The following is a 40,732-nucleotide window of genomic DNA, read 5'->3' on the forward strand; positions in this document are numbered from 1 at the left end:
AGGGTTTTCTCCAGGACTTCCTGCGGGCTGCCTACCGTCAGCGGCGTCTGGGCCGTGAAGTCTTCCATCGACGGTCCGTGGCCGTAGACCGGGGCGTTGTCGAAGTAGGGCCGGAATTCGTTGACGGCGTCCTGGGAGTTTTTCCGCATGAAGAACTGTCCGCCCAGGCCAACGATCGCCTGGTCCGCGGAGCCGTGGCCGTAGTGCTCGTAGCGTTCCCGGTACAGCCCGATCAGCTGCATGTAGTGCTCCTTGGGCCAGAAGATGTTGTTGGCAAAGAAACCGTCACCGAAGTAGGCGGCAATTTCCGCCACCTGGGGAGTGCGGATCGAGCCGTGCCACACAAACGGGGCAACGCCGTCGAGCGGGCGTGGGGTGGCGGTGAAATTGTTCAGCGGAGTACGGAACTTGCCCTGCCAGTTCACGGTCTCGTTGTCCCAGAGCTGGCGAAGCAGGTTGTAGTTCTCCACGGTGAGGTCCACTGAGTCCTGGGCATTCTTCCCGAACCACGGGTACACCGGTGCTGTGTTGCCGCGGCCCAGCACCAGGTCGGTGCGCCCGTCGGAGAGATGCTGGAGCATGGCGAAGTCCTCCGCGATCTTCACCGGGTCATTGGTGGTGATCAGCGTGGTTGCCGTGGAAAGAATAATGCGTTCGGTCTGGGCCGCAATGTAGCCCAGCAGGGTAGTGGGGGAGGATGCATAGAACGGCGGGTTGTGGTGCTCACCCGTGGCATAGACATCCATTCCGATCTCTTCGACCTTGCGTGCGATTGCCACCGCGGCCTTGATGCGTTCGCCTTCGGTGGGCATCCGCCCGGTCACCGGGTCCCGGGTGATGTCGCTGACGCTGAATACGCCGATCTGCATGGTGGCCTCCTGTTGTCCTGCACTCTTGGGAAGCGGTCTCGACGCTTCGAAAGATATATGCATTTGCATCTAATGGAAGTCTACAACAGGGTCCGCGGGAAATTCATTCCCTGTGCTTAACGCCGCAGTGCCGGGTCAGTTGCGGGACCCGGCACTGCTGTTGGAGTGCAGGAGATCAGCCGGCTGCTTCTGCCCGCAGCCGGGCTGCTTCCTCCTTGGCGGCCTGTTCCTTTGCGAGGGCGCGGCGTTCCCGCGGTCCTTCGACGAGCTGGTACAGCACCGGCACCAGGACCAGGGTCAGGAGCGTAGAGGAGATCAGGCCTCCGATGACCACAATCGCCAGCGGCCGGGAAATGAATCCGCCTTCCCCGGTCACGCCCAGAGCCATGGGGGTCAGGGCCAGAATCGTGGCCATGGCCGTCATAAGGATTGGCCGCAGCCGCTGCCGGGCACCGCGGAGGATTGCTTCCCGGACGTTCATTCCGGGTTCTCCGCCCCGTGGCCTGCGGTACTGGTTAATGAGGTCCATCAGCACGATCGCGTTCGTCACCACAATGCCCACCAGCATGAGCAGGCCCACCAGCGACGGCAGCCCCAGGGGAACATTCGCGACAAGCAGCAGGATGACGGCACCGGTCGCCGCGAAGGGCACGGAGACCAGCAGGATCAGCGGCTGCACCAGGGACTTGAAGGTGGCAACCATGATGACGTAAACGATCGCGATTGCCGCCAGCAGGGCCAGGCCAAGCTGCGTGAAGGACTCGTTTTGCTGGGTTGCAGCGCCACTGAGCGTGGCGGTTACCGAGGCAGGCAGGTCCACGTTCTCCAGCTCCGCCTGGACTGCGGCAATAGGACCGCCCAGGTCTTCCCCGGACGGGGTTACGGAGACGACGGCGGTACGTTCCCCGCCGGAGGAGGAGACCGTGGTGGGGACCTCGACTTCCTCAACCACCGCGAGGTCACTGAGGGGGACCGGTCCTGCGGCGGTGGGAATCACGATGCCGGCAAGCTGCTCGGTAGTGGTTACCTCCGTGCCCTCCCCGATGAGTACGGGCAGATCGTCAGTGCCCAGCCGTACCGTACCGGCGGGGAGGGGGCTCAGGGTCGATGCCAGGATCCCGGCCACCTGCTGCTCGTCCAGCCCCGCCGCCACTGCCTTGGCGCGGTCGATGCTGACCTGCACAACCGGCTCGGAGCTTGCCAGGTTGGAAGTCGCTTCGGCTACGCCGGGCAGGTCCGACATCGCTTCAACCAGGGCCTCTGAGGCCGGCTGAAGGTCGGCCGGATCTCCGGCGGAGATCTCGATGTCCACGGTGTTTGAGGTGCCGAAGCCGCCACCCTGGGTCCCGAGTGAGACAGTCCCGGCCTCTTCACCCAGGTCTTCGAGTTCGCGGCGGACGGTGTCGCGCAGGGCTACCTGGTCCACACCCTCATCCGTAATGACCGTGAAATTCGCAACGGAAGCACCTCCGGCGGTAAAGGCGGCGATCCCGGAGGTGGATGTTCCCATCGTGACCTGTACGTCCTTGATGCCCTCTGTTCCGGAGAGCACGTCCTCCACGCTTTCGGCGGCGGCGGAGGTGGTCTCCAGCGAGCTGCCCGCCGGCAGCTCCTGGCGGACGCTGAAGGTGTTCTGTCCGGTGTCACCCAGCAGGTTGGTCTGCAGCAGAGGCGTCAGGGCAGCCGTACCGCCCAGGATCAGTACCCCGGCCAGCAGCGTGTATACCGGATGACGCTGTGTGCCGCGCAGGATCGGAAGGTAGCCGCGCTGGAGGAAGGTTTTCTGTTCGCGTTCCTCTGCCTCGGCGCGGTACGCCTCCGGATCAGCAACGGGCTTGGACGACTTGAGGAACCAGTAGGCGAGCACCGGGACGATGGTCAGTGACACCAGCAGCGAAGCCAGCAGGGCCAGCGACGTAGTCACGGCGAACGGACGGAACAGCTCACCGGCCAGTCCGCCTACCAGGGCGATTGGCGCGAATACCGCAACAGTGGTGAGGGTGGAAGCCGTGACGGCGCCGGCCACTTCGCGGATGGCCGTGAGGATCGCGGTACGTTTTTCCTCGCCATAACCCAAATGCCGCTTGATGTTCTCGATCACCACAATCGAGTCATCCACCACCCGGCCAATCGCGATGGTCAGGGCGCCGAGCGTGAGGATATTCAGTGAGTAGCCAAACGCGAGCAGGCCAATGAAGGTGACCAGCAGGGAGAGCGGGATGGAGACTGCCGTGACCAGGGTGGACCGGACCGAGAGCAGGAACACCAGGATCACCAGGACGGCGAAGCCCAGGCCCAGCAGTCCCTCCGTGGTGAGGTCCGAGATGGACTTTTCGATGAACGGAGCCTGATCGAAGATCACGGTGAACTTGGCGCCGTTGCCCAGCTCGTCCTGGAGCGACGGAATGAGGTCCAGGACCTCGTGGGAGATGCCCACAGTGTCTCCGGCAGGCGTTTTCGTAATCGAAATGGCCAGCGTGGCTTCGCCGTTGGTCCGGGTAATCGAGGTCTGTTCGTCGTCCGTGATCTCCACCGTGGCGACGTCGCCGATGGTCGGAGGCGCTTCTCCCGGCGTCGTTCCTTCCGCCTCAATCGGCAGGGCGGAAACCTTCTCCAGGGAATCAAGCGGGCTGCCAACCTGGATGGAGAGCGAGCGGCTTTCCTCCTGCACCGTTCCAGCCGGAATAAGCGCACCGCTGTTCTCCAGCGCATCGGCAATGGCCGACGGCGATGCACCCAGGGCTGCCAGTGCGGCCTGGTCCGGTGAGATGGCGATGTGCCGCTGGGAGCCGCCGGTTACTTCAGCGGTGCGGACTCCTTCGATCTTCTGCAGCCGCGGAACCGTGAGCCGCTGCAGCTCCGAGTTCAGTTCGCTCAGGGACTGGTCGCTGGACACCGCAAGGTAAACGATGGGGAAGTCGCTGATGCTGCCGGCCAGCGACTGCGGGTTCGCATCTTCGGGCAGGGCCTGGCGGGCGTTTGAAATGGCGCGGTCCACCTGGCCGCGGGCACGGTCCAGGTCAGTGCCGTAGGCAAAGGTCAGGGTGATGGCGGAGATGGAGGACCGTGACGTCGCCGAGGATGATTCGAGGCCTTCGACGGCGGTAAGGGCAGCTTCCAGGGGTTCGCTGATCTGTGCGTCCACCACCTCCGGCGAAGCCCCGGGAAGGGCCGTAATGACGCTGATCTGCGGGAATTCAAGTGCCGGGATGAGTTCCTGCTTGAGGGAGTTCAGCGAGATCACGCCGAACACCGCTACAAAGACGGTGATAAGGGCGATGAGTGCCCGGTTGGAGAGGGAGAGCTTGGCCAGACGATCCATGAACCTGCCTTTATTCGTAGACTGATTCATCATACGTGCGCGCAGTACTCTCCCTGACGGTGTGCGGTGCCCCGGCCGGCCGATGGCAGGGTGCCTGCTTTGGCTCTAACTTTGGCTTTAACGCAGGAGTGCCCCGGTCCGCTTATGCGGTCCGGGGCACTCCTGCATGCGCGGGCGGTTTAGCCCAGTTTCAGTACGCGGTTCGTCTCGGCCAGGATCTCATCGGCCAGGGACTCGTTTTCGTTAAGCTTGACGCCGTAGCCCGGGATCATTTCCTTGATCTTGGCTTCCCAGGCCGGGAACTCGGCCGGGAAGCAGCGCTTCATCAGGTTGATCATGATGGGAGGAGCGGTTGAAGCTCCGGGGGAAGCGCCCAGCAGGGCTCCCACGGTGCCGTCGGCAGAAGTGATCAGCTCGGTGCCGAACTGCAGCACGCCGCCGCTCTTCGGGTCCTTCTTGATGACCTGGACGCGCTGGCCCGCAGTGATCAGGTCCCAGCCCTCAGTGATGGCTTCGGGGTAGAACTCGCGCAGGGCCTTGGTCTTGCCCTCGCGGGACTTCAGGACCTCGGTGACCAGGTACTTCACCAGGGACATGTTGTCCTTGGCCACGGCCAGCATGGGAAGGAGGTTGTGCGGGCGCACCGAGAACGGGAGGTCCGTGAAGGAACCGTTCTTGAGGAACTTGGGAGAGAAACCGCCGTACGGTCCGAACAGCAGGGACTTCTTGCCGTCCACAAAACGGGTGTCCAGGTGGGGAACGGACATGGGCGGTGCGCCGACCGAAGCCTGCCCGTAGACCTTCGCATTGTGGGCGGAAATGATCGACTCGTCGGTGGAGCGCAGGAACTGCCCGGAGACCGGGAAGCCGCCGAAGCCCTTGCCCTCGGGGATGCCGGAGCGCTGCAGCAGGTGCAGTGCGCCGCCGCCGCCGCCGATGAAGACGAAGCGGGCCGAGACGGTGCGCGTGGTCTTGGTGGCACGGTTGCGGACGGTGACGTCCCATCCACCGTTTGAATTCCGGGTGAGGTTGGTGACTTCGTGGCCGAAGTTGAGGTCCGCGCCGTTGGCCCCAAGGTAGTTGACCAGTTCCCGGGTGAGGGCACCGAAGTCGACGTCCGTGCCGCCGGCAACACGGGATGCAGCCACACGCTGGCCTGAGTCGCGGCCCTGCATCAGCAGCGGGGCCCACTCTGCGATCTTGCTGTGGTCCTCGGAGAACTCCATGGACTTGAACAGCGGCTGGGCGCTCAGTGACTCCCAGCGCTTGCGCAGGTACTCCGAATGCGCGTCGCCCCAGACGAAGCTCATGTGGGGGAGGGGGTTGATGAAGTTTCCGGAGATATCGCCCTGACCCACCATGTGGGCCCAGAACTGCCGGGAAACCTGGAACTGCTCGTTGATGCCAATGGCCTTGGCGGGATCAACGGTTCCGTCAGGTCCTGCCGGGCTGTAGTTCAGTTCGCACAGGGCGGCGTGGCCGGTGCCCGCGTTGTTCCACGGATCGGAACTTTCGGTTCCTGCCCGGTCCATCCGCTCGAAAAGGGAAATGTCCCAGTCCGGAGCCAGCTGCTTCAGGAACGCACCAAGGGTTGCGCTCATGATGCCGCCGCCGATCAGCAGTACATCAGTTCTGTTTGCGGACTTCTCCGCCGGGCTATCAGCAGTCAACTTCATATCTCCAGTCGCGTGGACGCTAGCCTTAGAAGCCTATCTCTCACAGTGGTGCTTACTAAAATTCCCGGGTCCGTTTTGCGGGACCGGCGAGGCAGACAACTACACGCTAGTCCGCAAGACGGATGTTGTTGAAGACCTCGTTCAAGAGAGGCGAGGTGGGGTACTGCGCTACGCGGGGCGAGACAGTCAGGGTTGAGATGGGGAACGCCAGGGGGACGGCCGGAACGCGGGTGGAGATCCGGTCCGATATCGAACGGTATGCCTCCGCCCTTTCCTCGGAGTCGGCCAGGGTCCTGGCGCGGTCGACCTTCGTGAAGAGCTGCGCGTCGTCGTACCCGAATTCCTCGATATAGGACCCGAACAGGCTGCCCACAAAGTTGTCCGCGTCCATATAGCTTCCGGACAGCCCGGAAAGGTGCAGTGCACGGTCCCCGTTCTTGGAAACCGCTTCAATGTAGCCCTCGGACCACTCCATGGGTACGGGACGGATGTTGAACCCGGCGGCGGTGAGCTGCCTGCTCAGCTCGGCATATACCTTTTCCGGATTCGGCAGGTAGGCACGGGTAACCCGGCGGGGATAGTAGAACGGCAGTTCTTCCCCGGCGTAGCCTGCTTCCTTGAGCAGTTCCTGCGCACGCTCAGGATTGTGGCCGTAGTTCGTGACGTTGTCGGACCGCAGGCCGAGCTTCTCCGGAAGGAACTGGTTCGCTGACTTGGATCCGTTCAGGAAAATGCCTTCAAGCAGGGCAGGCTTGTCGATCGCGTGGGCAATGGCCTGGCGCATCTTGGGCTCGTCCATGCCGGGGAAGTTCTGGTTGATGCCCAGATACAGGATCGAGTAGGGATCCCGCTGCAGGATCTGCATTCCTGCCCGCGCGAGCTCACCCACGTCGGAGACCGTCACCAGGTCGTAGCCGTCGACGTCGCCGTTCTTCAGTGCCCGCAGCCTGGACTCCGGGCTGGTGATGGTCCGGAAGACCAGGTCCTGGATCTGGCCGCGGTCGCCCCAGTACCCGGGGTAGGAAACCAGTGCCAGTTCGTCCTCAACCCAGCTCGAGAACATAAACGGTCCGGTTCCGACGGGGTGCCGGGCATAGGCGGAGAGCCGTGTGCCGTTTAGTTCCTGGTCCAGTTCGTCGCCGCGGCCCTCTGACAGGGCACGGGGCGAGGAAATCGCGAATTCGGGTGATGCCAGGGCCGGAACCAGTCCGGGAAGGCGGGTGTTGAGTTCCAGTTTCACCGTGTACTCCCCGGCGGGGGAGCAGGACTTGAACGCTGAGAGATCCGGCGTGTCAGCGAATCCCCTGAACACTGAACCGAACATCAGGACTTCATGTCCGCGTGCTGATTCGGGCAGGTTGTACCAGCGGTCAAAGTTGGCGCAGACCGCTTCGGCGTTGAAGGGTTCCCCGTCATGGAAGGTGACGCCGCGGCGCAGGACGAACTCGTAGGTCCGGCCGTCCTCAGATTCCGACCATTCCTCGGCCAGTGCAGGCACGGGGGCGGATGTCAGGGGATCGACGCCGACCAGGGTTTCCAGCACCTGTCTCGTCACACGGTGGGATTCGGTGTCGACGGCCAGGAACGGATCCAGGCCGGAGGGCCGCGCGGCGGTGGCGAAGGTGAATGCTGCAGAAGGGCCGCCGGTTTCGGCGGGTGACGGTGAAACGCTGGGGGACTCTTCTTCCGGCCGCGCAGCGGTGCACCCGGTCAGGGCGAGCGCGGCGGCGATGGCGGAAGCTTTGATCACGGAGCGCCGCGTGGCGGATTTGGTCACAGCTGCTGGGTTCTCCTTGAGACACGCACCGTCCCGGCCTGGGCGGTGGATTTCTTAGTCTAAATGATTAAAAAGCGGTAAAGGCGGGTGAGAGTTGCCTCACAACAGGGCTTTGGTAAGGCAGGATATGGAAATGACTGAAACCAGCCCTGAATCTCCGCTGCTCGAAGTGACCGATCTCGCCGTCGGCTTCCAGACCATGGAAGGCCCCGTGCAGGCCGTGCGCAAGGCCGGATTCAGCCTCGGTGCCGGGAAAACCCTGGCGATCGTTGGCGAATCCGGTTCCGGTAAGTCCACCACCGCAATGGCGGTGATCGGGCTGCTGCCCGGCAATGGAAAGGTCTCGGCGGGAAGCATCCGCTTCGACGGCCAGGAACTGGTGGGGCTGCCCGAATCCAAGATGCGGGCTATCCGGGGCCGTTCGATCGGGCTGGTGCCGCAGGACCCGATGTCCAACCTGAATCCGGTGACAAAGATCGGCACCCAGGTTGCCGAAACCCTGCTGGTGCACGGCATGGCCACATCCAAGGACGTTGACCGGAAAGTGGTGGAGGTGCTTACCGCCGCCGGACTTCCCGACGCCGCTGAGCGCGCCAAGCAGTATCCGCATGAGTTCTCCGGCGGTATGCGCCAGCGTGCACTGATTGCCATTGGCCTGGCCTGCCGGCCCCGTCTGCTGATCGCGGATGAGCCCACCAGCGCACTGGACGTCACGGTGCAGCGCACCATCCTGGACCAGATCGGCCGGATGACGGAGGAACTGGGAACGTCCGTGCTGCTGATCACCCACGACCTTGGGCTTGCCGCTGAGCGTGCATCCGACCTGGTGGTGATGCACCGCGGCGAAGTGGTTGAGACCGGTCCGGCCCGCCAGCTGCTCGAAGATCCCCAGCACCCCTACACAAAGTCCCTTGTCAGCGCCGCACCCAGCGTCGCTGCTGTCCGGCTCAGCCCGGGGGCTTTCGCGGCTCCCGCTGCCGAGCGCCTGACCCTCGTGGACGGCAACGCCACGGAGCCTGCTGCCCCGGCCGCTGAACCGGCCAGCGGTCCCGATGCCGGAGAGAGCGCTGCGCCGGACAACATCGTTGAGATCCGTGACCTTAATAAGGTGTTCAAGATCCGCGGCAAATCGGGAGACTTCCACGCTGTACGGAACGTTAGCCTGGAGATTCCCCGCGGCCGGACCGTGGCAATCGTGGGGGAGTCCGGGTCAGGCAAGACCACTACCGCCCGAATGCTGCTCAAGCTCATCGAACCGACCAGTGGTTCCATGACCTTCGACGGCGTGGACATTGCCTCGCTGGCAAAGGGCCAGCTGACCGACTTCCGCCAGCGGGTCCAGCCGATTTTCCAGGACCCGTATTCATCGCTGGATCCGATGTTCACCATCGAACGGATCCTCGACGAGCCGCTGAAGACCTACAAACGCGGTGACCGCCGGGAACGGGCGGCCCGCGTCCGCGAGCTTATGGAACAGGTTGCCCTGCCGGCCTCCATGCTGCGCCGGTATCCGGCAGAGCTATCCGGCGGGCAGCGGCAGCGCGTAGCGATTGCGCGTGCGCTGGCGCTGAATCCGGAGCTCATTGTCTGTGACGAACCCGTGTCCGCTCTCGATGTGCTGGTCCAGGCACAGATCCTGAAGCTCCTCGGTGACCTTCAGCGCGATCTCGGCCTGAGCTACCTCTTTATCAGCCACGACCTCGCCGTCGTCCGGCTGATCTCGGACTACGTGTGCGTGATGAAGGACGGGGAACTGGTGGAGGCAGCAACCTCGGAGGAAGTGTTCCAGAACCCGCGCCATCCCTACACCCGCAAGCTGCTGGCTTCGATCCCCGGCAACGAACTGAATATTGAAGGCGAACTGGCGTCCTAGACCTGAACACCAGGAGGGCTGTGGCCGGTAGCCGCACGGGAGATTGAGCGTGATGACAAAGATCGAAGAAGGCCGGATTGCCTGGGACCGGGGGACATGGCGTAACCCGCCGGTCCGGGTCGTGGATGACGGGAACTGTCTGCAGGTGACCGCGGCCGGGCAAAGTGATGCGTGGAGGCACACCTCTTATGGGTTTGTCCATGACAGTGCACATGCCCTCCTTGCCCCGCTCGGCGCTGAGGGTGCAGTGGAAGTCTCGTTTCTCCTGGACTACTCGGAGCAGTTCGACCAGGCGGGAATCTTCCTTCACGTCTCGGAGCCGGGCCGGTGGCGCTGTCACGATCAGAGCCCGCGCCGGCGATGAACCTTTTCGCCTCATCCGCGTCGCACCCCTGAGTAAGACCGCCCGCGCCCAGGCCGGTCCGTTTTGCGCTTCGCCCACGCGGGATGGGCTCACTGTCACCTTCACCCGATGGGTCGAAACCGAAGCGGATCGGTCGCTTCACCCTGAGCCCGGCTAGAGTCGCGTGCTCGGCAGGGGAGCCGTGCTCCCGGATCCCGGCGGGAACGGCAAAGGGTCCGCTTTCCCGGAAGGGAAAGCGGACCCTTTTTCGCGAAACCGCCGGCTACTTGCGCCTGGTCTTGGGATCCAGGGCCTCACGCAGGGACTCGCCCAGCAGGGTGAATCCAAGAGCCGTGATGGCAATGCAGATGCCCGGCAGGAACGCCAGCTGCGGGGCCACCGCCAGTTCGTTCTGCGCGTAAGTCAGCATCCGGCCCCATTCGGCGCTCTCCGGACGTCCGCCGCCGAGCCCCAGGAAGGACAGGGCCGCGGCGTCGATCACTGCCGTAGCCAGGGTGAGGGTGGCCTGGACAATCACGGGGCCAACGCTGTTGGGCAGCAGATGGCTCATGGTGATGGTCCGGGTGCTCAGCCCCAGTGCCTGCGCGGACAGGACGTAGTCTGCTCCGCGCTGGCTGATCATGGAGGAACGCAGCAGCCGGGCGAAGATCGGCACCTGCGATACACCGATGGCAATCATGACCGCGGAGGGTGTCTGTCCCAGTACTGCAGCGATGCTCACGGCCAGCAGCAGGTTGGGCACCGAAAGCAGGATGTCCACGAAACGCATAATGACGTTGTCCACCCAGCCGCCGAACCCGCCGGCGATCACACCGAGCAGCATGCCGCCCAGCAGGCCGAGCGCCGTGGAGATGACACCGATCAGGAGGGACGCGCGTGCTCCCCAGATGAGCTTGGAGAGGACGTCTCCGCCGAACCGGTCGAGGCCCAGAGGGAAACCCTCAACCTCGCCCGGACCGGGAATCGACGTCGGCGTGATTTGGGTACGCCCGGGCAGTTCCTCACCGCCGTAGGGAGCAAGGATCGGCGCGAAGACAGCGACCAGGATGAACAGGCCCACGATGACTGCGCCCGCGATTGCGGCGGGGTTGCGGCGCAGCCGCCGGAAGGCGTCCTGCCACATTCCGCTCCCGCGTGTGTCCGGCGCTGAAGGCTCGTCCGGGCGGACTGCCCCGCCGGAAGGAGGGGGAAGAACTGTACTCATTGCACCCTCACCCTCGGGTCGATGAAGCCGTAGGACACGTCAACCAGCAGGTTGATCAGTGAATACGCTACGGCGATGAAAATGATGAAGCCCTGCAGCACGGGGTAGTCGAGGTTGAAGATGGCATCCCGCAGGAATCTGCCAACCCCGCTGAATGCGAAGACTGTTTCCGTCAGCACCGCTCCGGAGATGAGCAGCCCGGTCTGCAGGCCGATCGTCGTCGTCACGGGAAGCATGGCGTTGCGCAGCACGAACCGGTTGCGGATGGTCCGTTCCATCAGGCCTTTGGCCCGGGCAGTGCGGACGTAGTCTGCACCCTGGACTTCAAGGACCGAGGCACGCGTAATGCGCACGATAATGGCCAGCGGAATGGTGCCCAGCGCGATGCCGGGCAGTATCAGGTGCATCAGGGCGTCCCAGGACGCGTCCCATTCCCGGGTTAACAACCCGTCCAGGACGTAGAAGTCCGTCACGTGCGTGGCGTTGATCCTCGGATCCTGCCGGCCGTCCGTGGGGAAGAGGGGAATCTGGATGGCCAGGAGCCATTTGAGGATGAAGGCCAGGAAGAAGACCGGCACGGTGATGCCAATCAGCGAGAGCACTACGGAAGAGTGGTCCCAGAAACGGCCGTAGTGCCTGGCTGCCAGGTAGCCCAGGGGGATGCCGATGCCGATCGCGAAGATGAGCGCGACGGCGGCGAGTTCCAGGGTGGCCGGGAAACGGGTGGCGAACTCTTCGAGGACGGGCCGGCCGGTCACTGTGGACGTACCGAAGTCGCCCTGGAGGAGCTTGCCGACGTAGGTGAAGTACTGCTCGATGAGCGGCCGGTCGAAGCCGTAGGCCTCATTGATCCGGGCGATGGCCTCAGGCGTGGCCTTGTCTCCCAGGAGGGCGGTTGCTGGGCCGCCGGGAAGGCTGCGGACCCAAATGAAAAGAAGGATGGACAAGCCGATCAGGGTCGGGATCAGCATTAACAGGCGCTTGCCTATAACTCGCAGCACGAGTGTCCTTTCTCAGCCGGTTGTGCGGCTGCTGAAAAGGTAAGGACAGAACGGACCGGGACCCAGCGCAAGCTGGATCCCGGTCCGTTTCGCCGCTACTTGTTGAGCTTGATCTGGTTGAACACTTCGTCGTTCACGGGGGAGGCCGGGTAGGAATCCACCCGCTCCGAGAATGCGAGCGACGGCGCCGGGTGCGCCAGCGGCACGGCCGGGACGAACTTGGCGATGTCGTCGTTGATCTTCTCGTACATCGGAGTCTGCTCTTCCAGGCTGCTCACCTGGCGGGCTGCCTCGAGCTGGTCGAAGATCTCCGCGTTGGTGAAGCCGAACTCGGGCTTCTCCTGGCCGAAGAACACGCCTACGAAGTTGTCCGTGTCGTTGTAGTCACCGGTCCAGCCCAGCAGGTGGATGCCGTGGTCTTCGGTGGCCTGCACGCGGTCAAGGTAGTCCGGGGACCACTTGCTCGGCTGCGGGTTGACCTTGATGCCCACTTCCTCCAGCTGTGCGGAGATGTTGGAGAAGACCTGCTCAGGGGTCGGCATGTACGGGCGGGAAACACCCGTGGGGTAGTTGAAGTCCACGGTAAAGCCGTCCGGGTAGCCGGCCTCGGCCAGCATTTCCTTTGCCTTCTCCGGGTCGTACTCGTACGTGGTGACGTCTTCGTTGTAGCCGTTGACGACGTCGGGAATGAACTGCGTTGCAACCTTGGTGCCTTCGGGAAGGGTCTGGTTGACCAGTGCTTCCTTGTCGATCGCGTGTGCGATTGCCTGGCGGACCAGCGGATCGGCGAGCTGCTCGACCTTCTGGTTCATGCCCAGGTAAAGGATGGTGAAGGGGTCACGCGGAATGACCTTGAATCCGGCGTCTGCCAGCGCCTGGGTATCGGCCGGAGCCACCAGGTCGTAACCGTCAATGTCACCGGACTGCAGGGACTGGCGGCGGGAGTTGGGATCGTCGATCACGCGGAAGATGATGTCCGTGACCTGTCCCTGGTCGCCCCAGTAATCCTCGTAGGCGGACAGGGTGATCTGGTTGCCGACTTCCCAGCCTTCGAACTTGAAGGGACCGGTGCCGGTGGGGTGTTCCTTGGCGTAGGTCGTCAGCGTGGGGGCTTCCGCAGTGCCGGAGGCTTCATCGGCTGCGTACTCTTCCATCGCCGTCGGGCTCTGCATGGAGAAGGCGGGGAGCGAGAGAGCTGCAATGAACCCTGCGAAAGGCTTGGCCAGGGTGATGACGGCCTGGTTCTCGGCCGGCGCCTCACACGACTCGTAGGTGGCGGTCTCGGGGCTGTCAGCGAAGCCCTTGAACAGCTTGCTGTAGTAGTAGGCCAGGCTTTCGGCCTGCTGGATGCCGGTGAAGTTGTACCACCGGTCGAAGTTCGCGCAGACCGCTTCGGCGTTGAACGGGGTCCCGTCGTGGAAGGTGACCCCTTCTTCGAGATCGAAGGTGTAGGTCAGGGCGTCCTCGGACGTTTCCCAGGACTTGGCCAGAAGAGGGGCAGGATCGGCGGTGCCCGGTTCCACGCCCACAAGGCCTTCGAAGATCTGTCGGCTGACGCGGAAGGATTCGCCGTCGGAGGCGAATGCCGGGTCCAGGGTCTTGGGATCCGAGGAGGCTGCAAAGACGAACGTGCCGTCAACCTCGGAGGCGGTGGCGCCGTCGTCTGCGGCATCCCGGTTGCTTTCGGCGCAGCCGGAGAGCACCAGGGCGCTCATGGCCAGCCCGGCGGTTAGGGCGGCAGCCCGTCGCCGGGTCTGCCGGCTGAGAGTGAATCTGCCAGCAAGGGTCATTGTTCTATCTCCTCTGGGCGGTGAGGTCCGCTCCTGCCGGTCGGCCAGAGCGGGATGTGCTGTGGAACACACATATGTAATCCCAGAGCCTAACCGCAGAGACGGAGTGCTTTGGGACGCTAAGCATGTGCGGCGCGGTCACAATTCGGTTACACACCGGCGCAGTCTTTTGCCGCATCCCGTGGACAGGCCCCGGGGCCGGCCTTAGCGTCGAATGGTGGGTACTTCTTCGGCAGATAACGGACGCCCGGCGCTTACTGCACTGGCAGCGGGGGCCGCCCTTGGGCTCATCGCAGCGGCAGCCGGTGCGGTGGTGCAAAGACTGCGCAGGAACCCCGTGCTGGTCCGCGCCGGCCGCTTTCGCCCGGATCACGGGTCCGGGCCGGACCCTGAGGCCGTGACCGCACGCAAGGAAGCGGACATGCCCGGCTGGAAGCAGGGAATGCCGGGGAGTTTTGATGCGGGAACCCTGGAAATCAGCTCCCTGGACGCCGCGACAGGTACTCCGGGCCGCACCTGGATTGTCCATAACGGACCCGAATGGCAGGGACTTCCCGGTGAGCGGGTAGTGCTGCCATGGGAGAGAGGACGCGGGCCCGGACGTCCTTCGATGTGAATCAGCTCTCAAAATGCCGGTTCGATTTCTCCCGGCGGAAAAGTGCTGGTAGAGTTTCATGTCGTTGCCGAGCGCAAAGTGCTGGTTTTCCAGCACGGTGAGCACAGCAGCTGCCAGCACCTCTAGCTCAATTGGCAGAGCAATTGACTCTTAATCAATGGGTTCCGGGTTCAAGTCCCGGGGGGTGCACAGTCAAAGCCCGCTGTACCAGGATTCTGGTGCAGCGGGCTTTTTGCTGCGCACCGGGGCAGTGCGAGCGGTTCGTGTGCACGCGAAAAAGCTGGTAGAGTAACTTGTCGTTGCAGATCGAAAAGCCGGAGAAAAACGGCGGGAAAACTGCACAGACTGCCAGCACCTCTAGCTCAATTGGCAGAGCAATTGACTCTTAATCAATGGGTTCCGGGTTCAAGTCCCGGGGGGTGCACAGATACGAGGGAGCCCCGTTCCGGGGAGGCTGCGGCCAGACCGGGACGGGGCTTTTTCATTGCCTCTGCACGGCCTGCACAGTCCCGCCGCTGCCGCATGCAGCCCAAAGCGGTCTATCGCCGCCCCGGAGACCCCGCGTAGACTTCCGCGGTAAGCCTTCCAGTGCCGGCATACCCGGGTTTGAACAGCACATCCACGGTGCGGCGCTGAGGGTTCCGGCGACTATGGGAGCGCACTCATGAGCAGTGAAGTCCGCATTGAAAGCCCGGCCAAAGACACCTACGTACTCCGCAACACCAGCGGCAGGGAACTTCAGCACGTCATGGTGGACCTGGCCCGGACCGGCGCTACTTCCCAGGATCTTCCGGCGGGTATGACCCTGGTTCCGGAGGAAGGCGTCGAGTTCCACCTGCACCACCACGGCGGTTACTCCCCGCCGGCCAGCATGCACGTCCGGTGGGACGGCGGCCCGGAGTGGGTGGAAGTGCCGGTCGCCTAGTGTGGGCATCCGGCTTTCCCTGCGCTACATCCTGCCCCAGCGGGCCCGTGCCAGGGCGAAAATGCCGTAGCAGATAAGCCCGACGGCGATCGCCAGGATCAGCGGTGCCCCCAGCGGGTACTGGAGCAGGGACTGCAGGCTGCCGTCCAGTCCCGTCGACTCGTCCGCCCGGTGGTTGACGGCTGCAGTGATGAACAGCGATCCAACCAGTACCAGTGCGATTCCCTTGGCAACATGGCCTGCTACCCCCAGTGCATTGAGCAAATGGCCTCGGCGGGTGTCCTCGAAGTACCTCAGTTCGGGACGAAACCGCCGCGCTGAGCCTTTAAAAACGAAGTACGCTCCAATGCCCACTACCAGTGCACCCACGCATCCAAGTGCCGGGGCGCCGGCGGGGGAGTCCAGTACGGCGGCACTGAAATCAGCAGTGCGGTCCCCGGAGTCCTTCCCGCGGCCCCTGGCGAAGGCAGCAAACGTGAGCGCCACGCTGCCGTAGATGAAGAAGAGCGAACCGGAAGAGATGCCCTTGGACAGGCGCTCCTTTCCAGGTTTGTGCCGGGCACGGACAGTCGCCTCAGCCAGCTGCCACAGTGCCAGCGAGGAGCAGAAGGCACATCCAGCCCACATCAGTGCCGGACCAAACGGTTCCGACCGTGCCAGCGGCCCGATCGCGCCGCTGGTTTCGGCTTCGCCGTATCCGCCGAAGGCCACGCTGACTGCGATGGCGCCGATGAGAATGTGCAGCAGTGCCATGACCGCGAAACCGGTGCGGGCCATAACATCCAGCCCGGTATTGTCCGCCGCCTCTTCCAGGGACTCCGCGGCCTCGCTGCCGGAGGTGTCCCGGCCGGGTTGCGCAGTCATTGTGGATCCTCCCGCAGCGTCGATCCGGTTCGTGGCTCAACCATAATGCCGGCGGGTGCTGCGGGGCAGTATTAAACACTTGAAGGGCGCACCCGCAGGTACGCCCTTCAAGGGAAAACTAAACGTCCGCTTCGCTGCTAGGCAGTCTGGGAAGCGGTGTCAGCCGGTATGTCCAGAGGTGCATCCAGCGGGACCGGGAGACCCGGAACATCAACCGCCATGTGCCAGCGCGGATTGCCGAGTTCCCTGATGACGGTGCGCAGCTGGCTGCGCAGGTCCTCCGAAAGGAGCTCTCCGCCATCGAGCAGCGTTCGCTCAATATCCTGGGCCTCATGCAGGGCTTCAATGCCCGCCGGAGTAATGGACACCATGTGGCTGCGCTTATCCAGGTCATTCCGTACACGGGTAACGTGCCCGTGTGCTTCCAGCCTGGCCAGGGTCTTACCCATGGTTTGTGCTTGAACGCGGACCAGCTGCGCGAGATGCGCCTGTGTCATGGGACCCTGGGAATCCAGGACTCCCAGGGCGATAACGCCCGCGTGGGTCACTCCTATACGGACAAGTCGCTCGTTCCAGGCATGCTCAACCAGACGGGCGGCTGTTGATAAGAGGCGACCGGTGGGCCAATGCTCCATATCCGGCATAAAACTGAACTCTTCCTTTCGAGTGCGGATTCACGCGGCCTGATCGGATAGCCTACAAATCCAGTGTCTAGGATAACCAACCGCAAGCCTGCTGTCGTCCTGCGACACAGCCTTTGCTCAATCGATACCTAAGGAGCCCCGTCTTTTATGTCGAAACTCACCAGCGGTGACCCGGCGCCTGATTTCACCCTGACCGCCTCGGACTCCTCAGTTGTGTCTCTCGCAGACCTGCGCGGACGCAGTGTAATTGTTTACTTTTACCCGGCCGCAGCAACTCCGGGCTGCACTAAGGAAGCCTGCGACTTCCGTGACAACCTGAATTCGCTGGCCGCCTCCGGCTACTCCGTGCTTGGCGTTTCGCCGGACAAGGTGGAGAAGCTCGCCAAGTTCGCTGCGGACGAGGCCCTGAACTTCCCGCTTCTCTCCGACCCGGACCACGCAGTCGCTGAGGCATACGGTGCCTGGGGAGAGAAAAAGAACTACGGCAAGGTCTACGAAGGCCTCATTCGCTCCACCATCGTCGTTGATCCCGAGGGCAAAGTTTCCCTCGCGCAGTACAACGTCAAGGCGACCGGACATGTTGCCAAACTGCGGCGTGATCTCGGTCTCGACTAAGTGTCAGGTACACTAAAGGCTGGCTTTGGCCGGGTAACCGGCCTGCCGGCCGCGCGCGAGTGGCGGAATTGGCAGACGCGCTGGATTTAGGTTCCAGTGTCTTCGGACGTGTGGGTTCAAGTCCCTCCTCGCGCACATAAGTAAAACGCCCTGGTCTTCCGGACCGGGGCGTTTTCGTTTGCCGGAGCCGCCGGCCGCACCGCTAGGCTTTGGGCATGTCACCAGAGCCGCAGAAAATCCGCACCATCACCGTGCCCACCGCCGAACTCTACGAGGCGCTCCAGCCGCTTCCCGCCGGAATCAGCGCCGCGGTCTGGGATTTCGACGGCGATCCGGACGGGATCGAGTATGCGGACATCGATGCGGTGGTAGCTCCCTATACCGGAGGCAAGGCCTGGCAGGAGAGCCTTGTCCGCGTCCCGAACCTCAAGCTGCTCCAGGCCCAGACCACGGGATACGACGGCCTTCCCGAGCTGGTGGGGGAGTCCACCGCCGTCGCCAGTGCTGCCGGAGTCCACGCTGCCGCGACAGCGGAACTTGCACTCGGCCTGATCCTGGCATCGCTGCGCGGCATCGATGCCGCGGTGCGGGACCAGCTGCGGGCCAACTGGAATCCGCAGCGTTATCCGGGCCTTGCTGACCGCAGGGTGCTGCTGGTTGGCGTGGGCGGGATCGGACGGGAAATAGCGGCCCGCCTTGAGCCGTTCGAGGTGGAGCTCACCAGGGTGGGAAGCACGGCACGTGACGACGACGCAGGCCATGTCCACGGCGTAGCCGAACTCCCGGTGCTTGCCGCGGAAGCTGAAGTGCTGGTGGTCATCACGCCGCTGAACGAGAAGACCAGGCACCTCGTTGATGCCAAGGTGCTGGCGGCACTGCCGGACGGGGCGCTGGTGGTCAATGTCGCCCGGGGACCTGTTGTGGATACCGCTGCGCTGACCAAAGAGGTCACCTCCGGGCGGCTGCGGGCAGCCCTGGATGTGGTGGACCCTGAACCCCTTCCCGCGGATCATCCGCTCTGGAACTGCACGAACGCCATCATCACACCGCACAACGGCGGCAACTCAGGAGCCTTCACTCCACGGATCCAGGGTTTCCTGCGCCGGCAGGTGCAGCGGCTGGCGGACGGCCGGGAACCGGTGAACCTGGTGCAGGCCGGTCCGTGGAAACAGTCCCGGGACGCGGACTAGGCCAGCTCCAGGAAAGTCTCCAGGAACAGCCGGAAGTCCTCCCGGTCTCCGTGCTGGACCAGCACACGGCGCTGGCCGCCGGAAACCGGGGGCAGTTCAGGTGAGGGCTCAACACCGAACCTGAAGATCCGGCCCGTGCTGGTACCGACCTCGTAGCTTCCGGGGGAGAGCTCGTCAGTGTGGGACAAATTGGTGGTGTTGACCGCGGTGGGTGCCTCGAGGCTCTCCATTGAGTCCGCGGCGAAGGGGGCGAATATGAGTTCCGGCGGACTCCAGCGGTAGCCCAGCACGTAGTACCCGGCCGAGTCGGCCAGCGGTGTGGCACAGACCAGGTTGTAGTCGCCGTAATTGGGGATCTGCGAATCGAAAACCCGGCGAAGCGAAGACTTGAGGGAGTCACTGGACGTGGACTGGCCGTCTGGCGGCCCGGTTTCCGTGCTCATGGTCCCCAGTCTATGGACTGATACCCCCATCCGTGGAAGGGCCCCGGGCCCGGCGGGAAAGTTCATCAAGCTGTGCTGCCCTCGTAACCAGGGCGTAACAAGCCGCGGCCGCCGCAGCCGGATGTCCGGGCCGGGGCGGAGAAGGAATAGGATTTTGCTATGACCACGGAGAGCACCCCTGACATCAAACCCCGCAGCCGAGTCGTAACCGACGGGATCCATGCGGCGCCCGCGCGCGGTATGTTCCGTGCGGTCGGCATGGGCGATGACGATTTCGCCAAGCCCCAGATCGGCATTGCCAGTTCCTGGAACGAAATTACCCCCTGCAACCTCTCCCTGAACCGTCTGGCCCAGGGCGCCAAGGAAGGCGTCCACGCCGGCGGAGGGTTCCCGATGCAGTTCGGCACCATTTCCGTTTCCGACGGTATTTCGATGGGCCACGAAGGCATGCACTTCTCCCTGGTGTCCCGCGAAGTCATTGCCGACTCGGTGGAAACCGTCATGATGGCCGAGCGCCTTGACGGCTCCGTCCTGCTGGCCGGCTGCGACAAGTCGCTGCCCGGCATGCTCATGGCTGCGGCGCGCCTGGATCTCTCCAGCGTTTTCCTCTACGCCGGTTCGATCATGCCCGGCTTCGCCAAGATGGAAGACGGCACCGAACGCGAAGTCACCCTGATTGATGCCTTCGAAGCGGTCGGTGCCTGCGCTGCCGGGAAAATGAGCCTCAAGGACCTGGACACCATCGAACGTGCCATCTGCCCGGGTGAAGGTGCCTGCGGCGGCATGTACACCGCCAACACGATGGCCTGCATTGGTGAGGCACTCGGTATGTCCCTGCCGGGTTCCGCGGCTCCGCCCTCGGCTGACCGCCGCCGCGACGAGTTCGCCCGCAAGTCCGGCGAAGCCGTGGTGAACCTGCTGCGCAAGGGCATCACTGCCCGCGACATCATGACCAAGAAGGCGTTTGAGAACGCCATCGCCGTGACCATGGCCTTCGGCGGCTCCACCAACGCCGTCCTGCACCTGCTGGCAATCGCACGCGAAGCCGAAGTCGACCTCACGCTGGAAGACTTCAACCGCATCGGCGACAAGATCCCGCACCTGGGCGACCTGAAGCCGTTCGGCCGCTACGTGATGTTCGACGTCGACAAGATCGGCGGCGTCCCGGTCATCATGCGTGCCTTGCTGGATGCCGGGCTGCTGCACGGCGACTGCCTCACCGTCACGGGCAAGACCGTCGCTGAAAACCTCGAAGCGATCAACCCCCCGGATCCTGACGGCAAGGTGCTCCGCGCACTGGACAACCCGATCCACAAGACCGGCGGGATCACCATCCTCAAGGGATCGATGGCTCCTGAAGGTGCTGTTGTGAAGTCCGCAGGGTTCGACGCCGATGTCTTCGAGGGCACTGCCCGTGTCTTCGAGCGTGAGCAGGGTGCACTCGATGCACTCGACGCCGGAGAGATCCACGCCGGCGACGTCGTCGTCATCCGTTACGAAGGCCCCAAGGGCGGCCCGGGTATGCGCGAGATGCTCGCCATCACCGGTGCTATCAAGGGCGCAGGCCTGGGCAAGGACGTGCTCCTGCTGACCGACGGACGGTTCTCCGGCGGCACCACCGGCCTGTGCATCGGCCACGTTGCACCCGAAGCGGTCGACGGCGGCCCCATCGCCTTCGTCAACGACGGCGACCGGATCCGCGTGGACATCGCAGCCCGCACCTTCGACCTGCTGGTGGAGCCCGAAGAGCTCGAAGCCCGCAAGGTTGGCTGGGAGCCGCTGCCCGCCAAGTTCACCAAGGGCGTCCTGTCCAAGTACGCCAAGATGGTCAACTCGGCTTCCACCGGCGCTTACTGCGGTTGAAACCCTTCCCCAGCCGCAAGGCGCTGAGCGCCTTGCGGCTGGGGCCCCTAAAGGGTTTCAACCTTATTAAGCCCTGCCGCCTCGGGTGGTCAGGGTTTACACCACCTCCGGCACCCGCGTCTTCGAGTTGGAGGTGTCTGCCCTGGAAGGTAGGGGCTAATGCTCCCTGCACGCAGCGCAACATCTGGGTGTCCACACAGCGGACTGGAAAGTCCATATAATGAGACGCATCACCCTCTGGTTGACACCGTAACCGGAGGAGGGGAACACTGATCTCTATGCAGATCGTAACCGTCGTCCTTAGCAAGCGCGTGGCGTAACAGCCCGACTTGAAAGAGACGTCACGCGCGGACCCCTACGGAGCCAACAGGCACGAGGGGTTTTTTTATTGGCTTCAGAAAGCACAGAGACCGCACCGGGCTTACCCTCCGGGCGGTACGCCGCATCAGAACTAAATGGATATGTATCCGCAAAGGAAGTTTCCGATGAGTAAGGGATCGCCAATCAGCCCGTCGCTGATGGCACACAAGACTGGCCCTGCACGGTCCGTGCAGACCAAGAGCAAAGATGCAGCTTTTTCTGTCAACCCGGCTGAAGCCATGGACACCCGCGTCCAGGGCCCCAACAACGTAGTACCGCCAACTGAGATGACCGGTTCGCAGGCCATCGTCCGTGCGCTGGAAGAACTTGGAGTCGAAGACGTCTTCGGTCTGCCCGGCGGCGCGATCCTGCCGACCTACGACCCGCTGATGGACTCCACCAAGCTGCGGCACATCCTGGTCCGCCACGAACAGGGCGCCGGCCACGCAGCCGAAGGCTACGCGATGGTTACCGGCCGTGCAGGCGTCTGCATTGCGACGTCGGGCCCCGGTGCCACCAACCTGGTGACCGCCATTGCCGACGCCCACATGGACTCCGTCCCCATGGTTGCCATTACCGGACAGGTCAACAGCTCCGTCATTGGTTCCGACGCGTTCCAGGAAGCGGACATCGTCGGCATCACCATGCCGATCACCAAGCACTCGTTCCTCGTGACCAATGCCGACGAGATCCCCAGGATCCTCGCCGAGGCGTTCCACATTGCCACCAGCGGCCGTCCCGGTCCTGTGCTGGTGGATATCACCAAGGACGCACAGCAGGGCAAGACCACTTTCTCCTGGCCGCCGAAGATCGACCTCCCCGGCTACCGCACAGTGGTGCGCGGACACTCCAAACAGGTGCGCGAGGCTGCGCGGCTGATCTCAGCTTCGCAGCGCCCGGTGTTCTACGTCGGCGGCGGTGTGCTGAAGGCAGACGCTTCCGCGGAACTGCTGGAACTGGCAGAGGCGGTTGGTGCCCCCGTGGTCACCACGCTGATGGCGCGCGGTGTGTTCCCCGACTCCCACGCCCAGCACATGGGCATGCCCGGCATGCACGGTTCCGTTTCCGCGGTCACGGCACTGCAGCAGTCGGACCTGCTGATCACCCTGGGCGCACGCTTCGATGACCGCGTCACCGGCGTGCTGTCCTCCTTCGCCCCCGGCGCCAAGGTCATCCACGCGGACATCGATCCGGCGGAGATCTCCAAGAACCGCACGGCGGACGTGCCGATCGTCGGATCGGTGAAGGAAATCATTCCTGAACTCACCGAAGCCGTCCGCAGCCAGTTCGAGTCCACCGGTACCCCGGACCTCGGGGCCTGGTGGTCGGTACTCAACCGGCTGAAGGAAACCTACCCCACCGGCTGGACCGAACCCGAAGACGGCCATGTTGCCCCGCAGCAGGTGATCAAGCGGATTGGTGAACTCACCGGTCCCGAAGGCGTCTACGTGGCGGGCGTGGGACAGCACCAGATGTGGTCTGCCCAGTTCATCAACTATGAGCGTCCCAGGGCATGGCTGAACTCCGGCGGCCTGGGCACCATGGGCTACTCCGTTCCGGCAGCCATGGGCGCTAAGGTCGGCAACCCGGACCGCGTGGTCTGGGCGATCGACGGCGACGGCTGCTTCCAGATGACCAACCAGGAACTGGCCACCTGCCTGATCAATAACATCCCGATCAAGGTTGCCATCATCAACAACTCCTCACTGGGCATGGTCCGGCAGTGGCAGACCCTGTTCTACGAGTCCCGGTATTCAAACACGGACCTGAACACCGGCCATGACACCGTGCGTGTTCCGGACTTCGTGAAGCTCGCCGATGCCTACGGCTGCGTGGGCCTGCGCTGCGAACGCGAAGAGGACATCGACGCCACCATCGAAAAGGCGCTGTCCATCAACGACCGTCCCGTCGTCATCGACTTCGTGGTCAGCCGCGACTCGATGGTCTGGCCCATGGTCCCGTCCGGGGTCAGCAATGACCTCATCCAGATTGCCCGCAACATGACACCCACCTGGGAAGAGGAGGACTAGGGAACATGGCACGCCACACCCTTTCAGTGCTCGTAGAAGACGTTCCCGGTGTCCTGACCCGGGTCGCGTCCCTGTTCGCCCGCCGGGCGTTCAACATCAATTCTTTGGCTGTCGGCCCGTCGGAGGTTGCGGGTCTTTCCCGCATCACCGTAGTGGTCGAAGCCGAAGGTGACCTGCTGGAGCAGGTCACCAAGCAACTGAACAAGCTCGTCAACGTCATCAAGATTGTCGAACTTGTTCCCGAGTCTTCCGTGCAACGAGACCACATCTTGGTCAAGGTTCGCGCGGATGCCGCAACCCGGCTGCAGGTAACCCAGGCGGCCGAGCTGTTCCGTGCTTCAGTGGTAGATGTGTCTACAGACTCCCTGATCGTTGAAGCCACTGGCACCGCCGATAAGCTCAATGCACTGCTCTCAGTGCTGGAGCCCTTTGGCATCCGCGAAATAGTTCAATCCGGAACCCTGGCCGTCGGCCGCGGTGCGAAGTCGATGTCCGACCGCGCGCTGCGCAGCGCCTAGTTCCCCTCAAAACCTTTATCCAAGACCAAACAGGAGATATTGAAGTGACTGACATGTATTACGACGACGACGCAGACCTGTCCATCATCCAGGGACGCAAAGTCGCCGTCATCGGCTACGGCAGCCAGGGCCACGCACACGCCCTGAGCCTGCGCGATTCCGGTGTTGATGTCCGCGTTGGCCTGAAGGAAGGCTCCAAGTCCCGCGCCAAGGCAGAAGCCGAGGGCCTGCGCGTCCTCAACGTTGCCGACGCCGTTGCCGAGGCCGACCTGATCATGGTCCTCACGCCGGACCAGGTCCAGCGCTTCGTCTACGCAGAGGATATTGCCCCGAACCTGAAGTCCGGCGACGCGCTGTTCTTCGGCCACGGCTTCAACATCCGTTACGGCTACATCCAGCCGCCGGCCGACGTCGACGTCGCACTGGTTGCTCCGAAGGGCCCGGGCCACATTGTCCGCCGCGAATTCGAAGCCGGCCGCGGTGTCCCCGACCTCATCGCCGTCGAGCAGGACGCTTCGGGCAAGGCCAAGGACCTGGCACTTTCCTACGCCAAGGCCATCGGCGGAACCCGTGCAGGCGTCATCGAGACCACCTTCACCGAAGAGACCGAAACCGACCTGTTCGGCGAGCAGGCTGTCCTCTGCGGCGGCGCTTCGCAGCTGATCCAGTACGGCTTCGAGACCCTCACCGAAGCCGGCTACAAGCCGGAGGTTGCCTACTTCGAGGTCCTGCACGAGCTGAAGCTCATTGTTGACCTCATGGTTGAAGGCGGCATTGCCAAGCAGCGCTGGAGTGTTTCCGACACTGCTGAGTACGGCGACTACGTCTCCGGTCCGCGCGTTATCACCCCCGAGGTGAAGGAAAACATGAAGGCTGTCCTCGCCGACATCCAGAACGGTGCCTTCGCCAAGCGCTTCATCGATGACCAGGACGCCGGAGCCCCGGAGTTCAAGGAACTGCGCCAGAAGGGCGAGGACCACTCGATCGAGGGGACCGGCCGTGAACTGCGCAAGCTCTTCTCCTGGATCAAGTCCGACGACGATTACACCGAAGGTTCCGTCGCGCGCTAATTCCGCCGGTAACAAAGACACGGATTGCCCGTGTCCGTAACCGCGGCGCTACGCTTGAAAAGCAAGCCGTTTCGGTAAGGAGGCCGGGCCCTGCATGGGGTCCGGCCTTCGGCGTGAAATACCCAAAACCACATCGACACACAGCTAAAGAGGTCATCGGTGACTGCCACCAAACCAGTAGTACTCCTCGCGGAGGAACTCTCGCCCGCCACGGTTGAGGCCCTCGGCCCCGATTTCGAGATCCGCCAGACCGACGGCGCGGACCGTTCCCAGCTGCTTTCCGCCATCGCGGATGTCGACGCGATCCTGGTGCGCTCTGCCACCCAGGTGGATGCCGAAGCCATCGCGGCTGCCAAGAACCTGAAGGTCATCGCCCGTGCCGGCGTGGGCCTGGACAACGTGGACATCCGTTCAGCCACCCAGGCCGGCGTGATGGTGGTCAACGCACCGACGTCGAACATCATTTCCGCCGCCGAGCTGACCGTGGGCCACATTCTCTCCCTGGCCCGGCACATCCCGCAGGCATCGAACGCCCTGAAGGGCGGGGAATGGAAGCGCTCCAAGTACACCGGTACCGAGCTCTTCGAGAAGAAGGTCGGCATCATCGGCCTTGGCCGCATCGGCGCCCTGGTGGCAGCCCGCGTGCAGGGCTTCGGCACCGAGGTCCTGGCGTACGACCCGTACATCACCTCCGCCCGCGCTGCCCAGCTGAACGTCAAGCTCGTCACCCTGGATGAGCTGCTGGAGCAGTCGGACTTCGTCACCATCCACATGCCCAAGACCCCGGAAACCCTGGGCATGCTCGGTGCTGAGGCGTTCGAGAAGATGAAGGACACCGCGTACGTGGTGAACGTGGCCCGCGGCGGCCTCGTGGATGAGGACGCGCTGTACACCGCCCTGACCGAAGGCAAGATCGCCGGCGCCGGCGTCGACGTGTTCGTCAAGGAACCCAGCACGGACCTGCCGTTCATGGCACTGGACAACGTCATCGTCACACCGCACCTCGGTGCCTCGACCGACGAAGCACAGGAAAAGGCCGGCATCTCGGTGGCCAAGTCCGTGCGCCTGGCGCTGGCCGGTGAACTGGTGCCCGACGCCGTTAACGTTGCCGGCGGCGTCATCGCCGAGGATGTCCGCCCGGGCATCCCGCTGATCGAGAAGCTGGGCCGCATCTTCACCGCGCTGGCCCACGACTCGATGACCGCCATCGACATTGAGGTGGCCGGCGAAATTGCGTCCCTGGACGTCAAGGCACTGGAACTCGCAGCACTGAAGGGCATCTTCACGGACATCGTGTCCGAGCAGGTTTCCTACGTGAACGCTCCGGTGCTGGCAGAGCAGCGCGGCATCGCCGTCCGCCTCATCACCACGCCCGACGTTGATGACTACCGGAACCTGCTGACCATCCGCGGTGCCCTCTCCGACGGTACCCAGCTGGAGGTTGCCGGCACGCTGACCGGACCGAAGCAGATCCAGAAGCTCGTGGGCGTCAACGGCTACGACCTTGAAATCCCGATCAGCGAGCACCTGCTGGTACTGCTCTACCAGGACCGTCCCGGCGTCATCGGCGCCCTGGGCCGCATCCTCGGCGAAGCGGAGATCAACATCGCCGGAATGCAGGTGGCCCGGAACTCCGAGGGCGGCCAGGCCCTGTCCCTGCTCACGGTGGATTCCTCCGTGCCGCAGGACGTCCTCGAAACCGTCCGCGAAGCCATCGGCGCAACCGTGGCACGCGAAGTGGACCTGCAGGACTAATCCGCCCCGCGTTCAGGAGGCCGGTCCCGGTTGGGGCCGGCCTCCCGTGCATCCCGGGAGGTACTTGCAGCACCCGGGCCTCCACCCGCAGTACGACGCCGCTGGCCCATGTTTCAGGCCGGAAGGCGATGTGCAGCAGGCTGGCTCCGGGACAGGATGGGTGTCATGAGTACATCCCTGCCCGGCGCGCCCCTGCTTGCGGCCGCCAACCTGACCAAGTCCTACGGGAATTCGACAGCACTTGCCGGCGTCAGCCTCCAGGTGCGGCCCGGCGAAGCCACCGCCGTTATGGGCGCGTCCGGTTCCGGCAAGACCACCCTGCTGCACTGCCTGGCCGGGATCATCCTGCCGGACACCGGAACCGTCCGGCTCTTGGGCACTGCATCCGATGTGCCCGCGGAGATCACCTCGCTCGATGATGCCGCGCGGTCAGCGCTGCGCCGCACCGAATTTGGGTTCGTGTTCCAGCAGGGCCTGCTGATTCCCGAACTGACGGCCGGAGAAAACGTGGCGCTGGCCCTCATGCTGAACGGAACACCGCGCCAGGTTGCCGAGCAGCAGGCGGCCGCGGCCCTTGCGGCGCTGGGACTGGGCGGGATGGAAGGACGCCGGATTGGGGAGCTGTCCGGCGGGCAGGCGCAGCGGGTGGCAATTGCCCGGGCCCAGGTGAACGGAGCCCGGGTGCTGTTCGCCGACGAACCGACCGGGGCGCTGGACTCGCGTACCTCGGCGGATGTGATGGCACTGCTGCTGCAGTCCGTCGCAGGAACGGGACGCGCACTGGTGGTAGTTACCCATGATCCCGAGGTTGCCCGCTGGTGCAGCCGGGTGGTCACTTTGGCCGACGGGCAGATCGTCGCCGATACCGCCGGGGTGGCCCGATGAGTGCATCCGCCGTTGTGGCGCGCGCAGTGGATTCTTCCCCGTGGGCGGTTCCCCTGCGGCTGACGTGGCTGCTGAACCGGCCCGGCACGTCCGGGTCTGCTGCCGCGATCCTGCCCGCAGCGTCCTTCGCCGTGGTCACCACCTTGCTGCTGACAGTGCTTGCCGGCGCACTGTCCTTCACCCAGTGGGGAGACGACGAGGGAAACCTGTACCTGCTGCTTGCAGCCTTTGCCCTCATCCTGCTGGTTCTTCCGCTGCTGACATTGGGCGGTTCTGCTGCTCGTCTGTCAGCCCGCCGCCGCGATGAACACCTCTCGACTCTCCGGCTGCTCGGTGCCTCTGCCCGGACAGTCCGCCAGGTGACCGTCCTGGAAGCGGCGGCCCAGGCCTTCGCCGGTGCCCTGGCCGGTGTACTGGGTTACGTCGTGTTCGCCCCTTTCGTGCAGCTGATCCATTTCCGCGGGGCTCCGCTTGGCAGTGCCTACTGGCTGCATCCGGCCGCCGCCGTGGTGGGTGTTGCCGCCGTCGTGGCCCTTGCGGTGGTCAGTTCGGTGATCAGCCTGCGCCGGGTGGTGATTTCCCCGCTGGGCGTGCGTACCCGGGCCGATGCGCAGAAAGTCCACTGGTCACGCGCAGGCATTGCGGTGCTCATCGTGGTGCTCTGTGTGGCGGCGCTGCTGACGCCGGTCGGCGCGGCGGCGCTTGCGCTGGCCGTCCTGTTCGGCGCCTTTGCGGGGGGCCTGGCTGTACTGAACCTGGTGGGGCCGTGGCTGGTAACTGTTTCGGCGAAGCGGCGCCTGCGGCGGGCAGCCACCCCGCAGGCGCTGCTCGCAGCCCGTATCGTGCTGGATGCACCGAAGGCCGCCTGGCGGCAGGTCAGCGCACTCTCCATGGTCTGTTTCACCGCCGTCGTGGCCGGTGCCGGTGCTGCACTGCTGCAGACCGCGCAGTCCGAAGGGCCGGAAGACTTCCTGCTCCAGGACGTGATGACAGGAGTGTTCATTACCGTCATCGCCGGATTCCTGATGGTGGCCTGCTCGGCCGGTATCAACCAGGCGGCGACGGTCCTGGACCGGGCTGAGCTCTACCGCAGCATGCACCGGATGGGGATGCCCCGGGAAGTTATTGACGCGGCGCGCACCGGTGCGGTGATGCAGCCGGTGGTGCTGGTCAGCGCCGCTTCTGCGGCCGTCTCTGCCGTTCTGCTGTTCCCCGTCACCGGGGCGGCGATACTCTTCAACCCCGTGGCCATGGCGTTCCTGGCCGCCTCCGTCGCAGCCGGCGTTTTCCTGGTGCGCGCCGGACTTGCAGCCACCTCGCCGGTGCTCACCTCGGTGCTGGAGCGCGACGCCGGCTGACGCACGTTGCTTCGGGTTGGGGCAGTGCCCGGCCCGAAGCGACAAGCCCAGCCGAAACAGGGTAATTTTCTAATGTGACTTCTTCCCAGACCCCGTTCTACATCACCACCGCAATCTCTTATCCCAACGGCGTGCCGCACATCGGCCATGCCTGGGAAACGATCGCCACTGACGCGATGGCCCGCTTCAAGCGGCTGGACGGCTACGACGTCTTCTACATGACCGGCACCGACGAGCACGGCCAGAAGATGCAGCAGTCCGCGGACAAGGAGGGCATCAGCGCCAAGGAACTGGCGGACCGGAACTCCGCGGCATTCCGGCAGATGAATGATGATCTGGGAACCTCCTACGACCGGTTCATCCGGACCACCGACGCCGACCACTACGCCGCCGCCCAGGCCATCTGGAAGCGGATGGAAGAGAACGGCGACATCTACCTCTCCAAGTACGCCGGCTGGTACTCCGTCCGCGACGAGGCGTACTACACCGAGGACGAGACCGAGCTGCGCGAAGACGGCATCCGCTACTCCAAGGAAACCGACACCGAGCTGACCTGGACGGAGGAGGAGAGCTACTTCTTCAGGCTCTCCAACTACCAGGACAAGCTCCTGGCCCTGTACGAGGCGCAGCCGGACTTCGCCGCACCGCGCTCCCGTTTCAACGAGGTGATCAGCTTCGTCAAGGGCGGACTGGAAGACCTCTCCATCTCCCGCACCACCTTCGACTGGGGCGTTCCGGTTCCCGGCAACCCGGACCACGTGATGTACGTCTGGGTCGACGCGCTGACCAACTACCTCACCGGCGCCGGTTTCCCCGACACCGACTCGGAGACCTTCCGGAAGTACTGGCCCGCTGACGTCCACGTCATCGGCAAGGACATCTCCCGCTTCCACGCCATCTTCTGGCCCGCCTTCCTGATGTCCGCGGGTCTGGAACTGCCCAAGCGCATCATGATCCACGGGTTCCTGCACAACAAGGGCGTCAAGATGTCCAAGTCGCTGGGCAACGTGGTGGCCCCCAAGGACTGGGTGGAGCAGTACGGGCTCGACGCCGTGCGGTTCTTCCTGCTGCGCGAGGTCCCCTTCGGCGCGGACGGCTCCTACAGCCACGAGGCAATCGTGGGACGCATGAACGCAGACCTGTCCAACAACCTCGGCAACCTTGCCCAGCGTTCCCTGTCCATGGTGGCCAAGAACTGCGGCGGCGCCGTTCCGCAGCCGGGGGAGTTCACCGCCGAGGACAAGGCGCTGCTCGAAGCCGCCGGGAACCTGCTGCAGGTGTCCCGCCAGGCCTACGACGTGCAGGACTTCCACGGTGCGCTCGAAGCGACCTGGAAGGTCCTGGGGGATACCAACGCCTACTTCGCGGAGCAGGCTCCGTGGGTGCTGCGGAAGACCGACGTCGAACGCATGAACACCGTGCTCTACGTGACGCTGGAAGTGCTGCGGATCGTGGCCATCCTCATCCAGCCGGTGATGCCCGGCAGTGCCGGCAAGCTGCTGGATGTCCTCGGCCAGCCCGACGGCGATGCCCGCAGCTTCGCAGCGCTGGGCACTCCGCTGGTTCCGGGCACTGAGCTGCCCGCCCCGGCTCCGATCTTCCCGAAGTACGAGGAGCCTGCGGAGTAACCCCAATCCAGATAACAGAAACTGCACGTACCAGCGCTGGTACGTGCAGTTTCTGCTATCTCGGTGAAACTCAGGGCTAAGCCAGGAAACGGGAGGGAACGGTGTCCTCCATGACCTTCGCGACGGCGTCCTGCTGGTCCTGCGCGAGTTTCAGCAGTTCGCGGATCCGCGGGGCATGGAAGCGGTGGTCGTGTGCCGAGAGCACCAGCAGGGTCCGGTAAAGGCATTCCTTGGCACGGACAATGGACTGGAGCGTCTCCAGCTCCAGCTGGCCGGTGGTCCCTTTGCCCGTGCTCAGCGGATTGATCGGACCCAGACGCCCGCCTACCGCGCCGATCCAGGCCAGCCCTTTCTTGATCCGGCTGCGCTGGTAGCCCAGCGCCAGGATCAGGGTCTCCAGTTCGTCGCGTTCGTCGGAGATTTGCTGCACGAGATCTGCGAAGACGCTTTCATACTTGGTGCCCTCCCACGTTGTGCGTGCCGCCTTGAACAGCCGCACTCCGGTTTCCGCTCCCAGGAGGTGGTCATCCAGGTAGGCGGCCAGTGACTCGTGCCGGGGTGTTCGGCCGGGTTCTGTCTGCGGCATTGCGGGGCTCCTTCTCTGCTCCCGGCGCGGAGGAAAACCGCACCACGGTTATCAGTATGCTTTGTATCTTTGCAGATCAGACGCAAAAAGCGCGAGGCGGGCATCCCCTGAATGCCCGCCCCGCGCTTTGTGCACGCCGCGCTTAGTCTGCGGCGAGTCCTGCGACGGGGGAGAGGCGCGCTGCCCGGCGGGCCGGAAGCAGCGAGGCTCCGAGCCCTGCCACCAGGGCCACCGCGAGCACTCCGCCCAGCTGGGCCCAGGGCAGGGCCGGGACCACATCCGCGAAGGCACCAAGTGCCGACTGGGCTCCGAGCCAGCCGTACACCGCTCCTAGCCCGAGCCCGATGAGGGCAGCCACTCCGGCGATCAGCACCGCTTCCAGCGCCAGCATGCCGCGCAGCTGGCCCTTGGTCAGGCCCAGGGCCCGCAGCAGGGAGGATTCCCGGGTCCGTTCCAGAACGGAGAGGGAGAGGGTGTTCGCCACGCCCACCAGTGCAATCACGACGGCGACCCCCAGCAGTCCGGTGACCACCATCAGCAGCACATCGATCACCTGTTCAAACGCTGCGCGTTCAATGACGGCACCGGCGATCTGGTAATCCTGCACATTCAGTGCCTCGGACAGGGCCGACTGGAGCTCCATGATCGCCGAGGTGTTCAGGCCGTCGGCAATGGCGATCCACAGAAGCGGCTGGGCCCGGAACTGTTCCGGCGTCTGCTCCTCCGGTACACCGCCGAGCAGCTGCGCGGTTTCAGTGGTAACCAGGGGGGAGAAGGAGCGGCTCTCGGAAGTCACAACCTTCAGTTCCACGTCTCCTCCGGCACCGCGCACGGTGAGGGTCTCCTCCTTGGCTCCCTGCGGCATGGTGATGGTGCCGGCTGCGGGAACCATGGAAGCGTCCTGCAGGACCGGGCTATCAGCAGAGTCCAGGGCATAGACCGGAACTTCTTCTCCGTTCCTGTCAATCAGTCCGGCGACCGGAAGGAAGGCGGCACGGTCCACATTTTCAACGGCTGCCGCTGCCACGGCATCTTTCGCCGTGAACGGAGATTCGACTGGAATGGCTCCGCGGACGGTGACGTCCACCGGGAACTCACCGGCGAGGGTGTCGTTGAAGGCACTCCGGGCGGTGGCGGCGCCCGTCATCATCATGACCACAAGGGTCACGCCAATGAGCAGGGCAGATGATGTGGCCGACGTCCGCTGCGGGTTTCGCACCGCATTTACCGCAGCCAGTTTGCCCGGAACACCCAGCGGGGAAGCCAGGAAGCCCACGGCACGGACCAGTGGCGGGATAAAGAGCGTGGAGCACATCAGGATGCCGACGAAGCTGAGGATTCCGCCCGGGAGGGCGATGAGCAGGTCCCCGTCGTAGGCGCCGTAGCCCAGCAGGGCGGCACCGCCGGCAGTCAGCACCAGGCCGGCGATAAGCCGGACGCGGCCCTTGCGTGTGCCGGCGCGTACATCCTCGGCGGGGCGAAGGGCTGCGAGCGGCGCGACGGCAGTCGCCGCACGAGCCGGCACCAGTGCGGCGAGGACAGTGAGGACCACCCCTGCCGCCATACCGGCCGCAACGGCCAGCGGCGGGACGTCCATGGTCGCGAAGCCGCTTTCCGGGAGGGTCTGAAGGTACGCCACGATTCCGCCCACCAGGCCCACTGCCGCCAGCACGCCGACGATGGAGGACACGATCCCCACCAGCAGGGCCTCGACAAGCACGGAACGCCGGATCTGTGACCGGCCTGCTCCGATGCACCGCAGCAGAGCGAGCTCCCGGGTGCGCTGGGCCACCAGCACGGAGAAGGTGTTCGAGACTACGAGGGCGCAGACCAGGAGTGCGACGGCCGCGAAAGCGAGAAGGATGACAGTCAGGCTGTCCTGCCCGCCGGTGAAGCCGGCCATGAGCTCGGTGGTCTCTTCCTCCACAGTGCGTACCGTCACGGCCTTGATGCCTGCATCGCTGAGTGCCTGCGTCAGGGCAGCCTGGACGGCTGTTACAGACGCGCCCTCTGCCAGTGCGAGCTGGATGGATCCAAAGCCGAATTCCATACTGGTGAAGGGCGCGGTGGTCTCTTCGGTTGCGTAGAGCTGGGCGGTGCCCATCGAGCGGGGATCCGAAGAGGCTTCAACCAGGGCAGTCACGGTGAGGGGGGTTTCAGCACCCTCCAAGTCCTCCGCCGATACCACGGGCAGCAGTGACCCGACGGTTATTCCCCGGCGCTCGGCGGTCTGTTCGTCGATGGCAACCTCGCCGGCAGTTGCCGGAAGGTTGCCCTTCACCACATCCACCGGGAGCAGGGAATCGTTGGCCGGGAGATTGGCCAGGACAGCGTATGAGCTTCCGCGGCCGTCCCGAACCGCCACGGAGGCGGCGAGCACTGTGTAGGTGTCTTCCACGCCGTCCATGCTGCGGGCGACGTCAGCAGTCTCTTCGTCGAGGATGGCCCAGGACTCGGCGTCGTCATCGTAACCGGCCGAAAGCACCAGGTCCGCGTTGCGGAAGCTTTGTCCCACACTCTGTGTCAGGGAAGCCTTGGACGAGGCATTGATGATCAAGGTGGCGGTGAGGAAACCGACGGCGATCATCACCGCAACGCCGACGGCGATGAAGCGGCGGGCGTTTAGGCGCACCTGCGCCAGGGCTACCTGCAGCACTGCTATGCCCCCAGCTTCGTCAGGGCAGCCAGGACGCTCTCCGGGGTGGGGTTGGAGAGCTCGCCCACCAGCGCGCCGTCGTTCATCAGCACAACGCGGTCCGCGTAGGAGGCAGCCACCGGATCGTGGGTGACCATGATGATGCTCTGGCCCATTTCCCGGGAGGAGCGGCGCAGCAGTGAAAGCACTTCGGCGCCCGAGCGGGAGTCGAGGTTGCCGGTGGGCTCGTCGCCGAAGATGACGTGCGGACGGGTCAGGAGGGCGCGGGCGACGGCGACGCGCTGCTGCTGGCCGCCGGAGAGTTCGTGGGGGCGGTGCTTGAGCCGGCCTTCGAGGCCAAGGGTGCGGGTGATCTCTGCGAGCCATTCGGTATCAACCTTGCCGTTGGCCAGGGAAACCGGGAGGGTGATGTTCTGCTCGGCGGTCAGCGTGGGAACCAGGTTGAAGGACTGGAATACGAAACCGACGCTGTCGCGGCGCAGGCGGGTGATGTCAGCGTCCTTGAGCGAGGTGATTTCGGTTCCGCCGATCCAGATGTTGCCGGAGTCAGCGGTATCCAGGCCGGCCAGGCAGTGCATCAGTGTGGACTTGCCCGAGCCGGACGGACCCATGATCGCGGTGAAGGTTCCGGACTCGAACCGGACGTCGACGTCGCGGAGCGCATGGACGGCGGTGTCGCCTTTTCCGTAGGTCTTGTTAAGGGCCTGTGCGGCGGCGGCAGCGGTGGAGCTGCCGGGGCCGGGCACAGCGTGGTGCTCAGTAAGGGTTGTCATGCCTTCAACGCTATCCGCGGCACCAAGCCCGCCGCATCGGGTCAGGGGCGGGTTATCCCGGGCCGCGTCTCATCCCGTGGGTGGAACCGGGCCGGCTATCCGGTAAGACTCGAGCAGCAGTTCCTCAAGCTCTGCCCTGTCCAGGCGGGCCAGCCGGGCCAGGACCAGCTGCGGCGACCGGTTGTGGTGGGGCGTCCAGAAATAGGTCTCCGGATCCGTGCCGGCGAGCCCTTCGCGTTCCTCGGTCTTGACGGTGAGCACCCCGTCTTCCCACATCCTGGCCATCAGGCTGCGGGCGAACCAGGCAGGCTGGTTCCAGCTGGTCCGTTCAGTTACTCCCGGCAGGGAAAGGCAGAAAGTACGGACGTCGTCTGCAGAAGCCAAGGGACACCTCCGGTTTTACGGGGTGACGATACCCGTCTCGTAGGCGATGACAACAGCCTGCACCCGGTCGCGTGCGCCGAGCTTGGCCAGGATGTGCCCCACATGGGTCTTGACCGTTGCTTCGGACAGGAAGAGCTTCGCTGCGATCTCCGGGTTGGAGAGCCCGCCGGCGATAAGGGTGAAGACTTCGCGCTCGCGGGGCGTGAGGGTTTCAACGCTCGCTGCGTGCCGGCTCACCTCGGGGGTCGGCTCGCGAAGCATGGGCGCCACGTGGTCCAGCAGCCGGCGGGTGGTCGACGGTGCGATCACCGCATCACCGCGGTACACGGTGCGGATCGCCTCGAGCAGTTCCTCGGGCGGGGCGTCCTTGAGCAGGAAGCCGCTGGCTCCGGCCCGGATGGCGGACAGTGCGTATTCGTCAAGGTCGAAGGTTGTCAGCACCACCACCTTGACCTCCGCCTCCCGGGAGCCTGCCTGCTCCAGGATCCTGGCGGTAGCTTCAATGCCGTCCATGCCCGGCATTCGGACATCCATCAGGACGACGTCGGCGGGTGTCTGGGAGAGCACGCGCACGGCTTCGGCGCCATTGCCGGCCTCAGCGGTCACCGTGAGGTCCGGCTGGGAATTGATCAGCATCTTGAACCCGCCGCGGACCAGCTGCTGGTCATCAACCAGCGCCACCCGGATGGGTGCGGAAGTATCAGTCTCCCCGGGAGCACCGGGGGAGGGGGTGGTCATGCCTGTTAGGCCTCCGTGTAGGGAATGAATGCGTTGACGCGGAATCCTCCGCCGGTGGAGGGAGCGGCTTCCAACGTTCCATCGTAGAGCGCCACGCGTTCCTTCATGCCGATGATGCCCTGGCCCGCGCCGGGAGTCCGGGCGGCACCGTCGCTGGGTGTGCCTGCGTTGAGCGCCGGGTCAGCGCCGGCACCGCGCCCGTCGTCAGTCACCGTGATGCCGAGCCCGCGTGCTGTCCACGCCAGTTCCACCCTGGCACGCGCCAGGGGGCCGGCATGCTTGAGCACGTTCGTGAGGGCCTCCTGCACCACGCGGTAGGCCGTCAGCTCCGCTCCGGCCGGCAGGGCCCGGCGCATGGCGCCGGCGGTAAGCACCTGAACATCCAGTCCCGCGCGCTTGACCCCCTCCACCAAATCACCGATGTCCGCGAGCGAAGGCAGCGGACGGGTGGAGGCGCCGTCGTCGCCGCGCAGGACGCCGAGCAGCCGCCGCATCTCCCGCAGCGAGCCCCGGCCCGTCTCGGCGATAGTGCCGAGCGTAGCCGTCGCGATTTCCGGGTCCTGGGCGCTCGCATACCTGGCGCCGTCGGCCTGCGTAATGATCACTGAAAGCGAGTGCGCCACGATGTCGTGCATTTCGCGGGCAATATGGGTGCGCTCGTCTGCCGCTGCCAGGTCCCGTTCCTGCTGCCGTTCGACTTCGAGGCGGCGGGCCCGGTCGCGCAGCGACTCCATGGCCAGGCGGCGGGTGCGGGCCAGGTCACCGAAGGTCCAGCAGACAAGGACCACGGCCTCCACGGCGACGAGTGCTATGAACCAGAGAATGACCATTCCCCTGGTTGGGCTGGTGACCACCCCGACGCCGGACATGTACATGGACTGGCGTACCAGGTACTGGAGCACCAGCAGTACGCCGCCGATCAGGGCAAGTGCGAGTCCGGCGAGGCTCGCCCAGCGCGGAGCGTATGCAGCCAGTGCATGCACCATCACCAGGACCAAGACGTCTGCCGGCAGCCCTGTCTCCGGAACCAAGGGGAGCTGGATCAGGCAGGCCGCGGCCATCACTGCGGCCGCCGGAACCGGCCGGGTGCGCCGCCACGCCAGCGGCAGGCAGATTGCCAGAGAGAGGAAGAACTCGATCAGTCCTTCACCGACGCCCATCAGCAGGAACGGAAACGCGAAAAACAGGATTGCCAGCAGGGCGCCGGCCAGATCAACCTTGAACGGGTTGGCCTGGGTCCAGGCATAAAGGCGTTGGTGCAGCAGCATGGACAACAACTTTAGGGCCGTTCCTGCATCCGCGCGTCATGCCCTGGTCTGAACTCCGGGCTGTATGTGCTGCGGTCCCGGCAGTGCCTCCGCCCAGTGCAGGTGAGGGCGGCTCGTTACTGGAGCTCCGCCGTCGTGCGTCTCAATATGTGATACGTGTTGACCGCTATCTGGACACTCTTCCTAGAATTGGACCATGAGCGAAGAAGCGTCGAAGGTTATTTCCCTGGCCGTCATTCCCGGGGATGGAATCGGTCCCGAGGTCACGGCGGAAGCCGTCAAAGTACTGAAGGCGGTAACCGCGTCGGGTACGGCGAAGTTCGACCTCACCGAGTACCAGCTCGGTGCCGAGCACTGGCTTCGCACCGGGGAGACGCTCCCGGATGAAACGCTTGAGTCCCTGAAGCAACATGACGCGATTCTTTTCGGTGCCGTTGGCGCCGCTCCGGGTGACACGAAGATGCCGTCCGGCCTGATCGAGCGCGAGATGCTGCTGAAGCTGCGCTTCAGCCTGGACCACTTCGTCAACCTGCGCCCGTCCAAGCTGTACCCCGGCGTCGCGAGCCCCCTCGCCAATCCCGGTGATATCGATTTCATCGTGGTCCGGGAAGGAACCGAAGGCCCCTACGTCGGCAACGGCGGCTCACTGCGGACCGGGACCCCGCATGAAATCGCCACCGAGGTTTCGCTGAACACTGCGCACGGCGTCGAACGCGTGGTGCGCGATGCGTTCCGCCGCGCCAGCGAACGGCCGCGCCGGAAGCTGACCCTCGTCCACAAACACAACGTCCTGGTTTACGCCGGCAGCTTGTGGAAGCGGACCGTGGAAGCGGTTGCCGCTGACTTCCCCGAGGTGGAAGTCGACTACCTGCATGTCGACGCCGCCACGATCTTCCTGACCACGGACCCCTCACGCTTCGACGTGATCGTGACCGACAACTTGTTCGGAGACATCATTACCGACCTGGCTGCAGCTATCACCGGCGGAATCGGGCTGGCAGCCTCCGGCAACATCAACATGGAGGGAACCTTCCCGTCCATGTTTGAGCCGGTGCACGGCTCCGCACCGGACATCGCCGGGCAGCAGAAGGCCGATCCCACAGCCGCCATCCTCTCCGCAGCGCTGCTGCTGGCACACCTCGGCTTCACCGAAGAAGCAGCCCGGGTAGAGCGCGCAGTGGAAGCCGACGTCGCAGCCCGGACAGGAAACACGCGCACCACCGCAGAAATCGGCGATGCGATCGCCGCAGCTGTGTCATAAGCTCAACAGGTACCCGATCAATAGGAAGACGAACGACGGCCGCGCCGTTCACCGTGGAGGAATAATGTCTGTCAGCGCTCTGGAGTTCACCCAGAAGCTATCCGCCCAGCCGAAGTCAGAGCAGGAACGCGCCGCGATCCTGGCTGACCCGGGCTTTGGAAACCACTTCACGGACCACACCGCCGTCATTGACTACCGGGTCTCGGAAGCAGGCGAGGGCACTTGGGAAAACGCACGGATTGAGCCGTACGGTCCCATCGCCATGGATCCCGCAGCGGCCGTACTGCACTACGGCCAGGAAATCTTCGAAGGACTCAAGGCGTACCGGCATGAAGACGGGTCCATCTGGACTTTCCGTCCCGAAGCCAACTCCGCACGCCTGAACGCCTCGGCACGCCGCCTCGCGCTGCCCGAGCTGCCCGAAGAACTCTTCCTTGAATCGCTGCGCCGGCTTGTCGCGGTGGACCGGGACTGGGTTCCTTCCGGCGACGGTGAGTCCCTGTATCTGCGTCCCTTTATGATCGCCACCGAGGCGTTCCTGGGTGTGCGGCCTGCCCGTGAGGTTTCCTACCGCGTCATCGCCTCTCCGGCAGGCAACTACTTCGGCGGAGAACTGAAGCCGGTATCCATCTGGCTCTCCACCAACTACGCCCGCGCAGGCCGGGGCGGCACCGGCGAAGCAAAGTGCGGCGGCAACTACGCAGCGTCCCTGATTGCGCAGATGGAAGGCGAAGCCAACGGCTGCCAGCAGGTGCTGTTCCTGGACGAGTTCAATGACAACGCCATTGAAGAACTCGGCGGGATGAACGTCTTCTTTGTCTTCAAGGACGGCCGGCTGGTCACCCCGGCGCTCACCGGAACCATTCTGCGCGGCGTCACCCGCAATTCCGTACTCGAACTGGGCCGGGACCGCGGCCTCAAGGTTGAAGAACGCAAGATCACGCTGGATGAATGGCGCGACGGCGTTGCCTCCGGCGACATCACCGAGGTCTTTGCCTGCGGTACCGCCGCTGTCATCACCCCCGTTGGCGAACTGAAGTCCGAGACCGAGACCATTGGGTCCCCGGAAGCCGCCGCAGGCGAAGTGACCATGTCCATCCGGCGTGAGCTGCTGGGCATCCAGACCGGCGCCGTGGAGGATACCCGCGGCTGGCTCACCCGTCTGGCGTAGGAGAAAGCATGAATGAATCGGCGCAGCCGGTGCCGGGCCAAGTGGTCCGCAGTACTCCGCTGGCACGGTACCGGCTGGCCGACAACCCCGGCCCGATGAGCCTGGACGGCACCAAGAGCTACATCCTTGCTGCCGAAGCGGGCGGTCCCTGCGTGATCGTGGACCCCGGGCCGGCGGATGAGGAACACCTTGCCGGACTTGCTGCGGCGGGGGATGTGGAACTGGTGCTGATTACGCACCGCCATCCCGACCACACCGAGGGCGCCAAACGCTTCCATCAGCTGACCGGCGCTCCGGTGCGTGCGGCAGATCCGGCGTTCTGCTTTGGCGGTGAGCCGCTGCAGGACGGCGAGGTCATCGCGGCCGGCGGTGTGGAGATCCAGGTGCTCGCGACTCCGGGGCACACCTCGGATTCAGTCTGCTTCGTGCTCCGGGCGGACGGTTCCAGCGGGTCGGTCCTGACGGGGGACACCATTCTGGGGCGGGGGACCACCGTGCTGGATTACCCGGACGGGACACTGCAGGACTTCATGGCCAGCCTTGAGAAGCTGGGCCGGCTGGGACCGGCCACGGTCCTGCCCGCCCACGGTCCGGACCTGGAGAACCTCGAATCAGTGGTCCTTACCTACCGGGACCACCGCGATGAGCGCCTGGCCCAGATCCGCGGCGTGCTTTCCCTGCTGGGGGAGGACGCCACCGTTGAGCAGGTCACGGACGCTGTCTATGCGGACGTTCCTGCATCCGTGCGGGGCGCGGCGGAGCTTTCCGTAGCTGCCCAACTGGAGTATCTCCGGGTCCGTGGGTAACGCCCTGCGGGTGTGAGCACCCCCACGCGTTCCCAGCTTGCACTGGGACGGACAGTGTTCCCTAGAATAGAAATGCGCCAATACGCGGGCCGGCTCGCCGGAACCCGTTAGAAGCGCAGCATCGGGGCCCGCAAACCCGTGCAGGAGATCACAGACCTGCCGAGTTGCGCAGGGCTCACCGGATGTGTAAAGTTGAGTGAGTTGCCGCCGAGCCGTTGAGGCCGGAACGGAAACGAAAACCCACTCCAATCCACCGGGTAAATCCGGATGCTTTGGCGTGGACCCGGAAGGGCTTTTATAGCCGGTTTGGTGGGAATTCTTCGGAATTCACCGAATTGCTAAAACGGCCTGGATGGAATATGCTGGTAAAACACCACAGCGGTGCGAAAAGAAAAGAAAGTTTCCGGTTGGGAATGGTTTTTCTGAGTAGGCCGGATGTGCCTGTTGTT

Annotated in this window: 32 protein-coding genes, 3 tRNA genes and 1 pseudogene (1 of these 36 cut by a window edge); 20 read left to right on the forward strand and 16 right to left on the reverse strand. The window is 64.4% G+C overall.

The genetic code is table 11. The features are described from left to right. The 4 genes from FYJ28_RS11190 to FYJ28_RS11205 all read right to left on the reverse strand — a co-directional run. Positions 1-869, reverse strand: partial view of an LLM class flavin-dependent oxidoreductase gene (locus FYJ28_RS11190; RefSeq protein WP_154579324.1) — the 5' portion only. Its footprint begins 244 nt before the window's first position; only the first 869 of its 1,113 coding nucleotides appear in the window; its start codon is at positions 867-869; the stop codon falls past the left edge of the window. Between the two features lie 175 nt (positions 870-1,044). Continuing rightward, the gene (locus tag FYJ28_RS11195; RefSeq protein ID WP_154579325.1) at positions 1,045-4,191 is read right to left on the reverse strand and encodes an efflux RND transporter permease subunit; all 3,147 of its coding nucleotides are present in this window, start codon (positions 4,189-4,191) and stop codon (positions 1,045-1,047) included. Positions 4,192-4,370: 179 nt separating this feature from the next. Then, entirely contained in the window at positions 4,371-5,867 is a 1,497-nt protein-coding gene (locus tag FYJ28_RS11200) for a malate:quinone oxidoreductase (protein WP_055239674.1), read from the reverse strand. A 106-nt stretch (positions 5,868-5,973) separates the two neighbouring features. Then, positions 5,974-7,644, reverse strand: a complete 1,671-nt coding sequence (locus FYJ28_RS11205; RefSeq protein ID WP_326831670.1) for an ABC transporter substrate-binding protein — start codon at positions 7,642-7,644, stop codon at positions 5,974-5,976. Between the two features lie 133 nt (positions 7,645-7,777). Here FYJ28_RS11205 and FYJ28_RS11210 point away from each other — a divergent pair, with 133 nt between their 5' ends. Continuing rightward, a complete protein-coding gene (locus FYJ28_RS11210) occupies positions 7,778-9,517 on the forward strand; it encodes a dipeptide ABC transporter ATP-binding protein (RefSeq protein WP_154579326.1) in 1,740 nt (579 codons plus the stop codon). Between the two features lie 52 nt (positions 9,518-9,569). Then, positions 9,570-10,038: pseudogene (locus FYJ28_RS17700) on the forward strand (DUF1349 domain-containing protein). Between the two features lie 105 nt (positions 10,039-10,143). Here the strand turns inward: FYJ28_RS17700 and FYJ28_RS11220 are convergent. From FYJ28_RS11220 to FYJ28_RS11230, 3 genes are all read right to left on the reverse strand, one after another. Beyond that, the gene (locus FYJ28_RS11220) at positions 10,144-11,085 is read right to left on the reverse strand and encodes an ABC transporter permease (protein WP_055239677.1); all 942 of its coding nucleotides are present in this window, start codon (positions 11,083-11,085) and stop codon (positions 10,144-10,146) included. Continuing rightward, the gene (locus FYJ28_RS11225) at positions 11,082-12,086 is read right to left on the reverse strand and encodes an ABC transporter permease (RefSeq protein WP_055239678.1); all 1,005 of its coding nucleotides are present in this window, start codon (positions 12,084-12,086) and stop codon (positions 11,082-11,084) included. The genes FYJ28_RS11220 and FYJ28_RS11225 overlap by 4 nt, the downstream gene beginning before the upstream one ends. Positions 12,087-12,181: 95 nt before the next feature. Beyond that, the gene (locus FYJ28_RS11230; RefSeq protein WP_082413296.1) at positions 12,182-13,876 is read right to left on the reverse strand and encodes an ABC transporter substrate-binding protein; all 1,695 of its coding nucleotides are present in this window, start codon (positions 13,874-13,876) and stop codon (positions 12,182-12,184) included. Positions 13,877-14,093: 217 nt separating this feature from the next. Here FYJ28_RS11230 and FYJ28_RS11235 point away from each other — a divergent pair, with 217 nt between their 5' ends. From FYJ28_RS11235 to FYJ28_RS11250, 4 genes are all read left to right on the forward strand, one after another. Beyond that, positions 14,094-14,492 (forward strand): hypothetical protein, encoded by a 399-nt coding sequence (locus FYJ28_RS11235; protein ID WP_154579327.1) that lies wholly within the window; start codon positions 14,094-14,096, stop codon positions 14,490-14,492. A 116-nt stretch (positions 14,493-14,608) separates the two neighbouring features. Then, a tRNA-Lys gene (locus tag FYJ28_RS11240) sits at positions 14,609-14,681 on the forward strand. A gap of 162 nt (positions 14,682-14,843) precedes the next feature. Then, positions 14,844-14,916, forward strand: a tRNA-Lys gene (locus tag FYJ28_RS11245). 240 nt (positions 14,917-15,156) lie between these two features. Continuing rightward, entirely contained in the window at positions 15,157-15,417 is a 261-nt protein-coding gene (locus FYJ28_RS11250; protein WP_055239680.1) for a hypothetical protein, read from the forward strand. Positions 15,418-15,441: 24 nt separating this feature from the next. Here the strand turns inward: FYJ28_RS11250 and FYJ28_RS11255 are convergent, their stop codons facing one another. Together FYJ28_RS11255 and FYJ28_RS11260 are read right to left on the reverse strand one after the other, a co-directional pair. Next, entirely contained in the window at positions 15,442-16,281 is an 840-nt protein-coding gene (locus tag FYJ28_RS11255) for a DUF1206 domain-containing protein (protein WP_229780412.1), read from the reverse strand. A gap of 137 nt (positions 16,282-16,418) precedes the next feature. Next, positions 16,419-16,925: a MarR family winged helix-turn-helix transcriptional regulator gene (locus FYJ28_RS11260; RefSeq protein WP_055239682.1), complete on the reverse strand. Its 507-nt coding sequence runs from the start codon at positions 16,923-16,925 to the stop codon at positions 16,419-16,421. A 147-nt stretch (positions 16,926-17,072) separates the two neighbouring features. Between FYJ28_RS11260 and bcp the strand changes: the two genes are divergently transcribed. The 3 genes from bcp (at position 17,073) to FYJ28_RS11275 (ending at position 18,730) form a co-directional block, all read left to right on the forward strand. Beyond that, complete coding sequence (gene bcp / locus FYJ28_RS11265; protein WP_055239683.1) at positions 17,073-17,540, forward strand: thioredoxin-dependent thiol peroxidase; 468 nt, start codon at positions 17,073-17,075, stop codon at positions 17,538-17,540. Between the two features lie 53 nt (positions 17,541-17,593). Beyond that, positions 17,594-17,675 (forward strand) — tRNA-Leu (locus FYJ28_RS11270). An 80-nt stretch (positions 17,676-17,755) separates the two neighbouring features. Beyond that, on the forward strand, positions 17,756-18,730 hold the full coding sequence (locus tag FYJ28_RS11275) for a 2-hydroxyacid dehydrogenase (RefSeq protein WP_154579328.1): 975 nt from the start codon (positions 17,756-17,758) through the stop codon (positions 18,728-18,730). Here the strand turns inward: FYJ28_RS11275 and FYJ28_RS11280 are convergent. Then, the gene (locus FYJ28_RS11280) at positions 18,727-19,173 is read right to left on the reverse strand and encodes a hypothetical protein (protein WP_154579329.1); all 447 of its coding nucleotides are present in this window, start codon (positions 19,171-19,173) and stop codon (positions 18,727-18,729) included. The two genes, FYJ28_RS11275 and FYJ28_RS11280, sit on opposite strands and share 4 nt — an antisense overlap. 159 nt (positions 19,174-19,332) lie before the next feature. On the opposite strand from FYJ28_RS11280, the gene ilvD reads away from it, so the two are divergent. The 8 genes from ilvD (at position 19,333) to metG (ending at position 30,640) form a co-directional block, all read left to right on the forward strand. After that, on the forward strand, positions 19,333-21,036 hold the full coding sequence (ilvD, locus tag FYJ28_RS11285) for a dihydroxy-acid dehydratase (RefSeq protein WP_055239686.1): 1,704 nt from the start codon (positions 19,333-19,335) through the stop codon (positions 21,034-21,036). Between the two features lie 485 nt (positions 21,037-21,521). Then, positions 21,522-23,426 carry an acetolactate synthase large subunit gene (locus FYJ28_RS11290; RefSeq protein ID WP_154579330.1) on the forward strand — a complete coding sequence of 635 codons (1,905 nt, stop codon included), beginning with the start codon at positions 21,522-21,524 and terminating at the stop codon, positions 23,424-23,426. 5 nt (positions 23,427-23,431) lie between these two features. Then, positions 23,432-23,944, forward strand: a complete 513-nt coding sequence (gene ilvN / locus FYJ28_RS11295; protein WP_055239688.1) for an acetolactate synthase small subunit — start codon at positions 23,432-23,434, stop codon at positions 23,942-23,944. 44 nt (positions 23,945-23,988) lie between these two features. Then, positions 23,989-25,014 carry a ketol-acid reductoisomerase gene (gene ilvC, locus FYJ28_RS11300; protein WP_055239689.1) on the forward strand — a complete coding sequence of 342 codons (1,026 nt, stop codon included), beginning with the start codon at positions 23,989-23,991 and terminating at the stop codon, positions 25,012-25,014. 159 nt (positions 25,015-25,173) lie between these two features. Next, positions 25,174-26,769 (forward strand): phosphoglycerate dehydrogenase, encoded by a 1,596-nt coding sequence (serA, locus tag FYJ28_RS11305; RefSeq protein ID WP_055239690.1) that lies wholly within the window; start codon positions 25,174-25,176, stop codon positions 26,767-26,769. Positions 26,770-26,934: 165 nt separating this feature from the next. Next, positions 26,935-27,654 carry an ABC transporter ATP-binding protein gene (locus FYJ28_RS11310; protein ID WP_154579331.1) on the forward strand — a complete coding sequence of 240 codons (720 nt, stop codon included), beginning with the start codon at positions 26,935-26,937 and terminating at the stop codon, positions 27,652-27,654. Continuing rightward, entirely contained in the window at positions 27,651-29,012 is a 1,362-nt protein-coding gene (locus FYJ28_RS11315; RefSeq protein ID WP_154579332.1) for an FtsX-like permease family protein, read from the forward strand. Before FYJ28_RS11310 ends, FYJ28_RS11315 begins: the two co-directional genes overlap by 4 nt. A 74-nt stretch (positions 29,013-29,086) precedes the next feature. Next, positions 29,087-30,640 carry a methionine--tRNA ligase gene (gene metG, locus FYJ28_RS11320; protein WP_326831671.1) on the forward strand — a complete coding sequence of 518 codons (1,554 nt, stop codon included), beginning with the start codon at positions 29,087-29,089 and terminating at the stop codon, positions 30,638-30,640. Positions 30,641-30,716: 76 nt separating this feature from the next. Here the strand turns inward: metG and FYJ28_RS11325 are convergent, their stop codons facing one another. The 6 genes from FYJ28_RS11325 to FYJ28_RS11350 form a co-directional block, all read right to left on the reverse strand. Beyond that, positions 30,717-31,226 (reverse strand): hypothetical protein, encoded by a 510-nt coding sequence (locus FYJ28_RS11325; protein ID WP_154579333.1) that lies wholly within the window; start codon positions 31,224-31,226, stop codon positions 30,717-30,719. Positions 31,227-31,368: 142 nt separating this feature from the next. After that, positions 31,369-33,882: an ABC transporter permease gene (locus FYJ28_RS11330; RefSeq protein ID WP_326831672.1), complete on the reverse strand. Its 2,514-nt coding sequence runs from the start codon at positions 33,880-33,882 to the stop codon at positions 31,369-31,371. A 2-nt stretch (positions 33,883-33,884) separates the two neighbouring features. Beyond that, positions 33,885-34,655 carry an ABC transporter ATP-binding protein gene (locus FYJ28_RS11335; protein ID WP_082413297.1) on the reverse strand — a complete coding sequence of 257 codons (771 nt, stop codon included), beginning with the start codon at positions 34,653-34,655 and terminating at the stop codon, positions 33,885-33,887. 69 nt (positions 34,656-34,724) lie between these two features. Next, positions 34,725-35,039: an MmcQ/YjbR family DNA-binding protein gene (locus FYJ28_RS11340; protein ID WP_154579334.1), complete on the reverse strand. Its 315-nt coding sequence runs from the start codon at positions 35,037-35,039 to the stop codon at positions 34,725-34,727. A 15-nt stretch (positions 35,040-35,054) separates the two neighbouring features. Continuing rightward, the gene (locus tag FYJ28_RS11345) at positions 35,055-35,777 is read right to left on the reverse strand and encodes a response regulator (protein ID WP_154579335.1); all 723 of its coding nucleotides are present in this window, start codon (positions 35,775-35,777) and stop codon (positions 35,055-35,057) included. Between the two features lie 5 nt (positions 35,778-35,782). Further along, on the reverse strand, positions 35,783-37,045 hold the full coding sequence (locus tag FYJ28_RS11350; protein ID WP_154579336.1) for a sensor histidine kinase: 1,263 nt from the start codon (positions 37,043-37,045) through the stop codon (positions 35,783-35,785). Between the two features lie 196 nt (positions 37,046-37,241). On the opposite strand from FYJ28_RS11350, the gene FYJ28_RS11355 reads away from it, so the two are divergent. From FYJ28_RS11355 to FYJ28_RS11365, 3 genes are all read left to right on the forward strand, one after another. Beyond that, the gene (locus tag FYJ28_RS11355) at positions 37,242-38,306 is read left to right on the forward strand and encodes a 3-isopropylmalate dehydrogenase (RefSeq protein WP_154579337.1); all 1,065 of its coding nucleotides are present in this window, start codon (positions 37,242-37,244) and stop codon (positions 38,304-38,306) included. Positions 38,307-38,370: 64 nt separating this feature from the next. Continuing rightward, positions 38,371-39,477: a branched-chain amino acid aminotransferase gene (locus tag FYJ28_RS11360; RefSeq protein ID WP_055239699.1), complete on the forward strand. Its 1,107-nt coding sequence runs from the start codon at positions 38,371-38,373 to the stop codon at positions 39,475-39,477. A gap of 8 nt (positions 39,478-39,485) precedes the next feature. Continuing rightward, positions 39,486-40,283: an MBL fold metallo-hydrolase gene (locus FYJ28_RS11365; protein WP_154579338.1), complete on the forward strand. Its 798-nt coding sequence runs from the start codon at positions 39,486-39,488 to the stop codon at positions 40,281-40,283. Positions 40,284-40,732 lie beyond the last annotated feature (449 nt).

This window comes from Arthrobacter sp. BL-252-APC-1A (assembly GCF_009696625.1).
Classification (GTDB): Bacteria; Actinomycetota; Actinomycetes; order Actinomycetales; family Micrococcaceae; genus Arthrobacter_B.

What these genes read in the sequence shown, in the direction of transcription:
- FYJ28_RS11195 (WP_154579325.1), bottom strand. Translation starts at nt 4,191, where the DNA reads ATGGATCGTCTGGCCAAGCTCTCCCTCTCCAACCGGGCACTCATCGCC.
- FYJ28_RS11200 (WP_055239674.1), bottom strand. Translation starts at nt 5,867, where the DNA reads ATGAAGTTGACTGCTGATAGCCCGGCGGAGAAGTCCGCAAACAGAACT.
- FYJ28_RS11210 (WP_154579326.1), top strand. Translation starts at nt 7,778, where the DNA reads ATGACTGAAACCAGCCCTGAATCTCCGCTGCTCGAAGTGACCGATCTC.
- FYJ28_RS11220 (WP_055239677.1), bottom strand. Translation starts at nt 11,085, where the DNA reads ATGAGTACAGTTCTTCCCCCTCCTTCCGGCGGGGCAGTCCGCCCGGAC.
- FYJ28_RS11230 (WP_082413296.1), bottom strand. Translation starts at nt 13,876, where the DNA reads ATGACCCTTGCTGGCAGATTCACTCTCAGCCGGCAGACCCGGCGACGG.
- FYJ28_RS11250 (WP_055239680.1), top strand. Translation starts at nt 15,157, where the DNA reads ATGAGCAGTGAAGTCCGCATTGAAAGCCCGGCCAAAGACACCTACGTA.
- FYJ28_RS11255 (WP_229780412.1), bottom strand. Translation starts at nt 16,281, where the DNA reads ATGACTGCGCAACCCGGCCGGGACACCTCCGGCAGCGAGGCCGCGGAG.
- FYJ28_RS11260 (WP_055239682.1), bottom strand. Translation starts at nt 16,925, where the DNA reads ATGCCGGATATGGAGCATTGGCCCACCGGTCGCCTCTTATCAACAGCC.
- bcp (WP_055239683.1), top strand. Translation starts at nt 17,073, where the DNA reads ATGTCGAAACTCACCAGCGGTGACCCGGCGCCTGATTTCACCCTGACC.
- FYJ28_RS11275 (WP_154579328.1), top strand. Translation starts at nt 17,756, where the DNA reads ATGTCACCAGAGCCGCAGAAAATCCGCACCATCACCGTGCCCACCGCC.
- FYJ28_RS11280 (WP_154579329.1), bottom strand. Translation starts at nt 19,173, where the DNA reads ATGAGCACGGAAACCGGGCCGCCAGACGGCCAGTCCACGTCCAGTGAC.
- ilvD (WP_055239686.1), top strand. Translation starts at nt 19,333, where the DNA reads ATGACCACGGAGAGCACCCCTGACATCAAACCCCGCAGCCGAGTCGTA.
- FYJ28_RS11290 (WP_154579330.1), top strand. Translation starts at nt 21,522, where the DNA reads ATGAGTAAGGGATCGCCAATCAGCCCGTCGCTGATGGCACACAAGACT.
- ilvN (WP_055239688.1), top strand. Translation starts at nt 23,432, where the DNA reads ATGGCACGCCACACCCTTTCAGTGCTCGTAGAAGACGTTCCCGGTGTC.
- FYJ28_RS11310 (WP_154579331.1), top strand. Translation starts at nt 26,935, where the DNA reads ATGAGTACATCCCTGCCCGGCGCGCCCCTGCTTGCGGCCGCCAACCTG.
- FYJ28_RS11315 (WP_154579332.1), top strand. Translation starts at nt 27,651, where the DNA reads ATGAGTGCATCCGCCGTTGTGGCGCGCGCAGTGGATTCTTCCCCGTGG.
- FYJ28_RS11325 (WP_154579333.1), bottom strand. Translation starts at nt 31,226, where the DNA reads ATGCCGCAGACAGAACCCGGCCGAACACCCCGGCACGAGTCACTGGCC.
- FYJ28_RS11335 (WP_082413297.1), bottom strand. Translation starts at nt 34,655, where the DNA reads ATGACAACCCTTACTGAGCACCACGCTGTGCCCGGCCCCGGCAGCTCC.
- FYJ28_RS11345 (WP_154579335.1), bottom strand. Translation starts at nt 35,777, where the DNA reads ATGACCACCCCCTCCCCCGGTGCTCCCGGGGAGACTGATACTTCCGCA.
- FYJ28_RS11350 (WP_154579336.1), bottom strand. Translation starts at nt 37,045, where the DNA reads ATGCTGCTGCACCAACGCCTTTATGCCTGGACCCAGGCCAACCCGTTC.
- FYJ28_RS11355 (WP_154579337.1), top strand. Translation starts at nt 37,242, where the DNA reads ATGAGCGAAGAAGCGTCGAAGGTTATTTCCCTGGCCGTCATTCCCGGG.
- FYJ28_RS11360 (WP_055239699.1), top strand. Translation starts at nt 38,371, where the DNA reads ATGTCTGTCAGCGCTCTGGAGTTCACCCAGAAGCTATCCGCCCAGCCG.
- FYJ28_RS11365 (WP_154579338.1), top strand. Translation starts at nt 39,486, where the DNA reads ATGAATGAATCGGCGCAGCCGGTGCCGGGCCAAGTGGTCCGCAGTACT.